50 protein-coding genes (2 of these 50 running past the window's edge) are annotated in these 57,671 nt (G+C 55.9%); 34 read left to right on the forward strand and 16 right to left on the reverse strand.

The window, feature by feature from the left end:
- Both sfsA and thpR read right to left on the reverse strand, forming a co-directional pair.
- On the reverse strand, positions 1 to 645 hold the 5' portion of the coding sequence (gene sfsA, locus QMN93_RS09125) for a DNA/RNA nuclease SfsA (protein ID WP_033144658.1). The gene continues 60 nt to the left of window position 1, outside the view; only the first 645 of its 705 coding nucleotides appear in the window; it begins with the start codon at positions 643 to 645; its stop codon lies off the left edge, out of view.
- A complete protein-coding gene (thpR, locus tag QMN93_RS09130) occupies positions 635 to 1,189 on the reverse strand; it encodes an RNA 2',3'-cyclic phosphodiesterase (RefSeq protein ID WP_069303673.1) in 555 nt (184 codons plus the stop codon). The genes sfsA and thpR overlap by 11 nt, the downstream gene beginning before the upstream one ends.
- 73 nt (positions 1,190 to 1,262) lie before the next feature.
- Here thpR and hrpB point away from each other — a divergent pair, with 73 nt between their 5' ends.
- The 6 genes from hrpB to fhuB all read left to right on the forward strand — a co-directional run bounded on the left by hrpB (position 1,263) and on the right by fhuB (position 12,608).
- Positions 1,263 to 3,692 carry an ATP-dependent helicase HrpB gene (gene hrpB, locus QMN93_RS09135; RefSeq protein ID WP_193138852.1) on the forward strand — a complete coding sequence of 810 codons (2,430 nt, stop codon included), beginning with the start codon at positions 1,263 to 1,265 and terminating at the stop codon, positions 3,690 to 3,692.
- A gap of 188 nt (positions 3,693 to 3,880) precedes the next feature.
- On the forward strand, positions 3,881 to 6,406 hold the full coding sequence (gene mrcB / locus QMN93_RS09140) for a bifunctional glycosyl transferase/transpeptidase (RefSeq protein ID WP_069303675.1): 2,526 nt from the start codon (positions 3,881 to 3,883) through the stop codon (positions 6,404 to 6,406).
- 235 nt (positions 6,407 to 6,641) lie between these two features.
- On the forward strand, positions 6,642 to 8,891 hold the full coding sequence (gene fhuA / locus QMN93_RS09145) for a ferrichrome porin FhuA (RefSeq protein WP_069303676.1): 2,250 nt from the start codon (positions 6,642 to 6,644) through the stop codon (positions 8,889 to 8,891).
- Positions 8,892 to 8,941: 50 nt separating this feature from the next.
- Positions 8,942 to 9,739 carry a Fe3+-hydroxamate ABC transporter ATP-binding protein FhuC gene (fhuC, locus tag QMN93_RS09150; protein WP_033144663.1) on the forward strand — a complete coding sequence of 266 codons (798 nt, stop codon included), beginning with the start codon at positions 8,942 to 8,944 and terminating at the stop codon, positions 9,737 to 9,739.
- Positions 9,739 to 10,629 (forward strand): Fe(3+)-hydroxamate ABC transporter substrate-binding protein FhuD, encoded by an 891-nt coding sequence (fhuD, locus tag QMN93_RS09155; protein WP_033144664.1) that lies wholly within the window; start codon positions 9,739 to 9,741, stop codon positions 10,627 to 10,629. The genes fhuC and fhuD overlap by 1 nt, the downstream gene beginning before the upstream one ends.
- Positions 10,626 to 12,608 (forward strand): Fe(3+)-hydroxamate ABC transporter permease FhuB, encoded by a 1,983-nt coding sequence (gene fhuB, locus QMN93_RS09160; protein ID WP_182383054.1) that lies wholly within the window; start codon positions 10,626 to 10,628, stop codon positions 12,606 to 12,608. The genes fhuD and fhuB overlap by 4 nt, the downstream gene beginning before the upstream one ends.
- A gap of 93 nt (positions 12,609 to 12,701) precedes the next feature.
- On the opposite strand, the gene hemL is transcribed toward fhuB, so the two are convergent.
- On the reverse strand, positions 12,702 to 13,982 hold the full coding sequence (gene hemL / locus QMN93_RS09165) for a glutamate-1-semialdehyde 2,1-aminomutase (protein WP_182383055.1): 1,281 nt from the start codon (positions 13,980 to 13,982) through the stop codon (positions 12,702 to 12,704).
- A 177-nt stretch (positions 13,983 to 14,159) separates the two neighbouring features.
- Between hemL and clcA the strand changes: the two genes are divergently transcribed.
- The gene (gene clcA / locus QMN93_RS09170) at positions 14,160 to 15,560 is read left to right on the forward strand and encodes a H(+)/Cl(-) exchange transporter ClcA (protein ID WP_039260615.1); all 1,401 of its coding nucleotides are present in this window, start codon (positions 14,160 to 14,162) and stop codon (positions 15,558 to 15,560) included.
- Between the two features lie 79 nt (positions 15,561 to 15,639).
- Positions 15,640 to 15,987, forward strand: coding sequence for an iron-sulfur cluster insertion protein ErpA (gene erpA, locus QMN93_RS09175; RefSeq protein WP_023310446.1), 348 nt, complete (start codon positions 15,640 to 15,642; stop codon positions 15,985 to 15,987).
- Between the two features lie 93 nt (positions 15,988 to 16,080).
- On the opposite strand, the gene QMN93_RS09180 is transcribed toward erpA, so the two are convergent.
- Genes QMN93_RS09180 through mtnN form a run of 3 tightly spaced genes read right to left on the reverse strand, consistent with a single transcriptional unit; the run spans position 16,081 to position 18,223 of the window.
- A complete protein-coding gene (locus tag QMN93_RS09180; RefSeq protein WP_059311937.1) occupies positions 16,081 to 16,704 on the reverse strand; it encodes a TRIC cation channel family protein in 624 nt (207 codons plus the stop codon).
- 27 nt (positions 16,705 to 16,731) lie between these two features.
- Positions 16,732 to 17,532, reverse strand: coding sequence for a vitamin B12 ABC transporter substrate-binding protein BtuF (btuF, locus tag QMN93_RS09185; protein WP_182383057.1), 801 nt, complete (start codon positions 17,530 to 17,532; stop codon positions 16,732 to 16,734).
- The gene (gene mtnN, locus QMN93_RS09190; RefSeq protein ID WP_014882620.1) at positions 17,525 to 18,223 is read right to left on the reverse strand and encodes a 5'-methylthioadenosine/S-adenosylhomocysteine nucleosidase; all 699 of its coding nucleotides are present in this window, start codon (positions 18,221 to 18,223) and stop codon (positions 17,525 to 17,527) included. Before mtnN ends, btuF begins: the two co-directional genes overlap by 8 nt.
- Before the next feature lie 82 nt (positions 18,224 to 18,305).
- On the opposite strand from mtnN, the gene dgt reads away from it, so the two are divergent.
- The 3 genes from dgt to cdaR all read left to right on the forward strand — a co-directional run bounded on the left by dgt (position 18,306) and on the right by cdaR (position 22,692).
- Positions 18,306 to 19,820: a dGTPase gene (gene dgt, locus QMN93_RS09195; protein ID WP_064673253.1), complete on the forward strand. Its 1,515-nt coding sequence runs from the start codon at positions 18,306 to 18,308 to the stop codon at positions 19,818 to 19,820.
- A 131-nt stretch (positions 19,821 to 19,951) separates the two neighbouring features.
- Positions 19,952 to 21,388 carry a serine endoprotease DegP gene (gene degP, locus QMN93_RS09200; protein WP_193138853.1) on the forward strand — a complete coding sequence of 479 codons (1,437 nt, stop codon included), beginning with the start codon at positions 19,952 to 19,954 and terminating at the stop codon, positions 21,386 to 21,388.
- 146 nt (positions 21,389 to 21,534) lie between these two features.
- The gene (cdaR, locus tag QMN93_RS09205) at positions 21,535 to 22,692 is read left to right on the forward strand and encodes a DNA-binding transcriptional regulator CdaR (protein WP_023310452.1); all 1,158 of its coding nucleotides are present in this window, start codon (positions 21,535 to 21,537) and stop codon (positions 22,690 to 22,692) included.
- Positions 22,693 to 22,786: 94 nt separating this feature from the next.
- Here the strand turns inward: cdaR and QMN93_RS09210 are convergent, their stop codons facing one another.
- The 4 genes from QMN93_RS09210 to map all read right to left on the reverse strand — a co-directional run bounded on the left by QMN93_RS09210 (position 22,787) and on the right by map (position 27,675).
- The gene (locus QMN93_RS09210; protein WP_014168696.1) at positions 22,787 to 23,173 is read right to left on the reverse strand and encodes a DUF3461 family protein; all 387 of its coding nucleotides are present in this window, start codon (positions 23,171 to 23,173) and stop codon (positions 22,787 to 22,789) included.
- A 111-nt stretch (positions 23,174 to 23,284) separates the two neighbouring features.
- Positions 23,285 to 24,109, reverse strand: coding sequence for a 2,3,4,5-tetrahydropyridine-2,6-dicarboxylate N-succinyltransferase (gene dapD, locus QMN93_RS09215; RefSeq protein WP_008501915.1), 825 nt, complete (start codon positions 24,107 to 24,109; stop codon positions 23,285 to 23,287).
- A gap of 32 nt (positions 24,110 to 24,141) precedes the next feature.
- On the reverse strand, positions 24,142 to 26,817 hold the full coding sequence (gene glnD, locus QMN93_RS09220; protein WP_029741204.1) for a bifunctional uridylyltransferase/uridylyl-removing protein GlnD: 2,676 nt from the start codon (positions 26,815 to 26,817) through the stop codon (positions 24,142 to 24,144).
- Positions 26,818 to 26,880: 63 nt separating this feature from the next.
- A complete protein-coding gene (map, locus tag QMN93_RS09225) occupies positions 26,881 to 27,675 on the reverse strand; it encodes a type I methionyl aminopeptidase (RefSeq protein ID WP_182383059.1) in 795 nt (264 codons plus the stop codon).
- Positions 27,676 to 27,996: 321 nt separating this feature from the next.
- On the opposite strand from map, the gene rpsB reads away from it, so the two are divergent.
- The 20 genes from rpsB (at position 27,997) to tilS (ending at position 51,479) form a co-directional block, all read left to right on the forward strand.
- On the forward strand, positions 27,997 to 28,722 hold the full coding sequence (gene rpsB / locus QMN93_RS09230; protein ID WP_003856207.1) for a 30S ribosomal protein S2: 726 nt from the start codon (positions 27,997 to 27,999) through the stop codon (positions 28,720 to 28,722).
- 117 nt (positions 28,723 to 28,839) lie between these two features.
- Entirely contained in the window at positions 28,840 to 29,691 is an 852-nt protein-coding gene (gene tsf, locus QMN93_RS09235) for a translation elongation factor Ts (protein ID WP_014882627.1), read from the forward strand.
- Between the two features lie 150 nt (positions 29,692 to 29,841).
- Positions 29,842 to 30,567, forward strand: a complete 726-nt coding sequence (pyrH, locus tag QMN93_RS09240) for a UMP kinase (RefSeq protein WP_008501910.1) — start codon at positions 29,842 to 29,844, stop codon at positions 30,565 to 30,567.
- 167 nt (positions 30,568 to 30,734) lie between these two features.
- Positions 30,735 to 31,292, forward strand: coding sequence for a ribosome recycling factor (gene frr / locus QMN93_RS09245; RefSeq protein WP_003856180.1), 558 nt, complete (start codon positions 30,735 to 30,737; stop codon positions 31,290 to 31,292).
- A 95-nt stretch (positions 31,293 to 31,387) separates the two neighbouring features.
- A complete protein-coding gene (gene ispC, locus QMN93_RS09250) occupies positions 31,388 to 32,587 on the forward strand; it encodes a 1-deoxy-D-xylulose-5-phosphate reductoisomerase (protein ID WP_033144671.1) in 1,200 nt (399 codons plus the stop codon).
- A 186-nt stretch (positions 32,588 to 32,773) separates the two neighbouring features.
- Complete coding sequence (gene ispU, locus QMN93_RS09255) at positions 32,774 to 33,532, forward strand: (2E,6E)-farnesyl-diphosphate-specific ditrans,polycis-undecaprenyl-diphosphate synthase (RefSeq protein WP_024907522.1); 759 nt, start codon at positions 32,774 to 32,776, stop codon at positions 33,530 to 33,532.
- Between the two features lie 12 nt (positions 33,533 to 33,544).
- On the forward strand, positions 33,545 to 34,402 hold the full coding sequence (cdsA, locus tag QMN93_RS09260) for a phosphatidate cytidylyltransferase (protein WP_023310457.1): 858 nt from the start codon (positions 33,545 to 33,547) through the stop codon (positions 34,400 to 34,402).
- A gap of 11 nt (positions 34,403 to 34,413) precedes the next feature.
- Positions 34,414 to 35,766, forward strand: a complete 1,353-nt coding sequence (gene rseP, locus QMN93_RS09265; RefSeq protein WP_023310458.1) for a sigma E protease regulator RseP — start codon at positions 34,414 to 34,416, stop codon at positions 35,764 to 35,766.
- Between the two features lie 29 nt (positions 35,767 to 35,795).
- Positions 35,796 to 38,213, forward strand: coding sequence for an outer membrane protein assembly factor BamA (gene bamA / locus QMN93_RS09270; RefSeq protein ID WP_033144673.1), 2,418 nt, complete (start codon positions 35,796 to 35,798; stop codon positions 38,211 to 38,213).
- Positions 38,214 to 38,335: 122 nt separating this feature from the next.
- Positions 38,336 to 38,830, forward strand: coding sequence for a molecular chaperone Skp (gene skp, locus QMN93_RS09275; protein ID WP_032644135.1), 495 nt, complete (start codon positions 38,336 to 38,338; stop codon positions 38,828 to 38,830).
- Positions 38,831 to 38,833: 3 nt separating this feature from the next.
- On the forward strand, positions 38,834 to 39,859 hold the full coding sequence (lpxD, locus tag QMN93_RS09280; RefSeq protein ID WP_032644136.1) for a UDP-3-O-(3-hydroxymyristoyl)glucosamine N-acyltransferase: 1,026 nt from the start codon (positions 38,834 to 38,836) through the stop codon (positions 39,857 to 39,859).
- Positions 39,860 to 39,961: 102 nt separating this feature from the next.
- Entirely contained in the window at positions 39,962 to 40,417 is a 456-nt protein-coding gene (gene fabZ / locus QMN93_RS09285) for a 3-hydroxyacyl-ACP dehydratase FabZ (RefSeq protein WP_010426706.1), read from the forward strand.
- A gap of 3 nt (positions 40,418 to 40,420) precedes the next feature.
- The gene (lpxA, locus tag QMN93_RS09290) at positions 40,421 to 41,209 is read left to right on the forward strand and encodes an acyl-ACP--UDP-N-acetylglucosamine O-acyltransferase (RefSeq protein WP_023310462.1); all 789 of its coding nucleotides are present in this window, start codon (positions 40,421 to 40,423) and stop codon (positions 41,207 to 41,209) included.
- Positions 41,209 to 42,357 carry a lipid-A-disaccharide synthase gene (gene lpxB, locus QMN93_RS09295; RefSeq protein WP_069303681.1) on the forward strand — a complete coding sequence of 383 codons (1,149 nt, stop codon included), beginning with the start codon at positions 41,209 to 41,211 and terminating at the stop codon, positions 42,355 to 42,357. Before lpxA ends, lpxB begins: the two co-directional genes overlap by 1 nt.
- Positions 42,354 to 42,950: a ribonuclease HII gene (gene rnhB, locus QMN93_RS09300; protein WP_024907528.1), complete on the forward strand. Its 597-nt coding sequence runs from the start codon at positions 42,354 to 42,356 to the stop codon at positions 42,948 to 42,950. Before lpxB ends, rnhB begins: the two co-directional genes overlap by 4 nt.
- A 38-nt stretch (positions 42,951 to 42,988) precedes the next feature.
- Complete coding sequence (gene dnaE / locus QMN93_RS09305) at positions 42,989 to 46,471, forward strand: DNA polymerase III subunit alpha (RefSeq protein WP_033144674.1); 3,483 nt, start codon at positions 42,989 to 42,991, stop codon at positions 46,469 to 46,471.
- A 12-nt stretch (positions 46,472 to 46,483) separates the two neighbouring features.
- A complete protein-coding gene (gene accA, locus QMN93_RS09310) occupies positions 46,484 to 47,443 on the forward strand; it encodes an acetyl-CoA carboxylase carboxyl transferase subunit alpha (protein WP_023310466.1) in 960 nt (319 codons plus the stop codon).
- 100 nt (positions 47,444 to 47,543) lie between these two features.
- A complete protein-coding gene (locus tag QMN93_RS09315; RefSeq protein ID WP_064673256.1) occupies positions 47,544 to 49,676 on the forward strand; it encodes a lysine decarboxylase LdcC in 2,133 nt (710 codons plus the stop codon).
- Positions 49,677 to 49,741: 65 nt separating this feature from the next.
- The gene (locus QMN93_RS09320) at positions 49,742 to 50,131 is read left to right on the forward strand and encodes a VOC family protein (RefSeq protein ID WP_023334583.1); all 390 of its coding nucleotides are present in this window, start codon (positions 49,742 to 49,744) and stop codon (positions 50,129 to 50,131) included.
- 58 nt (positions 50,132 to 50,189) lie between these two features.
- Positions 50,190 to 51,479: a tRNA lysidine(34) synthetase TilS gene (gene tilS, locus QMN93_RS09325; protein WP_064673257.1), complete on the forward strand. Its 1,290-nt coding sequence runs from the start codon at positions 50,190 to 50,192 to the stop codon at positions 51,477 to 51,479.
- A 28-nt stretch (positions 51,480 to 51,507) separates the two neighbouring features.
- Here the strand turns inward: tilS and rof are convergent, their stop codons facing one another.
- Positions 51,508 to 51,768: a Rho-binding antiterminator gene (gene rof, locus QMN93_RS09330; RefSeq protein WP_008501890.1), complete on the reverse strand. Its 261-nt coding sequence runs from the start codon at positions 51,766 to 51,768 to the stop codon at positions 51,508 to 51,510.
- The gene (locus QMN93_RS09335) at positions 51,755 to 51,955 is read right to left on the reverse strand and encodes a YaeP family protein (RefSeq protein ID WP_008501889.1); all 201 of its coding nucleotides are present in this window, start codon (positions 51,953 to 51,955) and stop codon (positions 51,755 to 51,757) included. Before QMN93_RS09335 ends, rof begins: the two co-directional genes overlap by 14 nt.
- Positions 51,956 to 52,151: 196 nt before the next feature.
- On the opposite strand from QMN93_RS09335, the gene QMN93_RS09340 reads away from it, so the two are divergent.
- From QMN93_RS09340 to nlpE, 3 genes are read left to right on the forward strand one after another with little or no spacing between them, the layout of a single operon-like run.
- Complete coding sequence (locus QMN93_RS09340) at positions 52,152 to 52,697, forward strand: YaeQ family protein (RefSeq protein ID WP_033144678.1); 546 nt, start codon at positions 52,152 to 52,154, stop codon at positions 52,695 to 52,697.
- A complete protein-coding gene (gene arfB, locus QMN93_RS09345; RefSeq protein WP_064673259.1) occupies positions 52,694 to 53,116 on the forward strand; it encodes an alternative ribosome rescue aminoacyl-tRNA hydrolase ArfB in 423 nt (140 codons plus the stop codon). Before QMN93_RS09340 ends, arfB begins: the two co-directional genes overlap by 4 nt.
- A gap of 34 nt (positions 53,117 to 53,150) precedes the next feature.
- Positions 53,151 to 53,849 (forward strand): envelope stress response activation lipoprotein NlpE, encoded by a 699-nt coding sequence (nlpE, locus tag QMN93_RS09350; RefSeq protein WP_193138854.1) that lies wholly within the window; start codon positions 53,151 to 53,153, stop codon positions 53,847 to 53,849.
- 47 nt (positions 53,850 to 53,896) lie between these two features.
- On the opposite strand, the gene proS is transcribed toward nlpE, so the two are convergent.
- From proS to metQ, 4 genes are all read right to left on the reverse strand, one after another.
- Positions 53,897 to 55,615, reverse strand: coding sequence for a proline--tRNA ligase (proS, locus tag QMN93_RS09355; RefSeq protein ID WP_047060061.1), 1,719 nt, complete (start codon positions 55,613 to 55,615; stop codon positions 53,897 to 53,899).
- Positions 55,616 to 55,727: 112 nt separating this feature from the next.
- The gene (tsaA, locus tag QMN93_RS09360) at positions 55,728 to 56,435 is read right to left on the reverse strand and encodes a tRNA (N6-threonylcarbamoyladenosine(37)-N6)-methyltransferase TrmO (protein ID WP_193138855.1); all 708 of its coding nucleotides are present in this window, start codon (positions 56,433 to 56,435) and stop codon (positions 55,728 to 55,730) included.
- Positions 56,432 to 56,836: an Rcs stress response system protein RcsF gene (rcsF, locus tag QMN93_RS09365; protein WP_008501883.1), complete on the reverse strand. Its 405-nt coding sequence runs from the start codon at positions 56,834 to 56,836 to the stop codon at positions 56,432 to 56,434. Before rcsF ends, tsaA begins: the two co-directional genes overlap by 4 nt.
- A gap of 106 nt (positions 56,837 to 56,942) precedes the next feature.
- Positions 56,943 to 57,671, reverse strand: partial view of a methionine ABC transporter substrate-binding lipoprotein MetQ gene (gene metQ, locus QMN93_RS09370; RefSeq protein WP_193138856.1) — the 3' portion only. 87 nt of this gene lie beyond the right edge of the window; 729 of the gene's 816 nt are visible here — the last part of the coding sequence; its start codon lies off the right edge, out of view; the stop codon is at positions 56,943 to 56,945.

The raw sequence follows: 57,671 nt of genomic DNA on the forward strand, positions 1-57,671 counted from the left end.
ATAAGCGAAAACCTCTACCCCCTGCTTTTGTGCCTCATGCAACAATTGCGCGTATTTAGGATCAATATGGCGGGCAGGGGAGAAACGTTCAATGGCTGAATGCAACACCGCAAACAGCAATACGGCGCGTTTGCCCGCCGCCGCAACACTCATTAGCTCTCGCAGATGCTTCTGGCCACGCAGCGTTACCGCATCCGGGAAGTAGCCATTTTCCTGTTCCGCTAACGTCACTGATTTTACTTCAATATAGCACTCGGGCCTGTCTTCCGCCTGTAACATGAAGTCAATTCTGCTGCCTTCATCGCCATATTTCACTTCACTTTTATGCGTGCCATATCCCACCAGTTCGGGAATGGCGCCAAGGGTCAGCGCTTCCTTAACCAGCTGATTTGCGCGCTGGGTATTAACGCAAATAAATGCCCCGTTTTGGGTTTCGGTCACTTCCCAGGTATGGGCATATTTGCGTTTACTATTTTCTGAAGTGGAATACCAGACCCTGTCACCCGGCGTCGCACACCCCGTCATGGCGCCGGTATTGGGGCAGTGCAGGGTGAGCTGAACCCCTTCGGGGGTGATCACGTCGGCGAGGAAGCGTTTGTATCGCTGGATAAGCGTAGCGTGCTGCAGGGGAGGACTAAACTTCATCAGAATTCCTTTCAGTATTGCCCAGCGTCCAGCGCTGTAGCGGCGTATAGCGGGTGCGTCCCTGTGCAAAGACGGATTCGTAAAGCGCGAATGCGTTGACCGGAAAGGCCCAGTGAAAACCCGGCGGCGGGATGGCAACGGCCTGACCGGCATCGCGCAGCAGCGTGATATGTGGATGAAACGGCTGTGGGCTCTGATAACAGCCGCTGCGCGCCGCCTGGGCGCGCAGCATATTCGCCAGCTGCAATAATCCGCGCGGCGGCTGGCGCGTTCCCAGCCAGACCACGCGCGAACGCGGCCACTGACCCGCGTCGTCGAGATGCAGCGTAAATTCCGGCTGGGCAATACGCCCGGCCATTGCGGCTAACGCCCGCTGTTTTTCGGCACTAACGTCGCCCAAAAAGGCCAGCGTCATGTGCAGGTTGGCCGCCGCGACAGGGCGGCCCGCTTCCGGCGAAAAGCAATCGGCGCGCCAGCGAACAATTTGACGCTGTATGGTGGTGGGCAATTCAATGGCAAAAAACAGCCGTTTCGACTCAGGCATACGGAGGACTCGGTAATGATATGCGCCGATGCTACAATGTACGCCGACTAATGTTAACCCTCTGGAGCTGTTAGTGTCCTCATTGCCGGTCGCCGTCATTCTTCCTGAGCTTCTCGCTGCCTTACTCCATGCCCCGCAGGTTTTGCTGAATGCCCCTACGGGCGCGGGCAAATCCACCTGGCTGCCGCTGCAGATTCTGAAAGACGGAAATATCCGCGAGAAAATTATCCTGCTGGAGCCGCGCAGGCTGGCCGCGCGCAACGTGGCGCAGCGTCTGGCGGAGCTGCTGAATGAAAAACCGGGCGAAACGGTAGGTTACAGGATGCGTGCCGAGACCAGCGTTGGCCCGACCACGCGTCTTGAAGTTGTCACCGAGGGTATTCTCACCCGCATGCTGCAAAACGATCCGGAGCTGAACGGCGTCGGGCTGGTGATCCTCGATGAATTCCACGAGCGCAGCCTGCAGGCGGATCTGGCCCTCGCGCTGTTGCTGGACGTGCAGCAGGGGCTACGCGACGATCTCCGGCTGCTTATTATGTCGGCCACGCTGGATAACGAGCGGCTACGACAGGCATTACCCGATGCGCCGGTCATCAGCTCGGAAGGGCGGGCGTTTCCGGTTGAACGCCGCTATCAGCCGCTTCCCTCCCACCAGCGTTTTGACGAGGCCGTCGCCATTGCCACCGCTGAGCTGCTGCGCCAGGAAGCCGGTTCCCTGCTGCTGTTTTTACCCGGCGTGGGCGAAATTCAGCGCGTGCAGGAGCAGCTTTCTACCCGCGTAGGCGCCGACGTGCTGCTTTGCCCGCTCTACGGCGCGTTGTCGCTACAGGATCAGCGTAAAGCGATCCTTCCCGCGCCGGCGGGGCAGCGCAAGGTGGTGCTGGCAACCAACATTGCTGAAACCAGTTTGACCATTGAAGGGATTCGCCTGGTGGTGGATAGCGCGCAGGAGAGAGTGGCAAGCTTTGACCCGCGTACCGGGCTGACTAAACTCCTGACGCAGCGCATCAGCCAGGCGTCGATGGTGCAGCGCGCGGGCCGTGCGGGGCGTCTTGAGCCGGGCATCTGCCTGCATTTGACCAGCGCGGAGCAGGCTGAACGCGCTGCACAGCAAAGCACGCCGGAAATTTTACAAAGCGATTTGTCTGGTCTGGTGATGGACCTGCTCCAGTGGGGCTGTCCGAACCCTGAGCAGCTCACCTGGCTTAATCCTCCTCCTGTCGTAAACCTCACCGCTGCGCGCACGTTGCTGACGCAGCTTGGCGCGCTGGAAGGCGAGCGTCTGACGGCGCGCGGCCAGAAAATGGCGGCGCTGGGCAACGATCCGCGTCTGGCCGCGATGCTGGTGGCCGCGCAAGGGGAAGATGAAATTGCCACGGCGGCAAAACTGGCGGCTATTCTTGAGGAGCCGCCTCGCGGTGGCAGCAGCGATCTGGGGCAGGCGTTTTCGCGCAGCCAGGGGAACTGGCAGCAGCGGGCGCAGCAGCTGGGCAAACGCCTGAATAGCCGGGGAGGTGCGCCTGACAGCGATAAGATTGCCTTCCTGCTGGCCCAGGCTTTCCCTGACAGGATTGCGCGTCGGCGCGGGCTGGACGGTCGCTACCAGCTGGCAAACGGCATGGGGGCGATGCTGGACAGCGATGATGCGCTGACGCGTCATGAATGGCTGATCGCCCCGCTTTTGCTGCAGGGCAGCCATTCTCCGGATGCGCGTATCCTGCAGGCGATAGCCGTAGAGATTGACGCTCTGACGCATGCCTGTCCGCAGCTGCTTCAGCAATCTGATACCGTGGAATGGGATGACGCCCAGGGCACGCTGAAGGCCTTTCGTCGCAGCCAGATTGGCAAGTTGACGCTTGGGACGAAGCCGCTGGCGAAGCCGTCGGAAGACGAGTTTCATCAGGCGGTGCTGAACGGTATTCGGGAAAAAGGGCTGAGCGCCCTGAACTGGACGCCGGAAGCGGAGCAGTACCGCATTCGTCTGCACTGCGCCGCGAAGTGGCTACCGGAATACGGTTGGCCTGCGGTGGATGACGAGACGCTGCTCGCTACGCTTGAGCGCTGGCTACTGCCGCAAATGAGCGGCGTACACTCTCTGCGAGCCCTTAAGGCGCTTGATGTTAAGACCGCGTTACAGAATTTACTGGACTGGTCATTACGTCAACGTCTGGATAGTGAACTGCCAGGGCATTACACTGTGCCGACCGGAAGCCGGATTGCCATCCGTTATCATGAGGATAATCCGCCGGCGCTGGCGGTTCGGATGCAGGAGATGTTTGGTGAAGCCACCACGCCGTCCATTGCGGAAGGGCGTGTGCCGTTAGTGCTTGAACTGCTGTCGCCTGCGCATCGTCCATTACAAATCACCCGAGATTTGGGAGCGTTCTGGGCGGGAAGCTACCGTGAAGTGCAGAAAGAGATGAAGGGGCGATATCCCAAACATGTCTGGCCGGACGATCCGGCGAATACGGCGCCGACGCGGCGAACGAAGAAATATTCGTAGGTTAGGTGAAAGAGGGAGTGCGGCCTGATGCCCTCACCCCGGCCCTCTCCCACGGGGAGAGGGAGAAAACACTAAAGACTTTCCTGACAGGAAAGTCTTGCTGTTTATTTTGAGAGATTTCTTCTTTCACAGGCCTGTGAAAGAAAAGAAAATCTGGCCTTTGCGCCTGAAAGTTGCGGAGAAAAAGCATGGCGGGGAATGACCGCGAGCCAATAGGACGTAAGGGAAAACCAGCGCGTCCGGCGAAAGAAAAGGTAAGCCGTCGTCGCCTCAGAGATGAGGACTATGACGATGACTATGAAGACGATTATGAGGATGAAGAACCGATGCCGCGTAATGGAAAAGGCAAAGGGCGTAAGCCTCGGGGCAAGCGCGGCTGGTTCTGGCTGCTGCTGAAGCTGTTTATTGTTTTTGTTGTCCTGATGGCAATTTACGGCGTGTATCTGGATCAGAAGATCCGCAGCCGTATCGACGGTAAAGTCTGGCAGCTCCCTGCGGCAGTGTATGGCCGTATGGTGAACCTTGAGCCAGATATGTCCATCACCAAAAACGAGATGGTTAAACTGCTGGAAGCCACCCAGTATCGTCAGGTGTCAAAAATGACGCGGCCTGGCGAATTTACCGTGCAGTCCAACAGCATTGAGATGATCCGTCGTCCGTTTGATTTCCCGGACAGCAAAGAGGGGCAGGTGCGCGCGCGTCTGACCTTTGACGGCGATCGTCTGGACACCATCGAGAACATGGATAACAACCGTCAGTTCGGTTTCTTCCGTCTCGATCCGCGTCTGATCACCATGCTTTCGTCAGCAAACGGCGAGCAGCGCCTGTTCGTGGCGCGTAACGGCTTCCCGGATCTTCTGGTTGATACCCTGCTGGCAACCGAAGACCGTCACTTCTACGAGCACGATGGCATCAGCCTCTACTCGATTGGCCGTGCGGTACTGGCTAACCTGACTGCCGGTCGCACCGTGCAGGGAGCGAGTACGCTGACCCAGCAGCTGGTGAAAAACCTGTTCCTCTCCAGCGAACGCTCTTACTGGCGTAAAGCGAACGAAGCCTACATGGCCGTGCTGATGGATGCGCGCTACAGCAAGGATCGTATCCTTGAGCTGTACATGAACGAGGTGTACCTCGGTCAGAGCGGCGATAACGAAATTCGCGGCTTCCCGCTGGCGAGTCTGTACTACTTTGGTCGCCCGGTAGAAGAGCTGAGCCTGGACCAGCAGGCGCTGCTGGTGGGCATGGTGAAAGGGGCGTCCATTTATAACCCGTGGCGTAACCCGAAACTGGCGCTGGAGCGTCGTAACCTCGTTCTGCGTCTGCTGCAACAGCAGCAGGTGATTGACCAGGAGCTGTACGACATGCTGAGCGCGCGTCCGCTCGGCGTTCAGCCGCGCGGCGGCGTGATTTCGCCTCAGCCTGCGTTTATGCAGCTGGTGCGTCAGGAGCTGCAAAGCAAGCTCGGCGATAAGGTCAAAGATCTCTCCGGCGTGAAGATCTTCACCACCTTTGACTCCGTGGCGCAGGATGCGGCCGAAAAGGCGGCTGTGGAAGGCATTCCGGCGCTGAAGAAACAGCGTAAGCTCTCCGATCTTGAAACCGCGATGGTGGTGGTTGACCGTAACACCGGCGAAGTGCGCGCGATGGTGGGCGGGGCCGAGCCGCAGTTTGCAGGCTACAACCGTGCGATGCAGGCGCGTCGCTCAATCGGCTCTCTGGCAAAACCGGCAACCTACCTCACAGCCCTGAGCCAGCCAAATCAGTATCGCCTGAATACCTGGATTGCGGATGCGCCGATCTCCCTGCGCCAGCCTAACGGCCAGGTCTGGTCACCGCAGAACGATGATAAACAGTTCAGCGGCCAGGTCATGCTGGTGGATGCGTTGACCCGTTCCATGAACGTGCCAACGGTGAACCTGGGCATGTCGCTGGGACTGCCGGCGATTGTCGATACCTGGCAAAAACTGGGCGTGGCGAAAGATCAGCTGCACCCGGTGCCGGCGATGATCCTCGGCGCGCTTAACCTGACGCCGATCGAAGTGGCGCAGGCGTTCCAGACCATTGCCAGCGGGGGCAACCGCGCGCCGCTGTCTGCCCTGCGCTCAGTGATTGCCGAAGATGGTTCCGTGCTGTATCAGAGCTTCCCGCAGGCGGAGCGTGCCGTTCCTGCTCAGGCCGCCTATATGACGCTGTGGACGATGCAGCAGGTCGTGCAGCGCGGTACCGGCCGTCAGCTGGGCGCGAAGTATCCGGGTCTGCATCTGGCGGGTAAAACCGGGACCACCAACAACAACGTCGATACCTGGTTCGCCGGTATTGATGGCCGTGAAGTGGTGATCACCTGGGTAGGCCGCGACAACAACCAGCCGACCAAACTGTACGGGGCGAGCGGGGCGATGTCGATTTACCAGCGCTATCTGGCAAATCAGTCTCCTGTGCCGCTGAATCTGGTTGCGCCGGAAGATATCGTCGATATGGGCGTGGACAGCTCCGGTAACTTCGTCTGCGGCGGCGGGATGCGTACGCTGCCTGTCTGGACCGCAAACCCGGACTCGCTGTGCCAGCAAAGCCAGCCAGAACAGCCAACGGGTAACCCGTTCGACCAGTCTTCTCAGCCACAGCAGCCGCAGCAGCAACAGCCGCAGCAGCAAAATGAGAAGAAAGACAGCGACGGTGTCGCGGGCTGGATTAAAGACATGTTCGGCGGTAACTAAGCTTTTAAAGCCCTCTTCCCTGGAAGGGGGCTTTTTTTACCCGTAAACCTCATTTCGTTAACCCTCGCTTTAACTCTGATTAACCCCTCGTTTTCTCTTGATGATTTCTTAAACCCTTAATTCTCATAGGGCCGCTTACTGCTTGCTATGCAACCAGCGTTTCGCATATTATTCTGGCGCTCATAATAATAATTCTCGTTTACGTTATCATTCACTTTCACATCAGAGATTCAACATGGCGCTTTCCAATACTGCTCAGCCAATGAACACGTCGCTGCGTAAGCTCGCGGTCGTCGTCGCCACAGCGGTTGCCGGCATGTCTGCTTATGCTCACGCGGCCGAAACCCCGAAAAAAGAAGAAACCATTACGGTAACCGCAGCACCTGCGGCACAGGAAAGTGCCTGGGGGCCTGCTGCGACCATCGCCGCACGGCAATCCGCGACCGGAACCAAAACGGATACCCCTATTCAAAAGGTTCCGCAGTCTATTTCGGTAGTCACTGCCGAAGAGATGGCGCTGCATCAGCCGCGCTCGGTGAAAGAAGCCCTGAGCTACACGCCGGGCGTTGCGGTAGGCACGCGCGGCGCGTCTAACACCTATGACTATTTGATCATCCGCGGCTTCGCGGCCGATGGCCAGACGCAGAATAACTACCTCGACGGCATGAAAATGCAGGGGAACTTCTATAACGACGCGGTAATTGATCCTTACATGCTGGAGCGCGCCGAAATCATGCGCGGTCCGGTTTCCGTTCTGTACGGCAAAAGCAGCCCGGGCGGTTTGCTGAACATGGTCAGTAAGCGCCCAACAACCGAGCCGCTGAAAGAGATCCAGTTCAAAGTCGGCACGGATAGCCTGTTCCAGACCGGGTTTGACTTTAGCGATGCGATCGACGACGACGGCGTTTACTCTTATCGCTTAACGGGCGTTGCGCGTTCTAATAACGCTCAGCAGGAGCGTGCGGAAGAGCAGCGTTACGCCATCGCGCCATCGTTCTCATGGCGTCCGGATGATAAAACCACCTTCACGTTCCTCTCCTACTTCCAGAACGAGCCTGAAACGGGCTACTACGGCTGGTTGCCAAAAGAGGGAACGGTTGAGCCGCTGCCGAACGGCGATCGTTTGCCGACGAACTTCAACGAAGGCGCGAAGAACAATACCTATTCCCGTAACCAGAAAATGGTGGGATACAGCTTCGACCACGAGTTCAACGATACCTTTACCGTGCGTCAGAACCTGCGCTTTGCCGAGAACAAAACCTCGCAAAACAGCGTATATGGCTATGGCGTCTGTACCGATCCGGCAAACAGCGGCAACAAACAGTGTGCCGCGCTAGCGCCATCGGACAAAGGCCATTATCTGGCGCGTAAATACGTTGTCGATAACGAAAAGCTGCAGAACTTTACCGTTGATACCCAGCTGCAGAGCAAATTCTCAACCGGCGAGGTGGACCACATCCTGCTGACCGGCGTTGACTTTATGCGCATGCGGAATGACATCAACTCCTGGTTCGGTTACGACGACTCTGTTCCGCTGCTGGATCTCTACAACCCGGTGAACAGCGATTTTGATTTCGGCTCAAAAGATCCCGCGACCTCCGGCCCATATCAGATCCTCAACCGTCAGAAACAGACGGGGCTGTACGTTCAGGATCAGGCGCAGTGGGATAAAGTGCTGGTAACCCTGGGCGGCCGTTATGACTGGGCCGATCAGGAATCCTACAACCGCGTGACGAACACCACCTCCAAACGTGATGATACCCAGTTCACCTGGCGCGGTGGCGTTAACTATCTGTTTGATAACGGCGTAACTCCGTACTTTAGCTACAGCGAATCGTTTGAACCGGCTTCGCAGACCGATGCCCAGGGCAAGCTGTTCTCGCCGTCTAAAGGCAAACAGTACGAAGCGGGCGTGAAATACGTGCCGAACGATCGTCCGATCGTCGTCACCGGTGCGTTGTACCAGCTGACCAAAACCAACAACCTGATGGCGGACCCGGCGGGCTCCTTCTTCTCGGTTCAGGGCGGTGAAATCCGCGCGCGTGGCGTAGAACTGGAAGCGAAAGCGGCCCTGTCTGCAAGCGTCAACCTGGTGGGTTCTTATACCTACACCGATGCGGAATACACCACGGACACCACCTACAAAGGCAACACGCCTGCTCAGGTGCCAAAACACATGGCATCGTTGTGGGGCGATTACACCCTGTTTGACGGTGCGCTGTCGGGTCTGACGCTGGGTACCGGCGTGCGTTACACGGGCTCAAGCTATGGCGATCCGGCGAACTCCTTCAAGGTGGGCAGCTACACCGTAGTCGATGCGCTGGTCAGATACGATCTGGCACGCGTTGGCATGGCTGGCTCAAACGTGGCGCTGCACGTAAACAACCTGTTCGATCGTGAGTACGTTGCCAGCTGCTTCAATACCTACGGCTGCTTCTGGGGTGCTGAACGTCAGGTTGTTGCCACCGCGACCTTCCGCTTCTAATCTCTCTTCGGGCACGGTTCGCCGTGCCCTTTTTATTTAAGTTGGCTGATATGCAGGATATTCAAACGCAACCCGACACCACCTTTACGCTCAACCATCTCTCCTTTCGCGTACCCGGGCGCACGCTGCTGCATCCGCTCTCTCTGACGTTTCCGGCCGGTAAAGTGACGGGCCTGATTGGTCATAACGGTTCCGGTAAATCCACGCTTCTCAAGATGCTGGGGCGCCATCAGCCGCCTTCAGAAGGCGATATTCTGCTGGATGACCAACCGCTGGAGAGCTGGAGCAGTAAAGCCTTTGCCCGCAAAGTGGCCTATCTGCCGCAGCAGCTGCCGCAGGCGGAAGGGATGACGGTGCGCGAGCTGGTGGCGATTGGGCGTTATCCGTGGCACGGTGCGCTTGGGCGCTTCGGCGTCGCCGACAGAGAGAAGGTGGAAGAGGCGATTGCGCTGGTCGGGCTAAAACCGCTGGCGCACCGTCTGGTGGATAGCCTGTCCGGCGGCGAACGTCAGCGCGCGTGGATCGCGATGCTGGTGGCGCAGGACAGCCGCTGTCTGCTGCTGGATGAACCGACCTCTGCGCTGGATATCGCCCATCAGGTCGACGTCCTGGCGCTGGTGCATCGCCTGAGCCAGCAGCGTGGCCTGACGGTCATCGCGGTTCTGCACGATATCAACATGGCCGCGCGCTATTGTGACTACCTCGTCGCGCTGCGCGGGGGCGAGATGATTGCCCAGGGGACACCGGCAGAGCTGATGCGCAGCGAAACGCTGGAACATATTTACGGTATTCCGATGGGTATTCTGCCTCACCCGGCCGGGGCTGCACCGGTGAGCTTTGTCTACTGATGCTGAATAACACACGCATTAGCCGCCGTCGCCTGCTGACGGCGATGGCGCTCTCGCCGCTGCTGTTAAAAATGAATACGGCGCGTGCCGCCGCCGTCGATCCGCACCGTATTGTGGCTCTGGAGTGGCTGCCGGTCGAACTGATGATGGCGCTCGGCGTCACGCCCTATGGCGTGGCGGACATTCCTAACTATAACCTCTGGGTGAACGAGCCAAAGCTGCCGGACTCGGTGATCGACGTCGGCCTGCGTACGGAGCCAAACCTTGAGCTGCTCACCCAGATGAAACCCTCGTTCCTGTTCTGGTCCGCGGGCTACGGCCCGTCAGAGGAGACCATGGCGCGCATTGCGCCGGGACGTGGATTTGCTTTCAGCGACGGTAAAAAACCGCTGGCCGTGGCGAAAAACTCGATTAACGAGATGGCGCATTTCCTCAACCGCGAAGCGGAGGCCAAAAAGCATCTCGACGAATTTGATGCCCTGATAGACTCCCTGAAGCCGCGCTTTGCTCACCGGGGCGATCGTCCGCTGCTGATGGTGACGCTGCTGGATGCCCGCCATATGCTGGTCTTCGGTAAAAACTGTCTTTTCCAGGAGGTGCTGGACAGCTTCGGCATTCGCAACGCCTGGGAAGGGGAGATGACCTTCTGGGGCAGTACCGCCGTGGGTATCGACCGCCTGGCGGCGTTTCGCGATGTGGACGTGCTCTGTTTCGACCACGGTAACGAACGCGACATGCAAACCCTGATGGCGACCCCGCTCTGGCAGGCAATGCCGTTTGTGCGCGAGAAGCGCTTCCAGCGCGCCCCGGCTGTCTGGTTCTACGGCGCGACGCTGTCGGCCATGCATTTTGCCCGCGTGCTGGATAACGCCCTGGGAGGTAAAGCATGAGTACGCGTATCGCCCGCTTCCCGGCGCTGCTGTTATCCCTGCTTTTTCTGGTTGCGCTGGTATTAACCGGGTTCAACCTCTCCGCGGCCTTACCGCGCGCGCAGTGGGGGGCCGCTCTGGCCTCGCCGGATATCGACAATATTCAGCAGATGCTGTTCCACTACAGCCTGCTGCCGCGTCTGGCGATCTCCCTTTTGGTCGGGGCCGGCTTAGGGCTGGTGGGCGTGCTGTTCCAGCAGGTTTTACGTAACCCGCTGGCAGAGCCAACCACGCTCGGCGTCGCGACCGGCGCGCAGCTTGGGATCACCATCACCACGCTGTGGGCGATGCCGGGAGCGTTAACCTCGCAGTTTGCGGCACTCGCGGGGGCGTGCGTGGTGGGCGCGCTGGTCTTTGGCGTGGCCTGGGGCAAGCGCCTTTCTCCTGTGACGCTTATTCTGGCCGGGCTGGTGGTGAGCCTGTACTGCGGGGCGATTAACCAGCTGCTGGTGCTGTTCCATCACGATCGGCTGCAAAGCATGTTCCTGTGGAGTACCGGCACGCTCACCCAGACCGACTGGAGCGTTGTAGAGCACCTCTGGCCGCAGCTGGCTGGCGGCGTCGTGCTGACGCTGCTGCTCCTGCGCCCCCTGACGCTCATGGGGCTGGATGATGGCGTGGCGCGTAACCTGGGGCTGGCGCTGTCGCTGGCTCGTCTGGCGGCGCTGACGCTGGCGATTGTATTGAGTGCCCTGCTGGTCAACGCGGTTGGCATCATCGGGTTTATCGGCCTGTTTGCGCCGCTGCTGGCGAAAATGCTCGGGGCGCGTCGCCTGCTGGCGCGTCTGATGCTGGCGCCGCTGATTGGAGCGCTGATCCTCTGGCTTTCCGATCAGCTTATTCTCTGGCTGGCGCAGGTCTGGAGGGAAGTGTCCACCGGCTCTGTGACCGCGCTTATCGGGGCGCCGCTGCTGCTGTGGCTGCTGCCGCGCCTGCGCAGCATGAGCGCACCGGCGATGGACGCCGGCGATAAAGTCTACGCTGAACGTCAGTCGGTGCTGTGGTTTAGCCTTGCCGGTCTGGCGCTGCTGATTATCGCCTCGTTCGCGGCGCTCTCATTCGGACGCGATGCCATGGGCTGGCACTGGGCAACGGGTGATTTACTCAATGAACTGGTGCAATGGCGCTGGCCGCGTATCTTCTCCGCGCTGATCGCAGGGGTGATGCTGGCGGTGGCGGGGTGCATTATTCAGCGTCTGACCGGCAACCCGATGGCAAGCCCTGAAGTGCTCGGGATCAGCTCTGGCGCCGCCTTTGGCGTGGTGCTGATGCTGTTCTTTGTGCCGGGGAATGCGTTTGGCTGGCTGATGCCAGCCGGCAGTATCGGTGCGGCAGTCACGCTGATGATTATCCTGATAGCCGCCGGTCGCGGCGGATTTTCGCCGCACCGCATGCTGCTGGCCGGGATGGCGCTCAGCACCGCATTTACCATGCTGCTGATGATGCTGCAGGCCAGCGGCGATCCGCGTATGGCGAAGATCCTGACCTGGATTTCCGGCTCAACCTACAACGCCACCGGCAGCCAGGTGGTCTGGTCCGGGATCGCGATGCTCGTGCTGCTGGCGATGGTGCCGCTGTGCCGCCGCTGGATGACCATTCTGCCGCTCGGCGGCGAAACCGCGCGCGCGGTGGGAATGGCGCTGACGCCAGCGCGCGTGGCCCTGCTGCTGCTGGCGGCGTGCCTGACGGCTGTGGCAACCCTGACGATTGGACCGCTGAGTTTTGTCGGATTAATGGCGCCGCACATTGCCAGAATGATGGGATTCCGCCGGACGATGCCGCATATCGTCATGTCGGCCCTGACGGGCGGGGTGATGCTGGTGTTCGCGGACTGGTGCGGAAGAATGGTGCTGTTCCCGTATCAGATCCCGGCGGGTCTGCTGTCGACCTTTATCGGTGCGCCGTACTTTATTTATCTGTTGAGAAAGCAGAGTCGGTAATAAAAGTAAACGGCAATCCTTTGATTGCCGTTTTAGTGTTTGCTCCCTCTCCCCGTGGGAGAGGGTTGGGGTGAGGGCATCAAGCCGCACATCTTACAGCTTCGCAAACACCTTGCGCGCCGCGTCGATGGTGTTGTTGATATCTTCTTCGCTGTGCGCCACGGACATAAAGCCCGCTTCGAACGCGGACGGCGCCAGGTACACGCCTTCGTCCAGCATCAGGTGGAAGAAGCGCTTGAAGCGTTCAACGTCGCACTTCACCACGTCCTGATAGCAGGTCACGGTTTTCGCATCGGTGAAGAAAATCCCGAACATGCCGCCCACGTGGTTAACCACCAGAGGGATAGCGGCCTCTTCTGCGGCCTCCAGCAGACCGTTTGCCAGCTGCGTGGTCAGGTCGGTCAGGGTTTCGTGAATACCCGGCTGAGCCACTTCGGTCAGGCAGGCAAAGCCCGCCGCCATGGCGATAGGGTTACCGGAGAGCGTGCCCGCCTGGTAAACCGGGCCGGTTGGCGCCAGGGCTTCCATCACGTCCTTACGACCACCGAATGCTCCGACCGGCATGCCGCCGCCGATGATTTTGCCGAGGCAGGTCAGGTCCGGCACGACGTCGTAGTAAGACTGGGCACCCGCCAGCGCCACGCGGAAGCCGGTCATGACTTCATCGATGATCAGCAGCGCGCCGAATTCGTCGCACAGGGCGCGCAGGCCCGGCAGGAACTCAGGCTGCGGTGGGATGCAGTTCATGTTGCCCGCAACCGGCTCAACGATGATGCAGGCGATTTCCTGCGGATACTGCTCGAACGCCGCGCGAACGGTAGCAAGATCGTTGTAGGTGCAGGTCAGGGTGTGCTTCGCGAAATCTGCCGGTACGCCAGGCGAGTTCGGCTGGCCGAGCGTCAGCGCGCCGGAACCGGCCTTCACCAGCAGACAGTCGGCGTGACCGTGGTAACAGCCTTCAAACTTGATGATTTTATCGCGGCCGGTAAAACCGCGCGCCAGGCGGATGGCGCTCATGGTGGCTTCGGTACCGGAGTTCACCATACGCACCATGTCCATGGTAGGCACCAGTTCGGTCACCAGCTCCGCCATTTTCACTTCCATTTCGGTTGGCGCACCGAAGCTCAGGCCGCGCTGGGCGGCTTCAATTACCGCGTTACGAATGGCCGGGTGGTTGTGCCCCAGCACCATCGGTCCCCAGGAACCCACATAATCGATATAGGCTTTGCCATCGACATCATACAGATACGCGCCGTCAGCACGTTCGATAAACAGCGGCGTACCGCCCACGCCGGTGAAGGCGCGCACAGGTGAGTTCACGCCACCCGGAATAAGCTCGCGGGCTGCACTGTAGAGGTTTTCAGACTTGCTCATGGCGTCGTTCCTGGTTCGAATAAAATGGTTAAGCCCACTATTCTATGTGATTCGGGGAAGGTTATGAAATTTTTAGCCGGGCAATGCTTTAAGATTTGTTAAGTAATTTTCAGGAGACGGTAGGGCCGTCTCTGGTAAAATCCTCGCGGCTTTTTGTGTGACAAATAAGAACAGGACATGAAATCAGATTCTCCGTCTTTTGAAGAACAACAGTTTACGCGCGCCCAGCACCGAATCAGCATTCGGCGGCTGCTCAATCGCGATAAAACGCCGCTGGCGATCCTGCTGGCCGCTGCCGTGGTGGGCACTCTCGCGGGCCTGGTTGGCGTAGCGTTTGAAAAAGCGGTTAATGCCGTACTCAACTGGCGAGTGGGCACCGTGGCCGGTTTCGCCGACAGCGAATGGCTGGTCTGGGTGTGGGCATTCGGGCTGTCCGCGCTGTTTGCCATGGTGGGGTATTTTCTGGTGCGTAAATTCGCGCCGGAAGCGGGGGGATCGGGCATCCCTGAAATTGAAGGCGCGCTTGAGGAGCTGCGTCCGGTGCGCTGGTGGCGGGTGATTCCGGTTAAGTTCATCGGCGGCATGGGGACTCTGGGCGCGGGAATGGTGCTTGGACGGGAAGGACCCACGGTACAGCTGGGGGGAAACGTCGGCCGCATGGTGGGCGATCTGTTTCGGATGCGAAGCGCCGAAGCGCGCCATACGCTGCTGGCAACCGGCGCGGCGGCGGGGCTTTCCGCCGCGTTTAACGCGCCGCTGGCAGGCATTTTGTTCATTATCGAAGAGATGCGCGCGCAGTTCCGCTACAACCTGATCTCAATTAAAGCGGTATTCACCGGCGTCATTATGTCGAGCATCGTGTTTCGCATCTTTAATGGCGAGGGCGCGGTCATTGAGGTGGGTAAACTGACCAACGCGCCGGTCAACACCCTGTGGCTTTACCTGATCCTCGGCATGATTTTTGGCGTGGTGGGGCCGCTGTTTAACACCTTTATCCTGCGCGCTCAGGATATGTTCCAGCGCATTCACGGCGGGAACACCACGAAATGGGTGCTGATGGGCGGTCTGCTGGGCGGAATGTGTGGCGTACTCGGGTTTATCGAGCCGAATGCCGCAGGCGGCGGGTTCGGGCTGATTCCCATTGCGGCGGCGGGGAATTTCAGCGTGGGTCTGCTGCTGTTTATGTTTATCTCCCGGGTTATCACGACGGTACTGTGCTTCTCTTCCGGCGCGCCCGGGGGGATTTTTGCCCCGATGCTGGCGCTGGGTACGCTGCTCGGGACCGCGTTTGGTATGGCGGCTGAAGTGGGCTTTCCCGCCTATCACCTTGAAGCCGGGACCTTTGCGGTGGCCGGAATGGGGGCGCTGCTGGCCGCGTCCCTGCGTGCGCCCTTGACCGGGATCGTGCTGGTGCTGGAAATGACGGACAATTACCAGCTCATTTTGCCAATGATCATTACCTGCCTCGGCGCGACACTATTAGCCCAGTTCCTGGGTGGAAAACCGTTATACTCCACCATCCTCGCGCGTACCCTGGCGAAACAAGAGGCTGAACGGGCCGCCACGCAGAATACTTGAATGAATTACCAGGGTATTAGATAATGAGACAAAGAATTGGGTGAATTTTACCCAATAGCAGTATTCATGGGAGCATAAGATGAGTGATGACGTAGTAGCTGTACCGCTCGAATTTACCGAAGCAGCAGCCAACAAAGTGAAAGTCCTGATTGCCGACGAAGACAATCCGGATCTGAAACTGCGTGTTTATATTACCGGTGGCGGCTGCAGCGGCTTCCAGTATGGTTTTACCTTTGACGATCAGGTTAACGATGGCGATATGACTATCGAGAAACAGGGCGTCGCGCTGGTGGTTGACCCGATGAGCCTGCAATATCTGGTGGGTGGTTCGGTGGATTACACCGAGGGTCTGGAAGGTTCGCGCTTTGTGGTCACGAACCCGAATGCGACAAGCACCTGCGGGTGTGGATCTTCGTTCAGCATCTAAAAGAGTGCGGGCTGATGCCGTTACTCCGTCCCTCTCCCACAGGGAGAGGGAGAAAAGACTAAAAACGGTAACCTTGCGGTTACCGTTTTGCTTTTACCTGCCATTATCATCCAGCGCAAACGTCGGCAGCTTAAGGTGCCAGCGTATCGCCGCTAAGCGTATCACCAGCGTCACGAGCATCCCCAGCATCGCGGCATTTTCCAGCGGGAGGGCAAAGGTGTAGTACGCGGTAGCGTGAACAATCCCGCCCACAATGCAGGCCGTCGCGTAAATTTCAGTACGCAGGATCATCGGCACTTCACGCGCCAGAATGTCGCGTATGATCCCACCGCCCACGCCGGTTAATACGCCCATGCAGATTGCCACCATCGGGCCGGTACCGGCATTAAACGCCTTATTGACGCCAATACCGACAAACACGGCCAGACCCACGGCATCCAGTACCGGCAATATCCACTTGGGTAAGCGGCGGGGCTGGCGAACCAGCACAATGGTCAACAGGCAGGTGACCATCGCGACCACCAGATCGGTAGGATCTTTCACCCAAAACACCGGGCCATTTGCCAGCGCCATATCGCGGATAGTCCCACCGCCGACGGCGGTCACGACGCCCAGCACCAGCACGCCAAACGGATCCATGCGTAGTTTTCCGGCGAGCAGAACGCCGGAGATAGCAAAAACGGCTGTGCCAAGAATATCCAGCCAATAAACGAGCATCGTTAAATCCTCGAAAAGGGTCTTATGTTAGTGACTCTCTGCCAGCGCGGCACAGAGCTGTTTTGCGGCGAGGATAATACGCGGGCTGGCGCGTTCAAACCAGTCGCTGTTGAGCGGGATCACCGGAATTTTTAGCTGCTTTTGCCAGAATTGTTCAATTTTAGGAATCTCGCTCGCATTTCCGACCACAACGATGGCCTGAGGCTGGCGCGCCAGCACCTGTTCGCGACTCACCTGAGGCCACGGCACCCGGCTGGCAGCAAAGATGTTTTCACCGCCGCAGACTTCCAGCACCTGGTTCTGAATCGACCCTTTTCCGGTGGTGAACAGCGGCTGGCTGCCAAACTGCAGGAAGATGCGCTTTTTAACAGGGGTATCGTATTGGGATTTCAGCGCGGCATAGTCGCTCAGCATCTGTTTCGCCGCAGCCTCGGCTTTTTTGGGCGTAGGGCTGTAGGGTGCCAGGGCGCGTAGCGCCTGAGCGACCTGCTCAATGCTGACGGCATCAATCCACATGACCTTTATGCCAAGCGAGGTGAGCTGGTTGACCTGCCGCTCGGCGTTGCCGCCGCGCCAGGCCAGCACGAGATCCGGTTTAAGCGCCACGATGCGCTCAAGGTTCATCCCCTGCCAGGTTGCCACCTGTTCAATACCCGCGGCTTGCGGTGGGTAATCCGAAAAGCTACTCACGCCAACGGGCGTGATCCCGGCGGCAAACGCCAGTTCCGTATTTGCGGGAGAGAGAGTAATCACGCGCGGTAACGCATAGAGCCACAGCGGTGCGAGAAGAAGCAGGGCGGCCAGCGCCCTGACGGTATGTTTAGCCACGTGCCAGATTCTGCACCAGGCGCTCCACCATCACGGTGGACTGTTTTGCCGCAACGGTCAGGAACTCGTCGAAGCTGATGTGGGACTGCTGGTCTGCCACGTCAGAGATGGCGCGAACCACCACGAAGGGTACGCTGAAGTTATGGCAAACGTGAGCGATCGCGGTCGCTTCCATCTCAACGGCAACCGCCTGAGGGAAGTTATGACGGATTTTCGCCAGCCCAACGGAGCCGTTGATAAAGGCATCACCGCTGACAATCAGACCGCGTACCGCGTTGAGGTTGAGTTCTGCGATGCAGGTCTCTGCCGCCGCAATCAGTTTGTCGTCAGCTTTAAAACCAGCAGGGCAGCCCGGGAGCTGGCCGTACTCGTAACCGAACGCGGTGACGTCGGCATCGTGGTAACGCGCTTCGTCGGAAACAACGATATCGCCCACTTTCAGCGTCGGCGCCAGGCCACCCGCAGAGCCGGTATTCACGATCACGTCCGGCTTGCAGCGCTCAAGCAGCAGGGTTGCACCCAGCGCAGCAGCCACTTTACCGATGCCTGATTTCAGCAGAGCCACGTCAACACCGTTCAGCTGGCCGGTATAGATCTCACAACCTCCCAGAGAGAGGGTCTGACGGTTCTCAATTTTGTCACGCAGCAGCGTAACTTCTTCTTCCATTGCACCAATAATGCCGATTTTCATAGATTTACTCGCGATGTGCCTTGTTAAGATGCATAGTCTATCATGCGGTTAAGGGGAAACGCATTCTCACGCGGGGGAGCACATGTCACCAATCGATTTTCGCACCAAAATAAACTGGCACCGACGTTTCCGTTCGCCGCAGGGCGACAAGAGCGAACATGAGATCCTGCGTATCTTCGAAAGCGATCGCGGGCGGATCGTTAACTCGCCTGCCATCCGCCGTCTGCAGCAAAAAACTCAGGTGTTCCCGCTGGAGCGTAACGCCGCGGTGCGCACGCGCTTAACCCACTCGATGGAAGTGCAGCAGGTCGGGCGCTATATTGCCAAAGAGATTTTGAGCCGTCTCAAAGAGCAGCGTTTACTGGAAACCTATGGTCTGGACGAGCTGACGGGGCCCTTCGAGAGCATCGTTGAGATGGCCTGCCTGATGCATGACATCGGCAACCCGCCTTTCGGCCACTTTGGTGAGGCGGCTATCAATGACTGGTTTAAGCAGCGGCTTTATCCTTCGGATGCGGTAAGCCAGCCCCTCAGCGATGACCGCTGCATCGTACGCGATTTACGCCTGCGTGAAGGTGAAGAGGGGCTGAACGATCTGCGCCGCAAAGTGCGCCAGGATTTGTGTCACTTCGAGGGCAACGCGCAGGGGATCCGGCTGGTCCATTCCCTGATGCGCATGAACCTGACCTGGGCACAGGTCGGCTGCATTCTGAAATATACGCGTCCCGCGTGGTGGATGGGGGATACGCCCCCGTCCCACAGCTATTTAATGAAAAAACCGGGCTATTACCTTTCCGAAGAGGCCTATATTGAACGGTTACGTAAAGAACTTTCATTGACGCCAAACGGCCGCTTTCCATTGACGTGGATTATGGAAGCCGCCGATGATATTTCCTATTGCGTGGCCGATCTGGAAGATGCCGTGGAGAAAAGAATCTTCAGCGTCGAGGAGCTTTATCAACATCTTTATGCGTCCTGGGGTACCCATGAAAAAGGTTCGCTGTTTGCGCAGGTTGTCGAAAATGCCTGGGAAAAATCGCGCTCAAATACATTAAGCCGCAGTACGGAAGACCAGTTCTTTATGTATTTGCGGGTCAATACATTAAATAAGCTGGTGCCGTATGCGGCGTCGCGTTTTATTGATAATTTGCCGCTCATTTTCAGCGGGGAATTCAACCACGCGCTGCTGGAAGATGACAGCAGTTTCAGTCAACTCCTTGAGCTTTATAAACATGTGGCGATGCGGCATGTATTCAGCCATCCGGATGTCGAGCAGCTAGAGCTGCAGGGCTATCGGGTAATCAGTGGGTTAATGGAAATTTATTCCCCGTTGCTTCAGCTGTCGGTCGATGAATTCAGCGAACTGGTGGAACACGAGCGCGTGCGCAGAATACCCATCGAATCGCGGCTTTATCAGAAACTTTCTACCCGGCATCGTCTGGCGTATGTCGAAGCGATTGGTAAGCTGGAACGCAACTCTCCCCAATGGCCGGTGATGGAATATTATTATCGCTGCCGTCTTATCCAGGACTATATCAGCGGCATGACGGATTTGTATGCCTGGGATGAATACCGCAAGCTCATGGCGGTGGAATAATTCCGGAGTTTTGTAAAGACGGCCAATAAATTTTTACCTTTCCCATAAACTTATCGCCGGAACTAAGCGGTATAAAATGAATCTGAGTTACACAGCAATTTTGCGTTACCTGTAAATCGAGATTGAGAAACATGAAAAAAACCACATTAGCAATGAGTGCACTGGCTCTGAGTTTAGGTTTAGCGCTGTCTCCTCTGACTGCTACTGCAGCCGAGACCGCGTCGTCGGCAGCAACCGCGCAGCAGATGCCAAGCCTGGCACCGATGCTCGAAAAAGTGATGCCATCGGTGGTGAGTATTAACGTTGAGGGCAGCACCACCGTCAATACGCCGCGTATGCCGCGTAACTTCCAGCAGTTCTTCGGCGACAACTCGCCGTTCTGCCAGGACGGTTCGCCATTCCAGAGCTCTCCGTTCTGTCAGGGCGGCGGTGCCGGGGATGACAGCCAGGGCGGCGGCCAGCAGCAGAAATTCATGGCGCTTGGCTCGGGGGTAATTATTGATGCGGCGAAAGGCTACGTCGTCACTAACAACCACGTTGTCGATAACGCGAACAGCATTAAGGTTCAGCTGAGCGATGGCCGTAAGTTCGACGCCAAAGTAGTGGGTAAAGACCCGCGCTCCGACATTGCGCTGATCCAGATTCAGGATCCGAAAAACCTGACGGCGATTAAAATTGCCGACTCCGATGCGCTGCGCGTGGGCGACTATACCGTGGCGATCGGTAACCCGTTCGGTCTGGGTGAAACCGTGACATCCGGTATCGTCTCAGCGCTGGGCCGTAGCGGCCTCAACGCTGCGAACTACGAAAACTTCATCCAGACGGATGCGGCGATCAACCGCGGTAACTCCGGCGGTGCGCTGGTGAACCTGAACGGTGAGCTGATCGGTATCAACACCGCTATCCTGGCACCGGACGGCGGCAACATCGGGATCGGTTTTGCTATCCCAAGTAACATGGTGAAAAACCTGACCGCGCAGATGGTGCAGTATGGCCAGGTGAAACGCGGCGAGCTGGGTATCCTCGGTACGGAGCTGAACTCCGAACTGGCTAAGGCGATGAAAGTTGACGCTCAGCGCGGGGCATTCGTCAGCCAGGTGATGCCGAATTCTTCTGCGGCGAAAGCGGGCATTAAAGCGGGGGATGTAATCACCTCCCTGAACGGTAAACCGATCAGCAGCTTTGCCGCCCTGCGTGCCGAAGTGGGCTCGATGCCGATTGGCAGTAAAGTGACCCTCGGCCTGCTGCGCGACGGTAAGCCGGTTAACGTGAGCCTGGAGCTGCAGCAGAGCAGCCAGAATCAGGTGGATTCCAGCACCATCTTCAGCGGTATTGAAGGTGCCGAGATGAGCAATAAAGGCGCAGACAAAGGCGTGGTGGTGAACAACGTGAAAGCGAATTCACCGGCAGCCCGTATCGGCCTGAAAAAAGGCGATGTGATCATGGGTGCTAACCAGCAGCCTGTGAAAAACATCGCTGAACTGCGCAAAATTCTCGACAGCAAGCCTTCCGTGCTGGCGCTGAATATCCAGCGTGGTGATACCTCTCTTTATCTGCTGATGCAGTAATCCTCTGAAGCCCCTGTTCGCAGGGGCTTTCTCGTTTCTGTGATTCTTGCCACAACTCCATACTTCTTCCTCTCTCTTTGTGCATTCGCACAATGCAGCCGTCGCTGAACTTCCCTATGCTTGAGCTCTGCTCACGGGAGGGTTACATGGCTGGCTGGCATCTTGATACCAAAATGGCGCAGGATATCGTGGCGCGCACCATGCGCATTATTGATACCAATATCAACGTAATGGATGCCCGCGGGCGCATTATTGGCAGCGGCGATCGCGAGCGTATTGGGGAATTGCACGAAGGTGCGCTGCTGGTGCTTTCTCAGGGGCGGGTCGTGGATATCGACGATGCGGTAGCGAAACACCTGCACGGCGTACGTCAGGGCATCAATTTACCGCTGCGTCTTGAAGGCGAAATTGTGGGGGTAATCGGCCTCACCGGCGAGCCCGAGTCACTGCGAAAATACGGTGAGCTGGTCTGTATGACGGCAGAGATGATGCTGGAGCAGTCGCGCCTGATGCACCTGCTCGCTCAGGACAGCCGCCTGCGTGAAGAGCTGGTGATGAACCTTATTCAGGCGGAAGAGCATACGCCTGCGCTCAGCGAATGGGCGCAGCGTCTGGGGATCGATTTAAATCAGCCGCGCGTGGTGGCGGTCATTGAGGTCGATAGCGGCCAGCTTGGCGTGGACAGCGCGATGGCAGAGCTGCAGCAGCTGCAAAATGCGCTGGCGACGCCGGAGCGCGATAACCTGGTGGCGATCGTTTCTCTGACGGAAATGGTGGTCCTCAAACCGGCGCTCAATGCGTTCGGCCGCTGGGATGCCGACGATCATCGTCGTCGCGTGGAGCAGCTGATCTCCCGGATGGAGGAGAACGGCCAGCTGCGTTTTCGCGTTGCGCTGGGCAACTACTTTACCGGGCCGGGCAGTATCGCCCGCTCCTGGCGTACCGCGCGCACCACTATGATGGTGGGCAAGCAGCGGATGCCGGAGAGCCGCAGCTATTTCTATCAGGATCTGATGCTGCCGGTGCTGCTCGACAGCCTGCGCGGGGGCTGGCAGGCCAATGAGCTGGCGCGGCCATTAGCGCGTCTGAAAGCCATGGACAACAACGGCCTGCTGCGCCGGACGCTGCAGGCGTGGTTCCGGCATAACGTGCAGCCGCTGGCGACCTCGAAGGCGCTGTTTATTCACCGCAATACGCTTGAGTATCGGTTAAACCGGATTTCAGAGCTGACGGGGCTGGATCTGGGAAACTTTGACGACAGGCTGCTGCTGTATGTGGCGCTACAGCTGGACGAACAGAGATGATGCTGTATGCGGTCTGGTGCCCTCACCCCATCCCTCTCCCACGGGGAGAGGGCGCAAACACTAAAAACGGCAATCAAGGATTGCCGTTTTGCTTTTATTTCCGCGTTAATTTCTCAAGATCCGCTTCAATCTCGCTGATCTTATTCGTCACAACGCTTTCAAGGTGACGCAGATCGTCAAGGATCTTACGCTTAAGATCGACTTCGGTGCGGTCGCGCTGGCAGATCTGATCGAGTTCATCGATCACATAGCGCAGGTTAGGGCTGATTTCCTGTACTTCTTTGTAGCCCTGTCCTACACCGTCAGCCACAACGGTCTTACGCTGGCGTGGATATTTAAACTTCACGCTTTTGGCGAAAAACTCTCCTTTGTCCTTGTGAAAATAGATTTTCAGAATATCGTTATTGGCTTCCTGACGGAGGCTGTAACGATCAATTTCATCAGGATTGGTAATGCCCAGACTTTTCAGATTATCGTACATAGCGGTACCCTTGATCTCAACATAACCTTTGAATAATTAACGAAAAAATCTATTTTCGCCACCCTCAGATATAAAAAAAGCGGGGTTGCCCCCGCTTTTTGTTATACCCGATTAATCGATGGTGCGCAGCAATTCGTTGATGCCCACTTTACCGCGCGTTTTCGCATCCACTTTCTTCACGATAACCGCACAGTACAGGCTGTATTTGCCATCTTTTGACGGCAGGTTGCCGGAAACCACCACGGAGCCCGCCGGAACGCGACCGTAGTGAACTTCACCGGTTTCACGATCGTAAATACGGGTGCTCTGACCGATGTAAACGCCCATGGAGATCACGGAGCCTTCTTCAACGATCACGCCTTCAACCACTTCAGAGCGCGCGCCGATGAAGCAGTTGTCTTCGATGATGGTCGGGTTAGCCTGCAGTGGCTCCAGAACACCACCGATGCCCACGCCGCCGGAAAGGTGAACGTTTTTACCGATTTGCGCGCAGGAACCGACGGTCGCCCAGGTATCAACCATGGTGCCTTCGTCAACGTAGGCACCGATGTTCACGTAGGATGGCATCAGCACGGTGTTGCGTGCGATGAATGCGCCCTGACGAACCGCCGCAGGCGGTACCACGCGGAAGCCTTCTTTCTGGAAACGCGCTTCGTCGTAGTCAGCGAATTTCATTGGCACTTTATCGAAGTAGCGGCTTTCTGCTCCGTCGATAACCTGGTTATCGTTGATACGGAAAGAGAGCAGCACGGCTTTCTTCAGCCATTGATGAGTGACCCACTGACCGTCGATTTTTTCTGCCACGCGCAGCGCGCCGGAATCCAGAAGGGAAATCACCTGGTTTACCGCTTCACGGGTCACGGTATCCACATTTGCCGGGGTAATCTCGGCGCGACGCTCAAAAGCGGACTCAATAACGTTCTGTAACTGCTGCATTGTTTACTCTTTCCATTTCACTAAAAAACATATCACCCTTTATCGTTTGGATTGAGGGCTGCTGTCAACCGTTGTTGCACTTCAAGCTGCAGGTCATTATTAAGGGCACGCCGGTCCGCTGTCGCGATTATAAATAAATCTTCTACTCGCTCGCCAATCGTTGTAATTCGGGCGCCGTGGAGCGAAATTCCCAGATCGGCAAAAACCTGGCCGACGCGGGCAAGCAGCCCTGGCTGGTCGAGCGCGATCAGCTCCAGGAACGATTTACGGTCGGTGTGGGTCGGCAGGAAATTGACCTCGGTATCGACGGTAAAGTGGCGCAATTTCGCCGGTTGGCGACGCGGCTGCGGGGGCTGCCAGCTGCGCTGGGTAATCGCCTGTTCCAGACCAAAACGTATCCCTTCATGCCTGTCCGACGAGAGCGGGCTGCCGTCCGGCTCAAGCACGATAAAGGTGTCCATCGCCATGCCGTCGCGGGTGGTGAAAATCTGCGCGTCGTGAACGCTCAGGTTACGCCTGTCCAGCTCGGCGCAGACCGCAGCAAACAGATAAGGTCGGTCCGGGCTCCAGATAAAAATCTCCGTCCCGCCGCGGGTGGCCTGCGGGCTCAGCAGGATCATCGGCTGGGACAGATCGTGCTTGAGCAGATGCCGCGCGTGCCACGCAAGCTGGTTTGGGCTATGGCGGACAAAATAGTTGGCGCGGCAGCGGGCCCAAATCTGATGCAGTGCCTCTTCATCAATATTATCCATCCGCAGCAGCGCCAGCGCCTGCAGCTGGTGATGACGCACGCGCTCGCGCATGTCCGGGGTGTTTTGCATCCCGCGACGCAGCTGTTTTTCGGTGGCGAAGTACAGCTCGCGCAGCAGGCTCTGCTTCCAGCTGTTCCACAGGGTCTCGTTGGTGGCGCAGATATCGGCCACCGTCAGGCAGACCAGATAGCGCAGACGGTTTTCCGTCTGAACCTCTTCAGCGAACTGCTTGATCACTTCCGGATCCTGAATGTCACGACGCTGCGCGGTGACCGACATCAGCAGGTGATGGCGCACCAGCCAGGCCACCAGCTGCGTTTCACGCGAGTTCAGGCCGTGCAGTTCGGCAAATTTCAGCACGTCCTGCGCGCCCAGCACCGAATGGTCACCGCCGCGACCTTTGGCGATGTCGTGGAACAGGGCGGCAATCAGGATCAGCTCCGGATGGGTCAGGCGCGGCCACAGCTCCACGCACAGCGGGTGGCGGGAGCGCGTCTCTTCTTTCGCAAAGCTTTCCAGCTTGAGCATCACGCGGATCGTGTGTTCATCCACCGTGTAGGCGTGGAACAGATCGAACTGCATTTGCCCGACAATGTGCGACCACTGCGGCATATAGGCCCACAGCACGCTGTGGCGGTGCATCGGCAGCAGGCCGCGGCTGACGGCGCCCGGGTGGCGGAGCATGCTCAGGAACAGCGAACGCGCTTCCGGGATATAGCACAGCGGCTGCGTCAGATGACGGCGCGCATGGCGCAGATGGCGAAGGGTGGTGGAGTAGATCCCGGTGATGGTGCTGTTGCGCACCATGGTATAGAACATCCGCAGAATCGCTTCCGGCTCGCGGATGAACAGCGTTTCGTCGCGCAGGTCGATAAGCGTGCCGCGCAGCTGGAATTCGTCATCAATCGGGCGCGGTTTTTCGTCCGCCGTCAGGGCCAGAATGGCCTCGTCGAACAGCTGCAACAGCATCTGGTTCAGCTCGGTCACCCGGCGGGTGACGCGGAAGAAATCCTTCATCATGTGCTCAACCGGCTCGTTGCCTTCGCCCTGATAATTCAGACGCTGAGCCACGCTGAGCTGGCGGTCAAACAGCAGGCGGTTATCGTAGCGGGTGACTTCCAGATGCAGGGCAAACCGGATGCGCCACAGCAGGTGCAGGCACTCGTTCAGCTCGTTACGCTCGGCCTCGGTTAAAAAGCCGAAGCCGACCATCTCGTCCATTGAAGTGGCGCCAAAATGGCGGCGGGCGACCCACTGCAGGGTGTGGATGTCGCGCAGGCCGCCGGGGCTGCTTTTAATATCGGGTTCAAGATTATAGCTGGTGCCGTGGTAGCGCTGGTGGCGCTGATTTTGCTCCTCGACCTTCGCGGCGAAGAACTTTTCTGACGGCCAGAAGCCGTCGCTGAAGATGTGTTTTTGCAGCTCCAGGAACAGGGCGACGTCACCAATCAGCAGGCGGGTTTCAATCAGGTTGGTGGCGACGGTCAGGTCCGATAACCCTTCCAGCAGACACTCTTCCAGGGTACGCACGCTGTGGCCGACTTCCAGCTTTACGTCCCAGAGCAGCGTCAGCAGTTCGCCAATTTTTTGCGCCTGTTCGTCCGGCAGCTTTTTGCGGCTTAAGATCAGCAGATCGATATCGGAAAGCGGATGCAGCTCACCGCGGCCATAGCCCCCGACGGCAACCAGCGCAACATCACTGATTTGCCCAAACCCGTAATCGATCCACAGGCGCTGCAGCAGCTGGTCGATAAATTCGGTGCGCGCTTCAATGAGCTGCTCGGCCGACACGCCTGCGTCAAACGCGCTGCCCAGCCAGCGATGGAAAACATCCATATGGGCTTTAATATGCGCGCAGGTCAGCTCGTGCGACGGCCATACGCCCGGGTTATCGGGCTGGTCGGGGAGGGTGGGAAGTGCTGTGTTAGCATACTGTTCGGGTAAAAGATTACTCATCGTGCGCCACCCATAAGAAAAAGCTATAGCCATTAAAAAAGCCGGCATTTGCCGGCTTTTTTATCATTCATCGTGCGTCAGTATCGCCGGGATGGTGTCATCCTTGCGCAACGTCATAATTTCGCAGCCGTTGTCTGTTACCACAATAGTATGCTCGTACTGCGCAGACAAGCTTCTGTCTTTGGTTTTCACCGTCCAGCCGTCTTTCATGGTGCGGATGCGGTAATCACCCGCGTTGACCATCGGCTCAATGGTAAAGGTCATGCCTTTTTGCAGCACCACGCCGCCGTCATCTGCATCATAGTGCAGGACCTGCGGTTCTTCATGGAAGACGCGACCAATGCCGTGACCGCAGTACTCGCGCACCACGGAGAAACCTTCGGCTTCCACAAACTTCTGGATTGCCGCACCGAGGGTACGCAGGCGAATACCCGGTTTAACCATTTTCAGCGCCAGGTAGAGGCTCTCTTGCGTCACTTTGCACAGACGCTCGCCAAGAATCGACGGCTTGCCAACGATGAACATTTTTGAGGTGTCACCGTGGTACTCGTCTTTAATGACGGTTACGTCGATGTTGACGATGTCGCCATCTTTCAGCAGTTTTTCATCGTCCGGGATGCCGTGACACACCACTTCATTAATAGAGATGCAGACGGATTTCGGGAAACCGTGGTAGCCGAGGCAGGCGGAAACCGCGTGCTGCTCGTTCACGATATAGTCGTTACAGATACGGTCCAGTTCACCGGTGCTGACGCCCGGCTTCACGAACGGCTCGATCATTTCCAGCACTTCCGCGGCCAGACGACCGGCGACGCGCATCTTTTCAATTTCTTCAGGTGTCTTAATAGAGATAGCCATGTAATCTGTCCATCGGTGTCGATTTTTTCGACAATACTAGTCTAAGTGTCGTCAATGGTATCAGTCAGGCACGCTCCGTGCCAAATTGAGAATCATTAACAGCACACTCCGCCAACAACTGTTGGTTTCTGGTCGTGTTTTGTGGTATAAAGCGCGCCGGACTTCCGATCCATCTCAGATACACAGGCTGGACGGAAGCGACAAATCTCACTTTGTGTAACAACACACACGTATCGGCACATATTCCGGGGTGCCCTTCGGGGTCGGTAATATGGGATACGTGGAGGCATAACCCCAACTTTCAATATAGAGGTTTTAAACATGGCAACTGTTTCCATGCGCGACATGCTCAAGGCTGGTGTTCACTTTGGTCACCAGACCCGTTACTGGAACCCGAAAATGAAGCCTTTCATCTTCGGCGCACGTAACAAAGTTCACATCATCAACCTTGAGAAAACTGTACCAATGTTCAACGAAGCCCTGGCTGAGCTGAACAAGATCTCTTCCCGTAAAGGTAAGATTCTGTTCGTTGGTACTAAGCGCGCTGCAAGCGAAGCTGTGAAAGATGCTGCTAACAGCTGCGACCAGTTCTTCGTGAACCATCGCTGGTTGGGCGGCATGCTGACCAACTGGAAAACTGTTCGTCAGTCCATCAAACGCCTGAAAGATCTGGAAACCCAGTCTCAGGACGGTACTTTCGACAAGCTGACTAAGAAAGAAGCGCTGATGCGCACTCGTGAACTGGACAAGCTGGAAAACAGCCTGGGCGGTATCAAAGATATGGGCGGCCTGCCAGACGCGCTGTTCGTAATCGATGCAGACCACGAGCACATCGCAATCAAAGAAGCTAACAACCTGGGTATCCCGGTATTCGCTATCGTTGATACCAACTCCGATCCGGACGGTGTTGACTTCGTTATCCCGGGTAACGATGACGCAATCCGTGCTGTTAGCCTGTACCTGAGCGCTGTAGCTGCTACCGTTCGTGAAGGCCGTTCCCAGGATCTGGCTTCTCAGGCGGAAGAAAGCTTCGTAGAAGCTGAATAATAAGGTTTTACCCCTTATTAGTACCGTGTATGAATAGGGGCCCATTACCGGCCCCTTTTTTCAATTTACACTGTTTGGCCCCCGGCCGGGCAGTTCACATCTCCCGAGGATTTAAGAATGGCTGAAATTACCGCATCCCTGGTAAAAGAGCTGCGCGAGCGTACTGGCGCAGGCATGATGGATTGCAAAAAAGCGCTGACTGAAGCGAACGGCGACATCGAGCTGGCAATCGAAAACATGCGTAAATCCGGTGCGATCAAAGCAGCTAAAAAAGCAGGCAACGTTGCTGCTGACGGCGTGATCATCACTAAGATCGACGGCAACTACGGCATCATTCTGGAAGTTAACTGCCAGACTGACTTCGTTGCTAAAGATGGTGGTTTCCAGGCATTTGCTAACAAAGTTCTGGACGCAGCTGTTGCGGGTAAAATCACTGACGTTGAAGTTCTGAAAGCACAGTTCGAAGAAGAACGTGTTGCGCTGGTTGCTAAAATCGGTGAGAACATCAACATCCGTCGCGTATCTTCTCTGGAAGGCGACGTTCTGGGCTCTTACCAGCACGGTGCACGTATCGGTGTTCTGGTTGCGGCTAAAGGCGCTGACGAAGAGCTGGTTAAACAGCTGGCAATGCACATCGCTGCAAGCAAACCAGAATTCGTTAAGCCAGAAGACGTGTCTGCTGAAGTGGTAGAGAAAGAGTACCAGGTTCAGCTGGACATCGCGATGCAGTCTGGTAAGCCAAAAGAAATCGCAGAGAAAATGGTTGAAGGCCGCATGAAGAAATTCACCGGCGAAGTTTCTCTGACTGGCCAGCCATTCGTAATGGACCCAAGCAAGTCTGTTGCGCAGCTGCTGAAAGAGCACAACGCTGACGTAACTGGCTTCATCCGCTTCGAAGTGGGCGAAGGCATCGAGAAAGTTGAGACTGACTTCGCAGCAGAAGTTGCTGCAATGTCCAAGCAGTCTTAATGATTGAAAAGGAGCCGCCTGAGGGCGGCTTCTTTTTGTCACCCGTCACAGGAAATCAGACAGGCTCCAGTATCGCTGTGCTGATTTGCGGCATATCATGTCGCCAGAATTAACCCCCATCTTAATCGTTGACAGTCTCAGGAAAGAAACATGGCTACCAATGCAAAACCCGTGTACAAACGCATTCTGCTTAAGCTGAGTGGCGAAGCGCTGCAGGGATCGGAAGGCTTCGGTATTGACGCAAGCATCCTTGATCGCATGGCACAGGAAATCAAAGAACTGGTCGAACTGGGTATCCAGGTTGGCGTGGTCATTGGCGGTGGCAACCTTTTCCGTGGTGCTGGTCTGGCGAAAGCGGGGATGAACCGCGTTGTGGGCGACCACATGGGTATGCTGGCAACCGTCATGAATGGCCTGGCAATGCGTGATGCCCTGCACCGCGCCTATGTGAATGCCCGCCTGATGTCCGCGATTCCGCTGAATGGCGTTTGCGATAATTACAGCTGGGCAGAAGCCATCAGCCTGCTGCGCAATAACCGCGTGGTGATCCTCTCCGCCGGTACGGGTAACCCGTTCTTTACAACCGATTCCGCTGCCTGCCTGCGCGGTATCGAGATCGAAGCCGATGTGGTACTGAAAGCGACCAAAGTAGACGGCGTGTTTACTGCAGACCCGGCAAAAGATCCTTCTGCCACCATGTACGATCAGCTGAGCTACAGTGAAGTGCTGGATAAAGAGCTGAAAGTGATGGATCTTGCCGCCTTCACGCTGGCTCGCGACCACAAACTGCCGATCCGTGTCTTCAACATGAACAAGCCTGGCGCACTGCGTCGCGTGGTCATGGGCGAAAAAGAAGGCACTTTGATCACGGAATAATTTCCGTCGACGACAAATACAGGTAAGATTCCGCTTTATTTTGTAGTGGTATCTTACCCGGACGCGCCTTTGGCGTTGTCATGAATTAAACGCGACTATACTTAGCACACCTGTAGCGCTGTGCTGGCGGATAGTCTGCCTGAGACAAGTTTTCAAGGATTCGTAACGTGATTAACGACATCAGAAAAGATGCTGAAGTACGCATGGACAAATGCGTAGAAGCGTTCAAAAACCAAATCAGCAAAATCCGTACTGGCCGTGCTTCCCCAAGCCTGCTGGATGGCATCATCGTAGAATATTATGGTACGCCAACCCCTCTGCGCCAGCTGGCGAGCGTGACGGTTGAAGATACCCGTACGCTGAAAATCAACGTCTTCGACCGCTCTATGAGCCCGGCCGTTGAGAAAGCGATTATGGCCTCTGACCTTGGACTGAACCCAAGCTCTGCGGGCGCAGACATCCGTGTTCCACTGCCTCCGCTGACGGAAGAGCGTCGTAAAGATCTTATCAAAGTGGTTCGTGGCGAAGCTGAGCAGGGTCGTGTATCCGTGCGTAACGTCCGTCGCGACGCGAACGATAAAGTGAAAGCACTGCTGAAAGAAAAAGAGATCAGCGAAGATGACGATCGTCGTTCTCAGGACGACATTCAGAAAATGACCGACGCGGCCATCAAGAAAATTGATGCGGCGCTGGCAGAAAAAGAAGCGGAACTGATGCAGTTCTGATTTCTGTCGTACACTGATAAACGCCGTTCAGAAGGACTTTGGGTCTTGCTGGCGGCGTTTTGCTTTTATCTGGTCTAACTTTTTTCGGGCATCTCATGAAGCATTTAACACTCCTCGGCTCAACCGGCTCTATCGGTTGCAGCACTCTCGACGTCGTTCGCCATAATCCTGAACTTTACACCGTGACAGCGCTGGTGGCCGGTAAGAATGTGCAGCGAATGGTCGAACAGTGCCTGGAGTTTGCGCCCCGCTATGCGGTGATGGATGACGAAGAGAGCGCGCGTCTGCTGAAAGCACAGCTGCGTGAAAAGGGCAGTCGAACCGAGGTGCTGAGCGGCCAGCAGGCGGCCTGCGAGATGGCGGCGCTGGATGAGGTGGATCAGGTCATGGCGGCCATTGTCGGCGCGGCAGGGCTGCTGCCGACGCTTGCTGCGATTGATGCCGGTAAGGATGTTTTGCTGGCCAATAAAGAGTCGCTGGTCACCTGTGGACGCCTGTTTATGGATGCGGTGAAGCAGCACGGCGCGCGTCTTCTGCCGGTCGACAGCGAACACAACGCGATTTTTCAGAGTTTACCGCAACCTTTTCAACAGAACCTGGGGTACGCTGACCTGGAGCAGAATGGCGTAGTGTCTATTCTACTTACCGGGTCTGGTGGCCCATTCCGTGAAACGCCACTTTCTGAACTGCGTGCGATGACACCGGATCAGGCGTGCCGTCATCCGAACTGGTCGATGGGGCGTAAAATCTCCGTTGATTCTGCCACCATGATGAACAAAGGTCTGGAATACATTGAAGCGCGCTGGCTGTTTAATGCGTCAGCGAAACAGATGGAAGTACTGATTCACCCGCAATCGGTGATTCACTCGATGGTGCGTTATCAGGATGGCAGCGTACTGGCACAGCTGGGCGAGCCGGACATGCGTACGCCGATTGCCCATTCAATGGCGTGGCCAAATCGAGTGAAATCCGGCGTGAAGCCGCTTGATTTCTGCAAGCTAAGTTCCCTGACGTTCAGTGAACCAGACTACGACCGCTATCCTTGTCTGAAGCTTGCGATGAATGCCTTTGACCAGGGGCAGGCGGCGACGACGGCACTTAATGCAGCTAATGAAATTACCGTTGAGGCATTTCTGAATCAGCAAATTCGTTTTACCGATATCGCGTCGTTAAATTTATCGGTACTGGACATGATGGATTTGCGCGAACCACAAAGCGTGGAAGAGGTGCTGGCGGTGGATGCAGCTGCGCGTAATATTGCGCGCCAACAGGTGACACGTCTCGCAAGCTGGTGATAAAGCAAGCACTAGTCGTCGTGCTATTTGTTAGCGTTGGGCTTCAGTGATATAGTCTGCGCCACCTGATCGCAGGTATTTGACTTAATGTGGTCAGGTGAGCCGTGGTTTGACACGGCTTTTTTATGTATAGGCTTCAGTATTCCTGAGTACCGTTAAATCCTTTTCAGGGACAAAAAACGCGTTATGTTGTCTGCGAATCAACCAATAAGCGAAAATTTGCCAGCTCATGGCTGCCGTCATGTAGCAATCATTATGGATGGCAATGGCCGCTGGGCGAAAAGACAAGGGAAGATACGAGCCTTTGGGCATAAAGCGGGGGCGAAATCCGTTCGTCGCGCCGTTTCTTTTGCCGCCAACAACGGCATTGATGCGTTAACGCTCTATGCTTTTAGCAGTGAAAACTGGAATCGACCTCTGCAGGAAGTGACTGCGTTGATGGAATTGTTTGTGTGGGCGCTAGACAGCGAAGTAAAAAGCCTGCACCGCCACAACGTCCGCCTGCGTATCATTGGCGATACCAGTCGTTTTAACTCACGTTTGCAGGAACGGATTCGCAAAGCTGAAGCGCTGACGGAAAATAATACCGGTTTGACGCTGAATATTGCGGCGAATTACGGCGGACGCTGGGATATTATCCAGGGCGTTCGGCATCTGGCCGAACAGGTTCAGGAAGGGCTGTTGAGACCCGACCAAATTGATGAAGAGGCGCTGAGCAAGCAAATCTGCATGAATGAACAGGCACCTGTGGATTTGGTAATTAGGACAGGGGGGGAACATCGCATAAGTAACTTTTTGATATGGCAAATTGCCTATGCCGAACTTTACTTTACGGATGTTCTTTGGCCCGATTTTGATGAACAAGACTTTGAAGGTGCGCTGCATGCCTTTGCCAATCGAGAGCGTCGTTTCGGCGGCACCGAGCCTGGTGGCGACAAAGCCTGATGGGGGTAGCTTTTGCTGAAGTATCGCCTGATTTCCGCTTTTGTATTAATACCCATTGTCATTGCGGCGCTGTTTTTACTGCCCCCGGTGGGATTCGCTATTGTCACGCTGGTGGTGTGCATGCTCGCCGCGTGGGAATGGGGACAGTTTAGCGGCTTTACCTCGCGCACTCAGCGAGTATGGCTTGCGGTACTTTGTGGCTTTATCCTGGCCATAATGCTGTTTACGTTGCCTGAATATCACCATGATATTCATCAGCCCCTGGTTGCCGGTTCTTTATGGATATCGCTGGCCTGGTGGGTTGCCGCGCTGTTGCTGGTTCTTTTTTATCCGGGTTCCGCGGCATTGTGGCGTAATTCAAAAGTGCTGCGACTGATTTTTGGCTTGCTCACAATTATTCCTTTTTTCTGGGGTATGGTTGCGCTGCGAGCCTGGCACTACGACGAAAACCACTACAGCGGTGCGATCTGGCTGCTTTATGTGATGATTCTGGTCTGGGGGGCTGACTCCGGGGCCTATATGTTTGGTAAACTGTTTGGCAAACATAAGCTGGCACCGAAGGTTTCTCCGGGCAAAACCTGGCAAGGATTCATCGGCGGCCTGTTTACGGCAGCGATCATCTCCTGGGGCTACGGCGTCTGGGCGAATCTTGAAGTGGCACCGTCAATACTGCTGGTGTGCTCGATTTTTGCTGCGCTTGCCTCCGTGCTCGGTGATTTAACCGAAAGTATGTTTAAGCGTGAAGCAGGGATTAAGGACAGCGGACACCTGATTCCAGGGCATGGCGGTATACTGGATCGCATTGATAGCCTGACAGCGGCTGTTCCAGTGTTTGCGTGTTTGCTTTTACTGGTATTCGGGACGATTTAACGGAAGGTTTTATGCTGAGCATTCTCTGGAATCTGGCGGCGTTCATTGTTGCACTGGGTGTACTGATTACCGTGCATGAATTTGGCCATTTCTGGGTTGCTCGCCGCTGTGGCGTGCGCGTAGAGCGATTTTCCATCGGTTTTGGTAAATCACTCTGGACGCGCACCGACCGCCACGGCACGGAATTTGTCATCGCCCTTATCCCGCTGGGCGGCTACGTCAAAATGCTCGACGAACGCGTCGAGCCTGTCGCTCCTGAGCTGCGACACAGCGCATTCAACAATAAAACCGTTGGACAACGCGCCGCCATCATTGCTGCCGGACCGGTAGCCAACTTCATCTTTGCGATTTTCGCTTACTGGCTGGTGTTTATCATCGGCGTCCCTGGCGTACGTCCGGTGGTGGGTGAAATTGCCCCCAATTCCATCGCGGCGAGTGCGCAAATTACATCCGGGATGGAACTTAAAGCGATTGATGGCATCGAAACCCCTGATTGGGATGCCGTGCGACTGCAGCTGGTAGCCAAAATTGGCGATCCGCAGACCACCATCAGCGTATCGCCGTTTGGTTCAGATACGCGTCAGGACAAAGTACTCGATTTACGTCACTGGCGTTTCGAGCCAGACAAAGAGGATCCCGTCGCTGCGCTGGGCATTCGTCCACGCGGCGCGCAGATTGAGCCGGTATTAGCCGAAGTACAGGCAAATTCGGCGGCGAGCAAAGCGGGTTTGCAAGCGGGCGACAGGATCGTTAAAGTCGATGGTCAACCATTAACAGAGTGGATGACCTTTGTTACTCTTGTGCGCGATAATCCGGGAACGTCTCTCGCGCTGGAAGTTGAAAGGCAGGGCAGTCCGCTTTCGCTGACGCTGATCCCGGATACGAAGTCGGTCGGCAAAAAGGCAGAAGGGTTTGCAGGCGTTGTGCCAAAAGTGATCCCGCTGCCAGATGAGTACAAGACAATACGCCAGTATGGGCCGTTCAGCGCCATCCTTGAAGCCACGGATAAAACATGGCAACTGATGAAGCTGACGGTCAACATGTTGGGGAAATTGATAACCGGTGATGTGAAACTGAACAACCTCAGTGGGCCAATTTCGATTGCTCAGGGGGCTGGGATGTCAGCGGAATTCGGGGTGATTTACTATCTCATGTTCCTCGCGCTCATTAGCGTGAACCTTGGGATAATCAACCTGTTCCCGCTTCCCGTTTTAGACGGGGGTCATCTGCTGTTTTTGGCGATTGAAAAGCTAAAAGGCGGACCGGTATCCGAGCGAGTTCAAGACTTTAGTTATCGCATTGGCTCGATTTTGCTGGTGCTGTTAATGGGGCTTGCACTTTTCAATGATTTCTCTCGGTTGTAAGAGAGTGTTAGGAAGAACGCATAATAACGATGGCGATGAAAAAGTTGCTCATAGCGTCGCTGCTGTTTAGCAGCGCCACCGTATACGGTGCTGACGGGTTCGTAGTGAAAGACATTCATTTCGAAGGCCTCCAGCGTGTCGCCGTTGGTGCGGCCCTCCTCAGTATGCCTGTACGCCCCGGCGATACGGTTAATGATGATGATATCAGTAACACCATCCGTGCTCTGTTTGCCACCGGCAACTTTGAGGATGTTCGCGTCCTGCGCGATGGTGATACGCTGCTGGTACAGGTAAAAGAACGTCCGACGATCGCCAGTATCACTTTCTCCGGTAACAAGTCGGTGAAAGATGACATGCTCAAGCAGAACCTTGAAGCATCTGGTGTTCGTGTGGGTGAGTCCCTGGACCGCACAACCCTTTCAGACATTGAAAAAGGTCTGGAAGACTTCTACTACAGCGTCGGTAAATACAGCGCCAGCGTGAAAGCGGTTGTCACTCCGCTGCCGCGTAACCGTGTTGACCTGAAGCTGGTCTTCCAGGAAGGTGTTTCTGCGAAGATCCAGCAGATCAACATTGTCGGCAACCACGCGTTCAGCACAGACGAACTGATCTCCACCTTCCAGCTGCGCGATGAAGTGCCATGGTGGAACGTGGTGGGCGATCGCAAATACCAGAAACAGAAACTGGCGGGCGACCTCGAAACCCTGCGCAGCTACTATCTCGATCGTGGCTATGCGCGTTTCAACATCGACTCGACTCAGGTCAGTCTGACTCCGGACAAGAAAGGTATCTACATTACGGTTAACATCACTGAAGGCGAGCAGTACAAGCTTTCTGGTGTTGAAGTGAGTGGTAACCTGGCGGGGCATTCTGCTGAAATCGAATCGCTGACCAAAATTCAGCCGGGCGATCTGTATAGCGGTTCCAAGGTAACCAAAATGGAAGACAGCATTAAGAAGCTGCTCGGCCGCTACGGTTATGCCTATCCGCGCGTACAGACTCAGCCGGAAATCAATGACGCGGATAAAACCGTTAAGCTGCACGTGAATGTTGATGCTGGCAACCGTTTCTACGTGCGTAAGATCCGCTTCGTCGGTAACGACACCTCCAAAGATTCCGTTCTGCGTCGCGAAATGCGTCAGATGGAAGGCGCATGGTTGGGAAGCGACCTCGTTGATCAGGGTAAAGAGCGTCTTAACCGTCTGGGCTATTTTGAAACGGTGGATACCGATACCCAGCGCGTACCGGGCAGCCCGGATCAGGTTGATGTCGTTTATAAAGTGAAAGAGCGCAACACCGGTAGCTTCAACTTCGGTGTGGGTTACGGTACTGAAAGCGGCGTCAGCTTCCAGGTCGGCGTACAGCAGGATAACTGGCTGGGTACGGGTTACTCTGTCGGTATTAACGGCACCAAAAACGACTACCAGACCTACTCTGAGTTCTCTGTGACTAACCCATACTTCACCGTAGACGGTGTGAGCCTGGGCGGTCGTATCTTCTATAACGACTTTAAAGCAGATGACGCGGACCTGTCTTCATACACCAACAAGAGTTACGGTGTAGACGGTACGCTTGGCTTCCCGGTTAACGAATACAACACCCTGCGTGCAGGCTTGGGTTACGTGCATAACGACCTGTCCAACATGCAACCGCAGGTGGCGATGTGGCGTTATCTGGACTCTATCGGCCAGTCAACCAGTAAAAATGGTAATGACAATGGCTTCGCGGCGGATGACTTCACCTTTAACTACGGCTGGACCTATAACCGTCTCGACCGTGGTTACTTCCCAACGGAAGGTTCTCGCGTCAACCTGAACGGTAAAGTTACCGTGCCGGGTTCCGATAACGAGTTCTATAAGGTCACGCTGGATACCGCGTCCTATTTCCCGATCGATGACGATCATAAGTGGGTGGTTCTGGGTCGTACCCGTTGGGGCTATGGAGATGGTCTGGGTAGCAAAGAACTGCCGTTCTATGAAAACTTCTATGCGGGTGGCTCCAGCACCGTTCGTGGTTTCCAGTCCAACAACATTGGTCCGAAAGCGGTTTACTACGGCGGAAACGACAAAGATAACTGTGATAAGTCTTCCTCGTCAGAAGTCTGTAGCTCCAATGACGCGGTGGGCGGTAACGCCATGGCCGTTGCCAGCCTGGAGTTCATCACGCCAACGCCGTTTATCAGTGATAAATACGCGAACTCGGTCCGTACGTCCTTCTTCTGGGATGCCGGTACCGTGTGGGATACCAACTGGCAGAATACTGCCCAGATGCGCGCAGAAGGCATTCCTGACTACAGCGATCCGAGCAATATTCGCATGTCTGCCGGTATCGCATTACAATGGATGTCACCGCTGGGGCCGTTGGTCTTCTCCTACGCCCAGCCGTTTAAGAAATATGATGGAGACAAAGCGGAGCAATTCCAGTTTAACATTGGTAAAACCTGGTAATAATCCGCTGCAAAGGAATGCGTTGGCAGTGTAGCGCTGACAACTGGCGATCGGTAACACGGTCGCCTTGCCACGCAAAGAACGGTACCTTCTGGTGCCAATGGGATGGTAAGGAGTTAATTGTGAAAAAGTGGTTATTAGCTGCAGGTCTCGGTTTAGCGATGGCAACTTCTGCTCAGGCAGCAGACAAAATTGCAATCGTCAACATGGGTAATTTGTTCCAGCAGGTTGCACAGAAAACGGGTGTTTCTGCGACTCTGGAAAACGAATTCAAAGGCCGTGCAAGCGAACTGCAGGGTATGGAAAACGATCTTCAGTCCAAAATGCAGCGTCTGCAGCGTGATGGTTCTACCATGAAAGCAAGCGACCGCAGCAAGCTGGAAAAAGACGTAATGGCTCAGCGCCAGACGTTCTCCCAGAAAGCGCAGGCTTTCGAGCAGGATCGTCAGCGTCGTTCTAACGAAGAACGCGGCAAGCTGGTAACTCGCATTCAGACTGCTGTTAAAGCAGTGGCTGCCGATCAGAGTATCGATCTGGTTGTAGATGCGAACGCCGTTGCTTATAACAGCAAAGATGTTAAAGACATCACTGCTGATGTTCTGAAACAGGTTAAATAAGTAATGCCTTCAATTCGACTGGCTGATTTAGCTCAGCAGTTGGATGCAGAATTACACGGTGATGGCGATATCGTCATCACCGCTGTTGCGTCCATGCAATCTGCTAAAGCTGGCACGATTACCTTCATGGTAAGCCCTAAGTACCGTGAGCAACTGGCTCAATGCCAGGCGTCAGCTGTTGTACTGACGCAGGACGATCTTCCATTTGCCACTGTAAGCGCGCTGGTAGTGAAAAACCCCTACCTGACGTATGCACGCATGGCTCAAATTCTTGATACCACGCCGCAGCCGGCCCAGAACATTGCGGCCAGTGCAGCGATTGATGCGACGGCCAGGCTTGGTAACAACGTCGCCGTTGGCGCGAATGCAGTTATCGAATCCGGCGTTGTGCTGGGCGATAACGTCGTCATTGGCCCGGGCTGCTTCGTTGGGAAAAATACGAAAATCGGCGCCGGAACCCGTTTATGGGCCAATGTGTCCGTTTATCATGATGTTGAAATTGGCGAAAATTGCCTCGTCCAGTCCAGCACCGTTATTGGTTCTGATGGCTTTGGTTACGCTAACGATCGTGGTAACTGGGTTAAGATCCCGCAGCTTGGTCGCGTTATTATTGGCGATCGCGTAGAGATCGGCGCCTGTACCACCATTGACCGTGGCGCGCTTGACGACACGATCATTGGCAATGGTGTTATCATCGATAACCAGTGCCAGATTGCGCATAACGTTGTGATTGGCGACAATACCGCGGTTGCGGGTGGCGTCATCATGGCAGGCAGCCTGAAAATTGGCCGTTATTGCATGATTGGCGGCGCGAGCGTGATTAATGGCCATATGGAAATATGCGACAAGGTGACTGTGACGGGAATGGGCATGGTAATGCGTCCTATCACTGAACCTGGCGTCTATTCCTCAGGTATTCCGCTACAACCCAACAAGGTATGGCGTAAAACAGCAGCTCTGGTGATGAACATTGATGATATGAGCAAGCGCCTCAAGTCTCTTGAGCGTAAGATCGATCAACAAGATTAAGCGTCATCCGTTGAACGCTATTTTTCCCGGCCTGTCGGCTTTCTAATAAACCGGCAGGCCGTGTTATTATTGTTATCAGTACATTTTGACAGGAAGAGTATTTTGACTACTGACACTCATACTCTGCATATTGAAGAGATTTTAGAACTTCTGCCGCACCGCTACCCGTTTCTGCTGGTAGACCGTGTGCTGGATTTTGAAGAAGGTCGTTTTCTGCGCGCAGTGAAAAATGTTTCCGTGAACGAGCCGTTTTTCCAGGGACACTTCCCTGGTAAGCCTATCTTCCCGGGTGTGTTGATTCTGGAAGCGATGGCTCAGGCTACCGGTATTCTGGCGTTTAAAAGCGTTGGCAAACTGGAGCCAGGTGAGCTGTATTACTTCGCGGGTATTGATGAAGCGCGCTTTAAGCGCCCTGTCGTGCCTGGTGATCAGATGATCATGGAAGTCACTTTTGAAAAAACGCGTCGTGGCCTGACTCGCTTCAAAGGCGTAGCGCTGGTTGACGGCAAAGTTGTTTGCGAAGCGACGATGATGTGTGCTCGTAGCCGGGAGTCCTGATACGTGATTGATAAATCCGCCTTTATTCATCCTACCGCTATTGTGGAAACCGGTGCCATCATTGGCGCTAACGTCCACATTGGCCCGTTTTGTATTGTTGGACCCCATGTCGAAATTGGTGAGGGTACAGTACTGAAATCTCACGTTGTCGTGAATGGTCACACGACCATTGGCTGCAATAACGAGATCTATCAGTTCGCTTCCATCGGCGAAGTTAACCAGGATCTGAAATATGCTGGTGAGTCGACCCGTCTGGAAATTGGCGATCGTAACCGTATTCGCGAAAGCGTCACTATTCATCGTGGAACAGTACAGGGTGGTGGGTTGACGAAGGTGGGCAGCGATAACCTGTTTATGGTTAATGCGCACATCGCGCACGACTGTACCGTGGGTGACCGCTGTATTCTTGCCAACAACGCAACGCTGGCAGGACACGTATCGGTTGATGACTTCGCAATTATTGGCGGCATGACCGCAGTCCATCAGTTCTGCATCATTGGTGCGCACGTGATGGTTGGCGGATGCTCCGGTGTGGCGCAGGACGTCCCACCGTATGTGATTGCGCAGGGCAACCATGCCACGCCGTTTGGCGTGAACATCGAAGGCCTCAAGCGTCGTGGTTTTAGTCGCGAAGCGATTACTGCCATCCGCAACGCGTACAAACTGCTGTACCGTAGCGGTAAAACGCTGGAAGAGGCGAAGCCGGAAATTGCCGAGCTGGCGAATAAGCACCCGGAAGTGAACGCGTTCATGGAATTCTTTGACCGTTCAACAAGGGGTCTGATTCGTTAATGGTCGACAGTCGTCCGCTTACGATAGCCCTGGTCGCCGGAGAAACCTCCGGCGATATTCTTGGTGCCGGTCTCATCCGCGCGCTTAAGGCGCGTGTACCCAATGCTCGCTTTGTCGGCGTTGCTGGCCCGCTGATGCAGGCCGAAGGCTGTGAAGCCTGGTATGAAATGGAAGAACTCGCCGTGATGGGCATCGTTGAGGTGCTGGGACGGCTACGCCGTTTGCTGCACATCCGCGCCGATCTCACCCGCCGTTTTACCGAACTCAAACCCGATGTGTTTGTCGGTATTGATGCACCTGATTTCAACATTACCCTCGAAGGGAATCTGAAAAAGCAGGGTATCAAAACGATTCACTACGTCAGTCCGTCCGTCTGGGCGTGGCGACAGAAACGCGTTTTCAAAATCGGACGGTCCACCAACCTGGTGCTGGCTTTCCTGCCTTTCGAAAAAGCGTTTTACGACAGATTTAATGTTCCGTGCCGTTTTATCGGTCATACCATGGCGGATGCGATGCCATTGGATCCGGATAAAAACGCGGCGCGCGACGCGCTGGGCATCCCGCACGATGTGCACTGTCTGGCACTGCTACCGGGCAGCCGTGGCGCAGAAGTTGAGATGCTGAGCGCCGATTTCCTCAAAACTGCGCAAATTCTTCGCCAGACCTATCCGGATCTTGAAGTGGTTGTTCCGCTGGTAAATGCCAAACGCCGTGAGCAGTTTGAGCGCATCAAAGCGGAAGTCGCCCCGGATCTTCACGTCCGTCTTCTGGACGGGAAAGGGCGGGAAGCGATGTATGCGAGCGATGCCGCGCTGCTGGCCTCCGGCACGGCGGCGCTGGAATGCATGCTGGCGAAATGCCCGATGGTGGTCGGTTATCGCATGAAGCCGTTCACTTTCTGGCTGGCAAAACGTCTGGTTAAAACGGATTATGTCTCCCTGCCAAACCTGCTTGCCGGGCGCGAGCTGGTGAAAGAGCTGCTGCAGGATGAGTGCCAGCCGCAGGCGCTTGCCGATGCACTGCTGCCGCTGCTCGCCAACGGCAAGACCAGCCACCAGATGCACAATACCTTCCGCGAACTGCATCAACTGATCCGCTGTAATGCTGATGAGCAAGCGGCTGATGCGGTGCTGGAGTTAGCAAAATGATGGAATTTGTTTATCCTCACACTCGCCTTGTGGCGGGCGTGGACGAAGTGGGTCGTGGCCCGTTGGTCGGGGCTGTGGTGACTGCCGCGGTGATCCTCGATCCGGCTCGCCCGATTATCGGGCTGAACGACTCAAAAAAATTGTCTGAAAAACGCCGTCTGGCGCTGTTCAGTGAGATTCAGGAGAAGGCGCTGGCCTGGAGCCTGGGGCGCGCTGAACCGCATGAAATAGACGAGCTGAATATTTTGCATGCCACGATGCTGGCGATGCAGCGTGCGGTAGCAGGTCTGAAAATTTCCCCGGAATATGTCCTGATTGACGGCAACCGCTGTCCGGCATTGCCCATGCCTTCAATGGCGGTCGTCAAAGGCGATAGCCGGGTCGCAGAAATTAGCGCAGCTTCTATCATTGCTAAAGTGACGCGCGACGCCGAAATGGCCGCGCTGGACCTCACTTATCCTCAGTATGGTTTCGCCCAGCACAAGGGGTATCCCACACCTTTCCATCTGGAAAGGCTGGCTGAACATGGCGCAACCGAACACCACCGGCGCAGTTTTGGCCCGGTGAAACGCGCGCTGGGACGGGTGTCCTGAATCAATACGCAAGCAATTAAGTAACGCGGAATCTGAAGATGGCTGAACCACGTTTCGTACACCTGCGGGTGCATAGCGACTACTCCATGATCGATGGGCTGGCGAAGACCGGGCCGCTGGTAAAAAAGGCGGCCTCCCTTGGCATGCCCGCGCTGGCGATCACCGATTTTACCAACCTGTGTGGCCTGGTGAAGTTCTACGGAACGGCGCACGGTGCGGGAATGAAGCCTATCGTCGGCGCAGATTTTCATGTCCAGAGCGATCTCGTCGGCGATGAAATGACGCAAATCTCCGTGCTGGCGATGAACAACACGGGCTATCAAAACCTCACTCTGCTTATCTCAAAAGCCTATCAGCGCGGATATGGTGCGCTGGGCCCGTGGATCGACAGGGACTGGCTGGCTGAGCTGAACGAAGGGCTGCTGCTGATCTCTGGCGGCCGTATGGGCGATGTCGGTAAATGCCTGCTGCGCGGCAATAGCGCGCTGGTGGATCAATGCGTCTCGTTCTATGAAGAGTATTTCCCGGATCGGTATTATCTGGAGTTGATCCGCACCGGTCGCCAGGACGAAGAGAGCTATCTCCATGCGGCGGTCGCACTTGCGGAAGAACGCGGTCTGCCCGTCGTCGCGACAAACGATGTGCGGTTCCTCGAGCCGGGAGATTTTGACGCTCACGAAATTCGCGTGGCGATCCACGATGGCTTCACGCTGGACGATCCCAAACGGCCGCGTAATTACTCCGCTCAACAGTACATGCGCAGCGAGGAGGAGATGTGTGAACTCTTCTCCGATATTCCCGAAGCGCTGGAAAACAGCGTAGAGATCGCCAGGCGCTGTAACGTTACCGTCCGCCTCGGCGAATACTTCCTGCCGCAGTTCCCGACGGGTGACATGACCACGGAAGATTTCCTGGTCGTGAAATCAAAGGAAGGTCTGGAAGAGCGTCTGGAATTCCTGTTCCCGGATGAGGCCGTTCGCAAAGAGAAGCGGCCGCCGTACGATGAGCGCCTGGATATTGAACTCCAGGTCATCAACCAGATGGGCTTCCCGGGCTACTTCCTGATCGTAATGGAGTTTATCCAGTGGTCGAAGGATAACGGCGTACCTGTCGGACCGGGTCGTGGCTCCGGAGCCGGATCGCTTGTGGCCTATGCGCTTAAAATTACCGACCTCGATCCGCTGGAATTCGACCTGCTGTTCGAACGTTTCCTTAACCCGGAACGTGTTTCCATGCCCGACTTTGACGTCGACTTCTGCATGGAGAAACGCGACCAGGTGATCGAGCACGTTGCCGATATGTACGGCCGTGATGCGGTATCGCAGATTATTACGTTCGGTACGATGGCGGCGAAGGCGGTTATTCGTGACGTCGGCCGCGTGCTGGGCCACCCGTACGGGTTTGTCGATCGTATTTCGAAGCTGGTGCCGCCCGATCCGGGCATGACGCTGGCAAAAGCGTTTGAAGCCGAACCTCAGCTGCCGGAAATCTACGAAGCTGACGAAGAAGTGAAAGCGCTGATCGACATGGCGCGCAAGCTGGAAGGCGTCACGCGTAACGCCGGCAAGCATGCGGGGGGCGTGGTTATCGCCCCGACCAAAATTACCGACTTCGCGCCGCTCTACTGCGATGAAGCGGGTGAGCATCCGGTTACTCAGTTTGATAAGAACGACGTAGAATACGCCGGGCTGGTGAAGTTTGACTTCCTCGGCCTGCGTACGCTGACGATCATCGACTGGGCGCTGAAGATGATCAACCCGCGCCGGGAAAAGCAGGGCCTTGAGCCGATAGACATTGCCGCCATCCCGCTGGATGACAAGAAAAGTTTCGACATGCTGCAGCGCTCGGAGACGACGGCCGTCTTCCAGCTTGAATCCCGCGGCATGAAAGATCTGATTAAACGCCTGCAGCCCGACTGCTTCGAAGATATGATCGCACTGGTCGCCCTGTTCCGTCCGGGCCCACTGCAGTCAGGGATGGTAGATAACTTTATCGACCGTAAGCACGGTCGCGAAGAGATTTCTTACCCGGACGTTCAGTGGCAGCATGAAAGCCTGAAGCCGGTGCTGGAGCCAACCTACGGCATTATCCTGTATCAGGAACAGGTCATGCAGATTGCTCAGGTGCTTTCCGGCTATACGCTCGGCGGCGCGGACATGCTGCGTCGTGCGATGGGTAAGAAAAAGCCGGAAGAGATGGCCAAGCAGCGCTCCATCTTTGAAGACGGGGCGAAGAAAAACGGCGTTGACGGCGAGCTGGCGATGAAAATCTTCGACCTGGTGGAGAAATTCGCCGGGTACGGATTTAACAAATCCCACTCCGCCGCCTATGCTTTGGTGTCGTATCAAACGCTGTGGCTGAAAGCGCACTATCCTGCTGAATTTATGGCGGCGGTAATGACGGCCGATATGGATAACACCGAGAAGGTGGTTGGCCTGGTGGATGAGTGCTGGCGCATGGGGCTTAAGATCCTGCCGCCGGATATTAACTCAGGGCTCTACCACTTCCACGTCAACGACGATGGAGAGATCGTTTACGGGATCGGCGCGATCAAAGGCGTGGGCGAAGGTCCTATCGAGGCGATCATCGAAGCGCGTAACAACGGCGGGTATTTCCGCGAGCTTTTCGATCTTTGCGCCCGTACCGATACCAAAAAACTGAACCGTCGCGTGCTGGAAAAACTGATCATGTCCGGCGCGTTTGACAGGCTGGGGCCGCACCGCGCCGCGCTGATGAATTCCCTCGGCGACGCCCTGAAAGCGGCGGATCAGCACGCAAAAGCGGAAGCCATTGGTCAGGCGGATATGTTCGGGGTGCTAGCGGAAGAGCCAGAGCAGATCGAGCAATCTTATTCCAACTGCCAGCCGTGGCCAGAACAGGTGGTACTGGATGGGGAGCGTGAGACGTTAGGCTTGTACCTGACGGGGCACCCGATCAACCAGTACATCAAAGAAATTGAGCGCTATGTCGGCGGCCACAGGCTTAAAGACATGCATCCGACAGAACGTGGTAAAATCACCACGGCTGCGGGGCTCGTGATTGCCGCAAGGGTTATGGTCACCAAGCGCGGCAATCGTATCGGCATCTGTACGTTGGATGACCGTTCCGGGCGTCTGGAGGTGATGTTGTTCACCGACGCGCTGGATAAATACCAGCAATTGCTGGAAAAAGACCGCATACTTATCGTCAGCGGACAGGTCAGCTTTGATGACTTCAGTGGGGGGCTTAAAATGACCGCCCGCGAAGTGATGGACATTGACGAAGCCCGGGAAAAATATGCTCGCGGGCTTGCTATCTCGCTGACGGACAGGCAAATTGATGACCAGCTTTTAAACCGACTCCGTCAGTCTCTGGAACCCCACCGCTCGGGGACAATTCCAGTACATCTCTACTATCAGAGGGCGGATGCACGTGCGCGGTTGCGCTTTGGTGCAACGTGGCGTGTCTCTCCGAGCGATCGTTTACTGAACGATCTCCGTGGCCTCATTGGTTCGGAGCAGGTGGAACTGGAGTTTGACTAATACAGGAATACTATGAGTCTGAATTTCCTTGATTTCGAACAGCCGATTGCTGAGCTGGAAGCGAAAATCGATTCTCTGACAGCGGTAAGCCGTCAGGATGAAAAACTGGATATTAACATCGACGAAGAAGTGCATCGTCTGCGCGAGAAAAGCGTAGAGCTGACGCGCAAAATCTTTGCCGATCTCGGCGCATGGCAGGTGGCCCAGCTGGCTCGCCATCCACAGCGTCCGTACACCCTGGATTATGTCCGCCTGGCGTTTGACGAATTTGACGAACTGGCAGGCGATCGCGCATACGCTGACGATAAAGCTATCGTTGGTGGTATCGCGCGTCTGGACGGACGCCCGGTGATGATCATTGGTCATCAGAAAGGTCGTGAAACCAAAGAGAAAATCCGTCGTAACTTCGGTATGCCAGCACCAGAAGGCTACCGTAAAGCCCTGCGTCTGATGGAGATGGCTGAGCGTTTCAACATGCCAATCATCACCTTCATCGATACCCCGGGTGCATACCCTGGCGTGGGCGCGGAAGAGCGCGGTCAGTCTGAAGCCATCGCGCGCAACCTGCGCGAGATGTCTCGTCTGAAGGTGCCGGTCATCTGTACCGTTATCGGTGAGGGTGGTTCCGGCGGTGCGCTGGCGATTGGCGTGGGCGATAAAGTGAATATGCTGCAGTACAGCACCTATTCCGTTATCTCCCCGGAAGGCTGTGCGTCCATTCTGTGGAAAAGCGCCGACAAAGCGCCGCTGGCTGCAGAAGCAATGGGCATCATTGCGCCACGCCTGAAAGAGCTGAAGCTGATCGATTCCATCATTCCGGAACCGCTGGGTGGTGCGCATCGTAAGCCGGAAGTAATGGCGGCTTCTCTGAAAGCGCAGCTGCTGGCTGACCTGGCGGATCTGGACGTGCTGAGCAAAGACGATCTGCTCAACCGCCGCTACCAGCGTCTGATGACCTACGGTTACGCGTAAGCTTCACAATTATCTGAAAAGCCGCACAATGTTGCGGCTTTTTTTATACCTGCGGTTTAGCCGGACTATGCTTAGCTAATGTTTTTTAAGGAGGAAGCCCATGAATATCATTGCCATTATGGGGCCACACGGCGTCTTTTATAAAGATGAGCCGATTAAGGAGCTGGAGCAATCCCTGCAGTCGCGCGGGTATCAGCTAATCTGGCCGCACAACAGCGCCGATCTGCTGAAGTTCATCGAGCATAACCCGCGTATCTGCGGCGTGATCTTCGACTGGGACGAATACGATCTCGAACTGTGCAGCGACATCAACAAGCTGAACGAATACCTCCCGCTGTACGCGTTTATCAATACCCACTCAACCATGGACGTCAGCGCCAATGATATGCGTATGGCGCTGTGGTTCTTTGAATATTCCCTCGGCGTTGCGGAAGATATTGCGACCCGCATTCAGCAATACACGAATGAATATCTCGATAACATTACTCCCCCCTTTACCCGTGCGCTTTTCACCTACGTGAAAGAGGGGAAATACACCTTCTGTACGCCAGGGCATATGGCAGGGACGGCCTATCAAAAAAGCCCGGTGGGCTGCCTGTTCTATGATTTCTTCGGTGGCAACACGCTAAAAGCGGACGTGTCGATTTCAGTCACCGAACTAGGCTCCCTGCTGGATCACACCGGCCCGCATCTTGAAGCCGAAGAGTATATCGCCCGCACCTTTGGCGCCGAGCAGAGCTATATGGTGACCAACGGCACGTCGACCTCGAACAAAATTGTCGGGATGTACGCTGCACCTGCTGGCAGCACCTTGCTGATTGACCGTAACTGCCATAAATCGCTGGCACACCTGCTGATGATGAGCGACGTCGTACCGCTCTGGCTGTCGCCCACGCGTAACGCGCTCGGTATTCTTGGCGGCATTCCGCGCCGTGAGTTCACCCATGACGCCATTGAACGTAAGGTTGCGGCAATTCCTGGCGCAAGCTGGCCTGTCCATGCGGTGATCACTAACTCTACCTACGACGGTCTGCTGTACAACACGAACTGGATCAAACAGACGCTGGATGTGCCGTCGATCCACTTCGATTCCGCATGGGTGCCGTACACTAATTTCCATCCGATTTACGCCGGCAAAAGCGGCATGAGCGGTGAACGCGTGCCGGGGAAAGTGTTCTTCGAAACGCAGTCGACGCATAAAATGCTGGCGGCGTTTTCCCAGGCTTCGCTTATTCACATCAAAGGCGAGTACGACGAAGACACGTTCAACGAAGCCTTTATGATGCACACCACCACCTCGCCGAGCTACCCGCTGGTGGCCTCTATTGAAACGGCCGCGGCGATGCTGCGCGGCAATCCCGGTAAGCGTCTCATCAATCGTTCGGTGGAACGCGCGCTGCATTTCCGCAAAGAGGTTCAGCGGCTTAAAGATGAAGCCGACGGCTGGTTCTTTGATATCTGGCAGCCGGAAGAGATTGATGAAGCCGAATGCTGGCCCGTCTCGCCCGGCGAAGACTGGCATGGCTTCCGGGATGCCGATAGCGACCATATGTTCCTCGACCCGGTAAAAGTGACGATCCTGACGCCGGGCATGGATGAGCAGGGCAAGATGAGCGATGAAGGTATTCCGGCCGCGCTGGTCGCGAAATTCCTTGATGAACGTGGCGTGGTGGTGGAGAAAACCGGCCCCTATAACCTGCTGTTCCTTTTCAGCATCGGGATCGACAAAACCCGCGCGATGGGGTTGTTGCGCGGCCTGATGGAGTTTAAGCGCGCCTACGATCTCAACCTGCGGGTGAAGAACATGCTGCCGGATCTCTACGCGGAGGATCCTGACTTCTATCGAAATATGCGCATTCAGGATCTGGCCCAGGGGATCCACAGGCTGATCCGTCAGCACGATCTGCCGCGTCTGATGCTTCAGGCGTTCGATGTCTTACCGGAGATGAAGTTTACCCCGCACAAGGCATGGCAGCGCCAGGTGAAAGGGGAGGTCGAAACCGTCGAGCTGGAAAACCTGGTCGGCCGCGTATCGGCTAACATGATCCTGCCTTACCCGCCGGGCGTTCCGCTCCTGATGCCGGGAGAGATGATTACCGAAGAGAGTCGGGCGGTGCTTGATTTCCTGCTGATGCTCTGTTCGGTAGGGCGGCACTATCCCGGTTTTGAGACGGATATCCACGGTGCGAAGCGCGACGAGAGCGGCGTTTACTGGGTGCGAGTCCTAAAATAAGGGTGACCGCTTGCCAGGCGCGGGTTTTCGGTTGTAACGTTCAGGCATCATAAAAAGGAGAAGCTATGCTGGGTTTAAAAGCTGTTCATCATATTGCGATCATTGCGACCGATTACGCGAAAAGTAAGGCCTTCTACTGCGACATCCTGGGCTTTACGCTCATGAGCGAGGCCTACCGCGAGGAGCGCGACTCCTGGAAGGGCGATCTGGCGTTAAACGGGCAATATGTGATTGAGCTGTTCTCTTTTCCTTTTCCGCCTGCGCGTCCCTCCCGCCCGGAAGCCTGCGGCCTGCGTCATCTTGCCTTCAGCGTCGATGACCTGGATAGCGCAGTTAAGCATCTGGAAGCGCACGGCGTGACGTGCGAAGCGATACGCGTCGATCCGTTCACCGACAAGCGCTTTACCTTTTTCAACGATCCGGACGGCCTGCCGCTGGAGCTTTATCAGCAGTAATGGTTGTCCTGTGTGATAATGCCCGCTCAGTTCGGGCATTTTTTATGTGTAATCTCCTATGACCTCACCCGCTATCGCACAAGCCGTTTCACCGTACCGCCAGCTGCTGGTGGGGTTTAGCGGTGGCCTGGATTCTACCGTGTTGCTGCATCGCCTTAAGCTTTGGCGCGATCGGGAACCTGACGTCCAGCTTCGGGCTATGCATATTCACCACGGATTAAGTCCTCACGCAGAGGCGTGGGTGGTGCACTGTGAAGCCTTGTGTGCGGCCTGGGCGATCCCGCTCATCGTTGAGCGCGTCACGCTTGCGGAGGAGGGGCTGGGCATCGAAGCGCAGGCGCGGAAAGCCCGCTATGCCGCATTTGCCGGGGCATTACGTCCTGGAGAAGCGCTGGTCACGGCCCAGCATCTGGACGATCAGTGTGAAACCTTTCTGCTGGCCCTTAAGCGGGGCAGCGGCCCGGCGGGACTTTCTGCCATGCCGACGCGTTCTGAATTTGCCGGCACAACGCTACTGCGTCCGCTGCTTGGCGAGACGCGTGCCTCGCTGGAAGCCTGGGCGCGAGAACAACAGCTGAACTGGATCGAAGATGAGAGTAACCAGGATGACGGCTATGACCGTAACTTCCTGCGTCTGCGCGTCCTCCCGCTTTTAGGCGAGCGCTGGCCGCATTTCGCCGACGCGACGGCAAGAAGCGCCATGCTGTGCGCCGAACAGGAATCGTTGCTGGATGAACTGTTGAGCGACGAGCTGGCTGCACTCATTTCTGCCGACGGGGCGTTGGCGATCGCACCGATGAAAGCGATGAGCCCGGTACGTCGCGCCGCGCTGTTACGGCGCTGGCTGGCCTTTCATCGCGCCGCGATGCCGTCGAGGACAATGCTGAGCCGTATCTGGGACGAAGTCGCACTGGCGCGGGATGATGCTTCTCCGTGCGTCCACCTGAACGGTTTTGAGGTTAGACGTTATAAAGGGGAGCTCTGGTGGATAAAATCCATGCCCTCGCTGACCGATGTGGTGCTCGACTGGCTTTCTCCTGACGCGCCCCTGATATTGCCCTGTGAGGCAGGACGCGTTTCTCTTCTGTCGTCTGGTCATGTGCGGCTGCCGAAGCCCGGTGAACCGGTCACCGTGCGCTTTAAGGCTGGCGGCCTGCTGCATATCGTCGGGCGCAACGGGGGACGAAAGCTGAAGAAAATATGGCAGGAGTGCAACGTGCCGCCGTGGCTGCGCGACACCACGCCGCTACTGTTCTACGGTGAAACGCTGATCGCTGCGGCAGGGGTGTTCATTACGGAAGAGGGGTGGTCAGAAGAGGGTGTCCGTTTTGAGTGGCAGAAAGCGTAACGGGCAGCCAGGCTGCCCGTTAGTGTCATCAGGATTCGCTCACCACGACGGTGCCGATTTGCGGGTGGCTGAAGCTGGCTATTTTGTCCAGACGCAGCTCACGCGTCGCCCCGGCGTCTTCCACTATCAGGTATTCCACATTCTTTCGTGAAACCAGATCGCTGGCTTTCGCCTTCAACACTTCGCCATCTTTTAGCTCCAGCGTCAGTAATAAATGATGCTGGCAGGCGAGTTCGAGGTTGTCATAGTCATCACAATTGATGGGTTGATAAGTATCATTCATCGACATAATCGCTCACCAGTAAATTCGCCGCAGCATACGCTGCTTTTTCCCTGACCGACTCTGAAAGGCTCTCATCAGAGGCCACTTCATTAAGCACCTTCAATACACAGCCCAACGCGTCCGGGACATACCCCAGATCTCCGCTGGCGATTTCCGCATACCGTTTGCGAATTAACTCACAATAATTATTCACATCCCCTCCCGCCAGCGCACTGACTTACTGTGAGATATCATTAAGCCTACGAAGATAAACTCGGTTTAGCAAGGTGACTATACCATACTCATTTAAGCAATATCAGGGCCTTGATAGCGGTGTATTTAACACCCTGTAACAGCCTTTTGCCGCGGTTTTCGCTACAATGTGCGCCTGATTCGAATGGAGTTCTCTCATGGCGCTGAAAGCGACAATTTATAAAGCTGTGGTCAATGTGGCCGATCTGGATCGCAACCAGTTCCTCGACGCGTCGCTTACGCTGGCACGCCACCCCTCCGAAACCCAGGAGCGCATGATGCTGCGCCTGCTGGCGTGGATTAAGTATGCCGACGAGCGTCTGCAGTTTTCCCGTGGGTTAAGCGCAGAAGACGAGCCTGAAGCCTGGCTGCGCAACGATCATCTGGGTATCGATTTGTGGATCGAACTCGGCCTACCTGACGAGCGCAGAATTAAGAAGGCCTGCACCCAGTCCGCTGAAGTGGCCTTATTCGCATATAATCAGCGCGCTGCGGAGATCTGGTGGCAGCAAAACAAGAGCAAGTGCGGACAGTTTAAAAATCTCACGGTCTGGTATCTGGATGATGAGCAGCTGGCGCAGTTGAGCGAATTTGCCAGCCGGACCATGGTTTTGCAGGCGACGATTCAGGATGGCGCCATCTGGCTCTCTGATTCTCAGAATAATCTGGAAATTCATTTAACGGCGTGGCAACCCGCGTCATGATCGTCTTGTCCCGAAACGTCAGCATCCCTGACAGCGAGCTCGAGATCACCGCCATCCGTGCGCAGGGAGCAGGCGGGCAGCACGTCAACAAGGCGTCGACGGCTATCCATTTGCGTTTTGACATTCGGGCCTCAAGCCTGCCAGAGTATTATAAAGAAAGCCTGCTTGCCGCCAGCCATCACCTGATCACCAGCGATGGCGTGATTGTGATCAAAGCCCAGGAGTACCGCAGCCAGGAGCTCAACCGGGAAGCGGCGATAGCCAGGCTGGTGGCGGTCATCAAAGAGCTAACGGCAGTACAAAAAAGCCGCCGGGCAACGCGGCCGACTCGCGCATCGAAAGAGCGTCGGTTGTCCTCGAAGGCCCAAAAATCCACAGTGAAAGCACTACGCGGTAAAGTTCGTCGCCCCACAGAGTGACGAAAGGGAACACACTTTTCATAAGGAATTCATTGTGAAAAAAGCATTATGGTCAGCGCTGGCAGTGAGTACGCTGTTTGCGCTTTTTGGGTGTAACAACCGCTCCGAAACGCAGGTTTTACAACCCACGCAAACGGAAGAATTAAAACCGATGCAGCAAAGCTGGCGCGGCGTATTGCCTTGCGCGGACTGCGAAGGCATTGAAACGTCTCTGTTCCTGCAAAAAGACGGCACCTGGGTGATGAACCAGCGCTATCAGGGCGCAAAAGCGCCTTCTTCTTTTGCAACTTATGGAACATGGGCGCGTACGGCCGAGAAGCTGGTCCTGACGGACACCACCGGTGAGAAAACCTTTTTCCGCGCCAAAGGTGAGGGAATGGAGATGCTTGACCGCGAAGGCAACCCAATTGAATCCCAGCTCAACTACACGCTTGCGCCGGTAAAAGCGGCTCTGCCTGCCACGCCGATGGCGATGAGGGGAATGTACTTCTATATGGCGGATGCGGCGATCTTTACCGACTGCGCAACCGGCAGGAAGGTTAGCGTGGCAAACAATGCGCAGCTTGAACGTGATTACGCAGTGGCACGCGGTAATGACAGCAAGCCGGTACTGCTGACGGTTGACGGTCACTTTACGCTGGAGCCAAACCCGGATAGCGGGGAGATGGTGAAAACGCTGGTGGCAGATAAAGACGCGAAGTTTGTTGCGGGTAAAGACTGTAACAGTAAATAAGCTGACGCTGAGCCATTAAAAAACCCCGCCTGAGCGGGGTTTTTTGTTTAGCCTTTGATGGCTTTCACCAGGTAATCAAGAATGTCGCCGGTCTTGATCATCTGTTTCTCGCCGCTGCGACGGTATTTGTATTCAATCTCATCGCTGTCGAGGTTACGGTCGCCGATGACGACGGTGTGCGGGATACCGATCAGTTCCATATCGGCAAACATCACGCCCGGACGCTCTTTACGGTCATCCATCAGCACTTCGATACCCTGAGCGCGCAGCTCGGCATACAGCTTCTCGGCCAGCTCCTGCACGCGGTAAGACTTGTGCATGTTCATTGGCAGGATAGCCACCTGGAACGGCGCAATATTGTCCGGCCAGACGATGCCGCGTTCGTCGTAGTTCTGCTCAATTGCCGCAGCCACCACGCGCGTCACCCCGATACCGTAGCAACCCATGGTCAGGATCTGGTTACGGCCATCTTCACCCTGAACAGCGGCGTTCAGCGCCCGAGAGTATTTATCGCCCAGCTGGAAGATGTGACCCACTTCGATGCCGCGCTTAATCATCAGGGTACCCTGACCGTCCGGGCTTGGATCGCCTGCAACCACGTTACGGATGTCAGCCACTTCCGGCGTCGCCACGTCGCGATCCCAGTTGATGCCGAAGTAGTGTTTACCGTCGATGTTCGCACCTGCAGAGAAGTCGCTCATTGCCGCAACCGTGCGGTCAATGACAACCGGCACCGGCAGATTGACTGGACCCAGTGAACCTGGACCCGCATTCATCACGGCGCGGATTTCCGCTTCCGTTGCGAAGGTCAGCGGGCTGGCTACCTGCGGCAGCTTCTCGGCTTTCACTTCGTTCAGCTCGTGATCGCCACGCACCAGCAGGGCAACCAGCGGATAAGCGCTACCTTCGGTAGATTTCACCAGCAGGGTTTTCACGGTTTTTTCGACTGGCAGATTGAACTGCTCAACCAGCTCGGCAATGGTTTTAGCGTTTGGCGTATCAACCAGCGTCATCTCTTGCGTTGCCGCCCCGCGTGGTTCTTTTGGCGCCAGCGCTTCTGCAAATTCGATATTCGCCGCGTAATCTGAAGAGTCAGAGAAGATCACATCGTCTTCACCGCTCTGCGCCAGGACCTGGAACTCATGGGAGGCGCTACCGCCGATGGAGCCGGTATCGGCCTGCACAGCACGGAAATCCAGACCCATGCGGGAGAAGATTTTGCTGTACGCCGCGTACATTGCGTCGTAAGTCTCTTGCAGTGATTCCTGAGAGGTATGGAATGAGTAAGCATCTTTCATCAGGAATTCGCGAGAGCGCATAACGCCGAAACGTGGGCGAACTTCGTCACGGAACTTGGTCTGGATCTGGAAGAAGTTCAGCGGCAGCTGTTTGTAAGAGCTCAGCTCATTACGAATTAGGTCGGTAATGACTTCTTCATGCGTTGGGCCGAGAACGAACGGACGCTCGCCGCGATCGACAAAGCGCAGCAGTTCAGGACCATATTGCTCCCAACGGCCGCTCTCCTGCCACAGGTCAGCGGGCTGAACCACAGGCATGGACACCTCGATAGCACCGGCGTTGTTCATCTCTTCACGCACGATGTTTTCGACTTTTTTCAGGACGCGCACGCCGGTCGGCAGCCAGGTATATAACCCGGAGGCCAGCTTGCGGATCATCCCGGCGCGCAGCATCAGCTGATGGCTGATCACTTCGGCGTCGGCAGGCGTCTCCTTCAGAGTGGAGAGCAGATATTGGCTAGTACGCATGTTGTTACGGTTCCATTTCGACGATTGGAACAGGCTGAAACACCAGCCTGACACAAAAAAAGTGGTTTAGTTTACCAGTGTGGCAAAGATGCCAAAAGAGAGGAGAACAAAATTACCTGGGTTCAAGGGCAAACACTTCAAAACCTGCCCCGGTGACGCGCCAGCGAACGTTGAAATCGAGCAGCCAGACGGCGTACGTTTTTCCTTCTTCCTCTTCTTTACGGTAGGCCGGACGCGGGTCCTGTGCCAGAACTTCAGTGATGAAATCCCGTAAGCGAGGATAGCGTTTCTCCAGCTGGCCGATCTGCGCGGTTATCTCTGGCGTAAAATAAACAGGCATGTCCGCCTGCGGTGCGTCCTGAGCATAACTTGCACGCGCGTCCGGGAGCGCTTCGGCGAAGGGCAAATAGGGTTTGATGTCGATTACCGGCGTGCCGTCTACCAGGTCCAGGCTACCTAACTCCAGTATCACCCGATCTTTCTGGCAGCGTATGCCTTTCAGTTCAACCAGCGACATGCCAACCGGGTTTGGGCGGAAGGTCGAGCGAGTTGCAAACACGCCCATTCTCGCATTTCCGCCAAGACGAGGAGGGCGCACGGTCGGACGCCAGCCGCCTTCCATCGTCTGGTGAAACACGAACACCACCCATAAATGGCTGAAAGCCTCGAGCCCGCGTACCGCATCGGCCTGATTGTAAGGCGCAATCAGGTGAAGCTCACCGTTTCCGCTGGTGACCAGACCGGGCTGGCGGGGGACGGCGAACTTCTCTTTATAAGGAGAGTGGATAACGCCTATCTGCTCGAACTGAAATGCACTCATTTCGCCGTGATGTTCAGCGCTGAACCGATGCAAACCGCCTGACGGTAGCAGCCCGGCGTGCCGCTGGTGACTTCGCAGCTGTGCAGCAGAACCGCGTTGGCTTTCATTTTTGCGGCATTAATCTGCATACGTTTACGCGCTGTCGGAATATTCGGTGGTGAGTCCTGATTGGTTGCCTGACAGGATTCGCCGCTCACTTCGCCCAGTTCACGGAACGGTTTACCGACGAGTTCGTCTGCTTTCGTGATAATGCGAACCGGCGCAGGGCGAACCACTTTCGGTTTTGCAGGCTCGGTTTTTGGCGGGGTTGCCGTGCTTTGAACAGGTTCAACGGGAGATCTGCTTAGCATAGAACAGCCGCTCAGCATGAGTGCTAAAAGACAGATCGGTAAAGCACGCATAATAGTTCCTCAATGGATAATCAAAACGTCAGATATTGAATCAGTTGACTGCACAAATGACAAGACGGGCATAAGCCCGTCCTGATGATATTACACTGAGGTGAGATTACCAGCCTTTAACAGCGCCGCCGTTAAACACTTTGTTGGCTTCCTTGTAAACTTCATCAGACTGATAAGCCTGAACGAATTTCTTCACGTTTTCCGCGTCCTTGTTGTCTTCGCGAGTCACGATCAGGTTAACGTACGGGGAGTCTTTATCTTCAACGAAGATACCGTCTTTAGCCGGCGTCAGGCCAATCTGGCTGGCATAAGTGGTGTTGATCACGGCCAGGGCAATCTGCGCATCGTCCAGAGAACGTGGCAGCTGCGGTGCTTCCAGTTCAACAATTTTCAGATTTTTCGGGTTCTCGGTGACATCCAGAACGGTTGGCAGCAGGCCAACACCGTCTTTCAGTTTGATCAGGCCCACTTTCTGCAGCAGCAGCAGGGAACGGCCAAGGTTGGTTGGGTCGTTAGGCACGGCAACCTGAGAGCCCGGCTGCAGCTCGTCCAGCGATTTAATTTTCTTAGAGTAACCGGCAATTGGATAGACGAAGGTGTTACCAACACCCACCAGTTTATAGCCACGATCTTTGATCTGCTGATCCAGGTATGGCTTATGCTGGAAGGCGTTAGCGTCGATATCGCCTTTGCTCAGCGCTTCGTTCGGCAGAACGTAATCGTTGAAGGTCACCAGCTCAACGTCCAGGCCATACTTCTCTTTCGCCACTTTCTGAGCAACTTCAGCAACCTGTTGTTCTGCACCCACGATAACGCCCACTTTAATGTGGTTTGG

The organism is Enterobacter sp. R-1.6.2 (assembly GCF_035064085.1).
Lineage (GTDB): Bacteria > Pseudomonadota > Gammaproteobacteria > Enterobacterales > Enterobacteriaceae > Enterobacter > Enterobacter asburiae_B.

What these genes read in the sequence shown, in the direction of transcription:
- clcA (WP_039260615.1), top strand. Translation starts at nt 14,160, where the DNA reads ATGAAATCAGATTCTCCGTCTTTTGAAGAACAACAGTTTACGCGCGCC.
- tsaA (WP_193138855.1), bottom strand. Translation starts at nt 56,435, where the DNA reads ATGAGTGCATTTCAGTTCGAGCAGATAGGCGTTATCCACTCTCCTTAT.
- QMN93_RS09210 (WP_014168696.1), bottom strand. Translation starts at nt 23,173, where the DNA reads ATGTACGATAATCTGAAAAGTCTGGGCATTACCAATCCTGATGAAATT.
- hemL (WP_182383055.1), bottom strand. Translation starts at nt 13,982, where the DNA reads ATGAGCAAGTCTGAAAACCTCTACAGTGCAGCCCGCGAGCTTATTCCG.
- rcsF (WP_008501883.1), bottom strand. Translation starts at nt 56,836, where the DNA reads ATGCGTGCTTTACCGATCTGTCTTTTAGCACTCATGCTGAGCGGCTGT.
- glnD (WP_029741204.1), bottom strand. Translation starts at nt 26,817, where the DNA reads ATGAGTAATCTTTTACCCGAACAGTATGCTAACACAGCACTTCCCACC.
- cdaR (WP_023310452.1), top strand. Translation starts at nt 21,535, where the DNA reads ATGGCTGGCTGGCATCTTGATACCAAAATGGCGCAGGATATCGTGGCG.
- lpxD (WP_032644136.1), top strand. Translation starts at nt 38,834, where the DNA reads ATGCCTTCAATTCGACTGGCTGATTTAGCTCAGCAGTTGGATGCAGAA.
- degP (WP_193138853.1), top strand. Translation starts at nt 19,952, where the DNA reads ATGAAAAAAACCACATTAGCAATGAGTGCACTGGCTCTGAGTTTAGGT.
- tsf (WP_014882627.1), top strand. Translation starts at nt 28,840, where the DNA reads ATGGCTGAAATTACCGCATCCCTGGTAAAAGAGCTGCGCGAGCGTACT.
- bamA (WP_033144673.1), top strand. Translation starts at nt 35,796, where the DNA reads ATGGCGATGAAAAAGTTGCTCATAGCGTCGCTGCTGTTTAGCAGCGCC.
- rseP (WP_023310458.1), top strand. Translation starts at nt 34,414, where the DNA reads ATGCTGAGCATTCTCTGGAATCTGGCGGCGTTCATTGTTGCACTGGGT.
- QMN93_RS09320 (WP_023334583.1), top strand. Translation starts at nt 49,742, where the DNA reads ATGCTGGGTTTAAAAGCTGTTCATCATATTGCGATCATTGCGACCGAT.
- ispC (WP_033144671.1), top strand. Translation starts at nt 31,388, where the DNA reads ATGAAGCATTTAACACTCCTCGGCTCAACCGGCTCTATCGGTTGCAGC.
- erpA (WP_023310446.1), top strand. Translation starts at nt 15,640, where the DNA reads ATGAGTGATGACGTAGTAGCTGTACCGCTCGAATTTACCGAAGCAGCA.
- accA (WP_023310466.1), top strand. Translation starts at nt 46,484, where the DNA reads ATGAGTCTGAATTTCCTTGATTTCGAACAGCCGATTGCTGAGCTGGAA.
- ispU (WP_024907522.1), top strand. Translation starts at nt 32,774, where the DNA reads ATGTTGTCTGCGAATCAACCAATAAGCGAAAATTTGCCAGCTCATGGC.
- rnhB (WP_024907528.1), top strand. Translation starts at nt 42,354, where the DNA reads ATGATGGAATTTGTTTATCCTCACACTCGCCTTGTGGCGGGCGTGGAC.
- fhuD (WP_033144664.1), top strand. Translation starts at nt 9,739, where the DNA reads ATGCTGAATAACACACGCATTAGCCGCCGTCGCCTGCTGACGGCGATG.
- proS (WP_047060061.1), bottom strand. Translation starts at nt 55,615, where the DNA reads ATGCGTACTAGCCAATATCTGCTCTCCACTCTGAAGGAGACGCCTGCC.
- dgt (WP_064673253.1), top strand. Translation starts at nt 18,306, where the DNA reads ATGTCACCAATCGATTTTCGCACCAAAATAAACTGGCACCGACGTTTC.
- fhuA (WP_069303676.1), top strand. Translation starts at nt 6,642, where the DNA reads ATGGCGCTTTCCAATACTGCTCAGCCAATGAACACGTCGCTGCGTAAG.
- tilS (WP_064673257.1), top strand. Translation starts at nt 50,190, where the DNA reads ATGACCTCACCCGCTATCGCACAAGCCGTTTCACCGTACCGCCAGCTG.
- fhuB (WP_182383054.1), top strand. Translation starts at nt 10,626, where the DNA reads ATGAGTACGCGTATCGCCCGCTTCCCGGCGCTGCTGTTATCCCTGCTT.
- fhuC (WP_033144663.1), top strand. Translation starts at nt 8,942, where the DNA reads ATGCAGGATATTCAAACGCAACCCGACACCACCTTTACGCTCAACCAT.
- mrcB (WP_069303675.1), top strand. Translation starts at nt 3,881, where the DNA reads ATGGCGGGGAATGACCGCGAGCCAATAGGACGTAAGGGAAAACCAGCG.
- QMN93_RS09180 (WP_059311937.1), bottom strand. Translation starts at nt 16,704, where the DNA reads ATGCTCGTTTATTGGCTGGATATTCTTGGCACAGCCGTTTTTGCTATC.
- arfB (WP_064673259.1), top strand. Translation starts at nt 52,694, where the DNA reads ATGATCGTCTTGTCCCGAAACGTCAGCATCCCTGACAGCGAGCTCGAG.
- rof (WP_008501890.1), bottom strand. Translation starts at nt 51,768, where the DNA reads ATGTCGATGAATGATACTTATCAACCCATCAATTGTGATGACTATGAC.
- rpsB (WP_003856207.1), top strand. Translation starts at nt 27,997, where the DNA reads ATGGCAACTGTTTCCATGCGCGACATGCTCAAGGCTGGTGTTCACTTT.
- dapD (WP_008501915.1), bottom strand. Translation starts at nt 24,109, where the DNA reads ATGCAGCAGTTACAGAACGTTATTGAGTCCGCTTTTGAGCGTCGCGCC.
- lpxB (WP_069303681.1), top strand. Translation starts at nt 41,209, where the DNA reads ATGGTCGACAGTCGTCCGCTTACGATAGCCCTGGTCGCCGGAGAAACC.
- QMN93_RS09340 (WP_033144678.1), top strand. Translation starts at nt 52,152, where the DNA reads ATGGCGCTGAAAGCGACAATTTATAAAGCTGTGGTCAATGTGGCCGAT.
- QMN93_RS09315 (WP_064673256.1), top strand. Translation starts at nt 47,544, where the DNA reads ATGAATATCATTGCCATTATGGGGCCACACGGCGTCTTTTATAAAGAT.
- mtnN (WP_014882620.1), bottom strand. Translation starts at nt 18,223, where the DNA reads ATGAAAATCGGCATTATTGGTGCAATGGAAGAAGAAGTTACGCTGCTG.
- thpR (WP_069303673.1), bottom strand. Translation starts at nt 1,189, where the DNA reads ATGCCTGAGTCGAAACGGCTGTTTTTTGCCATTGAATTGCCCACCACC.
- map (WP_182383059.1), bottom strand. Translation starts at nt 27,675, where the DNA reads ATGGCTATCTCTATTAAGACACCTGAAGAAATTGAAAAGATGCGCGTC.
- pyrH (WP_008501910.1), top strand. Translation starts at nt 29,842, where the DNA reads ATGGCTACCAATGCAAAACCCGTGTACAAACGCATTCTGCTTAAGCTG.
- dnaE (WP_033144674.1), top strand. Translation starts at nt 42,989, where the DNA reads ATGGCTGAACCACGTTTCGTACACCTGCGGGTGCATAGCGACTACTCC.